Genomic DNA, 57,671 nt, shown 5'->3' with positions numbered 1-57,671 from the left:
CTGTCCCGCGACGAGATCATCGCCCGCGTCGCCGGCCGCGTCGCGGGCGGCAACGGCCCGGACAACGCGTACGTCATGCTGATGCGCTCATCCGGCGACGAACGCATCGACGACCTGCGGCGCACCGTCCTGGTCGCGCACGCCCGCAAGCTGGCCGCCACCGGCGGGACCGACGAACACGCGCTGCTGCGCGCGGAGATCGTGATCGCGGCCGCGTTCGGCATCGCCACGATCCGCTCGGCGCTGCGCCCGGAACCGCTCGCCTCCGCCGACGACGCCGTCCTCCGCTCCCTGCTCACCGACCTGATCGACGCGGTCCTGCCGCGCTGAACCCGGCACCCCGGAAACCGAACCGCAGAACCCGCTTTCCCGCTTCCGGCGTGGTCACCCTCCGCACGCTCCCGCGGGCACCGGTCGTCGCCCAGGGGCTCCTCCCTGTCCGTGCCGTGGCCGGTCACCCGTCAACCCCACCCCGGTTCCGCGGTCTCCACAGTTCCTACCGGCCCCGCGGCTTCCGCGGTCCGAAGCCCTGGCGGTCCGCGGTTCCGGCGGTGTGGCCCGCCGCGCACGCTGGGAACGGCTGCTGGCCTGCCGGGCTCAGGTGACCGGGTGCCGGCCGGCGTACCAGGCGGTGAGCGCCGACACCCGGTCGATGTCCAGCTTCGTGTAGATCTGCCGCATGTGCGCGTACACCGCGTACGGCGGAAGCTTCATCTCGTCCGCGATCTGCCGGTTCCGCAGCCCCCGGGCGGCACGGCTGGCGACCGCCACCTCCACCGGGGACAGCGCGTCGCGCCGCCGGTGCCGGGTCCCGGTCACGCCGCAGGCCCGGCGCAGCGCGGTCGCCTCGGCCGCGGCGGACGCGGCGGCGGCGCCGTTCCCGGCCCGGTCCTCCGCCGCCGCCAGATCGTCGAGCGCGGCCGCCAGCACCAGGCGGCGCGGCCCGCGGCGAAGCCGTTCGGCGGCCGCGCGCAGCAGCGCCACGTCACCGCGGTGCAGGCCCTCCGCGTGCGCGGCCACGCCGGCGAGCGTCGGCAGCGCCGGGTTCCGGGCGGCCAGCGACCGCGCGGCCCGGACCACCGCCTGCGCCGAGGCGGTGCGGCCCGCCGCGGTCGCGATCCGCACCAGCGTCGCCGCCGCGACCGGATCCTGTGCGATCAGCACCGGCCGGGCCTCGATCGACCGGTACAGCGGCCGCAGGTGCGCCGCCGCCAGCTCGGCGCCGTCCTCCGCGTACGCCAGCAGCGCCTCCGGCCAGATCACGTCCTCGGGTGCCGCGGTGATGCCGGTCCGCGTGCGTTCGCGCGCCTTCTCCGCGGCCATCCGGGCGGCGGCGAGGTCACCGCGATACACGTGGATCCGCACGATCGTGCCGAGCAACGGCACGGTCAACTGCCACACCGCCTGCTGCTCGGCCAGTTCCACCCCGGCCAGCGCGGTGTCGGCCGCCGCCTGCAGGTCGCCGCGCGCGCACAGCAGCTGCGCCTCGTAGTAGTGCCAGAGCGGCCCGGACCAGCCGGTGCCGAGCCGGGCCGATTCCCGGCGTCCCGCGCTGAGCGTCGCGGCGGCCTCGTCCAGGCGGTCCAGCATGGTGAGCGCGCTGCCGAGCCAGATCTGCGGATGCCGGTGCACGGCCTCGCCGCCCGCCCGGTCCGCCAGCTCCACCGCCCGGCTCGCGTGGCGCAGCGCCTCGGTGAGCCGTCCACGCGCGGCCGCGACCAGCGACCGGGCCGCGAGCCCGAAGGCCGCGGCGCCCGGATCCGCGCCGATGCCGTGCGCCCGCGCGCCGAACCGGTCCGCGTCCGCCAGGTCGTCCGCGTAGAACTGCGCGTGGGCCCGGGCCGCGCAGAGCCGCGCGCGCACCTCGTCGGCGACGCCGTGCAACCGCAGGCCACGGCTCGTGTACTCGACCGCGTCCGCGTTGTGGCCGGTGTGCTTGCACGCCTCCGCGAGGCCGAGGCACAGCCGCGCCACGGTGGTGGCGTCGAGCCCGGAGCGGAACGCGGCCTCGCCGTACCGCTGTGCCTCCGCCAGCCGGCCCGCGGACGCCAGCAGCGGCACCGCCTCCGCGGTGAACTCGGCCCGCCGCGGATCGGCCGCGTCCAGGCCGGAGACCGCGTACAGGTAGATGTCCGCCGCCGCGCCCGGTGCCAGCGCGGCGATCCGCGCGGCGGCCTCGCGGAGCAACCCGGTCTGACCGGTGGCCGCGGCCGGGCCGGCCTTCATCAGGTGCTCGGCGACCTCGGCCGGTGGCCGCCCGGCCGCGCCCACCGCGACCGCGGCCCGCTGGTGCAGCCGGTGACGCATCGGCGCGGGAACGGTCGTGTAGACCGCCTCGCGGATCATCTCGTGCGCGAACGTGTAGCCGTCGGGCGGGCCGGGCACCAGCATGCCGGCGTCGACCGCCCGCTCGGCCGACGTCCACAGCGCGTCCTCCGGCTCGCTGAGCAGCGCCGCGACCTCGCCGAGCCGGAACGGGCCGGTGAGCACCGAACCGGCGCGCAGCAGCAGCTGGACCGGGTCCGGCAGGCCGCTCAGCCGCAGTTCGGTCACGCCGGTGAAGCTGGTCGGCACCTCGCCGCCGACCAGGGTCGCCCGGCCGCCGACCACCGCCAGCTGCTCCTCCGCGCGCAGGGCGGCGAGGAGCTGTGTGATCCAGAGCGGGTTGCCGCCGCACCGCTCCACCTGGGCGAGCACGGACGCGTCGACCGGCGTGCCCACCTCCCGCGCGCACAGCTCCGCCACGTCCGCGTCGGTCAACGGCCCGACCGTGATCTCCTGCGCGCCCAGCCCGATCAGGTCGTCCAGCGCGTCCCCGGCGCCCGGCCGCCGCGCGAAGAACCAGCGGACCGGGGAGAAGGACAACCGGAGCACGAGGGTACGCACCGCGAGCACGCTGAACTCGTCCATCCACTGGGCGTCGTCGATGATGACCACCAGTGGCCGGTCGGCCGCGAGGTCCTCGAGCTCACGGCCGATCCGGTCCGGCGTGGACGGCGTCGGCCGTTCCTCGCCCAGCCAGGCCAGCGTGGGCGCGACCGGCACGAGCCGGCTCAGCGCGGCCAGCAGGCTGCGCAGCGGCGCGGTGCGGTCCGGCTCGGTCGCGGCGCGGTACGCCACCGTCAGCCCGCGGCGTTCCGCGGCCCGCACCACGGCCGTGAACAGGTGCGTCTTGCCGCTGCCCGCGGGCGCGGTGAGCACCGTGCACCCGCCCGCGCCCTCGGCCGTGGCCTTGACGGCGCCGACGAGAGCGGCCCACTCCCGGGCCCGGCCGACCAGCTCGGGACGGGCCCGGGACAGGCCCGTGCCGAACCGGCCGTGGGCCGCCCGGCGTACCGCCTCGGCCTCCGCGTCCGTGGTGAGCGCCCGCAACCGGCGCGCGTCCGGTGTGCCCAACGACGACGCCTCGATCAACTGCTCGAAGGTCTGCTCGGTTCCGTGTTCACCCATCGGGCTCACCCCCGTCTTCCAGCTCCCGCTTCACCTTCGTCCGCCACCGGTGCGGGACCCCCTCGACCGCGCGCGGTGACGTGCCGTCGCCGAGGGACTTGGCGATCTGCTCGTGGGTGTATCCGTCGATGTGCAGCGCCACGCAGACCGCGGTGCGTTCGTCGACCCGGTCGAGGTGGTAGCGCACGAGATCCGTGCCCACCGCGATCGCCGCGGGGTCGTCGGCGGCGAGTTCGGGCCGCACGTCGCAGGCGTCCTGCTGCCGCCACCGCCGATCCTGGTCCCGGACCCTCCGCAGCTCGCCCGCGAAGACGAGCTTGCAGGCGCCCATGAAGTACGTCGTCAGGCACGCTCCTCCGTCGGCCGTCCAGCCACCGCCGACGAGCGCGATGTTCCGGAACTTCCGGAGCGCGACCGCGACCGTCATCGCCGCCAGCTCCTCCCGGGCGTCGGCGTCGTGGTGCAGCCGGGCCAGTTCGCGTTCCGTGGGGTGCAGGAAGATCCGCACCTTCGCGCAGAGTCCGAAGATCTCGCCGGAGTACAACCAGCCCTTGAGGACCGGCAGGGCGTAGTCGCACAGGTCGCGGGCGAACCGGTCGTACCGGGGGCCCTCGAATCCGTCCCGCGCGAGCAGCGCGACGAGACGCTGATCCGCCTCCAGCCGGCGGTCGTGGTCCGCCGCGGCGACGGCCCGGTCCTCCGGTCGCACGGGGTCCGGGGACGCGGGGTCGTACTCCGCGTCCTCGTCCCATGCCTCGCTCACCCGCCGCCCCCTCGGATCGTCCGTCCCCGTGGTTTGTTGACGGTGGACTCGTATGCGGCCGGTGACCGGCGGCCCCACGCGTGAACCCGAACTTTTTTCCTCGGGAACCGGCGCGTGGGCCGGCGGTCGCCCACCCGCCTATGGTCTGCGACCGTCCGATCTTCGACTGGAGGACCACCGTGGCATCGTCGCCTCCCGGCCCGCTGCTGACCGTCCGCGCCGCCGTCATTCTGTTCTCGGCGCTCGTCGTCGGCATCCTGGCGGGTGCGCTCTCGTACGTGGACGACCCGTCCGCGGCCCGGGCGGTGATCTGGGGTGCCAGTTCGTCGGGCGGGGCGGTGATGCTCTTCCACGCCGTGATCGGACGCTGACCGGCGCGCCGCTCGCCGCCGACCGGTGCCGGGGCCGCGCCGACTGATCGGTGTCGGTCAATCGCAATTCCGACAGGCCGGGCGGCAACGTGTGCCGAGGTTCGTCGCGTCCAGGCGAGGTGATCACACACCGCCGAGGAGGTATCCCAGTGCGACGACCGATCAGTGCGGCGATCGCGGGCGTGATGCTCGCGATCGCCGGAGGCACCGCCGCCCACGCGACGCCCGGGCCAGGGACGGGCTGGCACCGCGTACCCACGCCGCCCTTCGATCTTCCGGCCGGGTATCGCTGCGACTTCCCGGTGCACGCGGTCGCGGTCGTGGACGAGGTCTACTACCGGACGTTGGTCGCGAAGCCGGACGGGTCGCCCCGGCTGGAGGCCGCGACCGGGCCGCTGGTCCTGCGGCTGACCAACGTGGACACCGGCGCGACCGTGGACGCGGACGCGGGCGGCAGCAGCACCAGCACGTACCACGACGACGGCGGGCGGACGATCCACTCCGCCGGGCCGATCCTGCTCGGCGCGGGCGAGGCCGGCACGCTCGCCCGCGGCCTCTACGTCGTCGACGGCCTGTACCGCATCGACCTGCGACCCGACGGTTACCGCGGGCTCACCGGCCACTACACCACGGACGACCTCTGCGCGAAGCTGAGCTGACGGTCACCCGGCCGCCCGTCCGGCTCCGGGCGGCCGTTGCCCGCCACGCGGACCGCCGTGGCGGGCTCAGCGGTGGATCGGCGCCTCGAGCTCGGTCAGCGGGCGGCCCGAACCGCCCCAGGCGGACGCGACGATCTCGGCGGCGACGGAGACCGCGGTCTCCTCCGGGGTGCGGGCGCCCAGGTCGAGGCCGATCGGTGAGGAGAGGCGGGCCAGCGCCGCCTCGGGCACGCCCGCGTCGCGGAGCCGCCGCATCCGGTCGCGGTGGGTGGCGCGGCTGCCCATCGCGCCGATGTAGCGGGCCGGCGACCGCAGCGCCGCGGTCAGCAGCGGAATGTCGAACTTCGGGTCGTGGGTGAGCACGCACAGGACGGTCCGCGCGTCCACCTCGGTGGCCGCCAGGTAGTCGTGCGGCCACCGCACCACCACCTCGTCCGCGTCCGGGAAGCGGCGCGGCGTGGTGAAGACCGGTCGGGCGTCGCACACCGTCACGTGGTAGCCGAGGAACTTCCCGATCCGGGACACCGCGGCCGCGAAGTCGATCGCACCGAAGACGATCATGCGGGGTGGCGGCGCGAACGACTGCACGAACACGCGACGGGCCTCCGCGCCGAGCGCGACCACGCCGGTGGTGCCGGCCGCCAGCATGCCGGCGGCCTGGTCGGCCACCACCCGGTCGAAACCCTCCAGAACCTCGTCGGCCGGTACGTGCAGGCGCCGTCCCAGCCCGTCCCCGCACTCCAGCATGGAGGCGGTCGCGGCCGGGCGGCCCTCCCGTACCGCGGACAGCACGTGATCCGGCAGGTCGGTGTCCGGCTGGACCAGCACCTCGATGGTGCCGCCGCAGGTGAGGCCGACCGCGAACGCGTCGTCGTCCGCGACACCGTACGTCTCGAGGACCGGCGAACCGGTCTCCAGCACCGTGCGGGCCAGCTCGTAGACCGCCGCCTCGACGCAGCCGCCGGAGACGCTGCCGAGCACCTCGCCGGTCTCCGCGACGGCCATCGCGGCGCCGGGCGGGCGGGGCGCGGACCGCCACGTCGACACCACGGTCGCGGTCGCGAACCGCAGGCCGGCGGCCCGCCACTCCGCCAGCCCGGCGGCGATCTCCCTCACAGCAGTTTGTCCAGCGTGAGCGGCAGGTCGCGGACGCGGCGACCGGTCGCGTTGAAGACCGCGTTCGCCACCGCGGCCGCGACGCCACTGGTGCCGAGCTCGCCGATACCGCGCGCGCCGAGCGGCGAGTGCGGGTCCGGGATGCCGGTCCACAGCACCTCGATGTCCGGCACGTCCAGGTGCGCCGGGATGTGGTAGTCGGCCAGCGACGGGTTCATGATCCGGCCGGTGCGCTCGTCGAACAGCGTCTCCTCGGCCAGCGCCACGCCCAAGCCCATGATCATGCCGCCGCGCAGCTGGCTGGCCGCGGTCTTCGGGTTGAGCACGGTGCCGCAGTCGAACGAGCCGAGCAGCCGGTCGACGCGCACCTCGCCGGTGACCTCGCTGACCCGCACCTCGCAGAAGACCGCGGACGAGCTGTGCATCGTGTACTTGAGGAACTCCAGCGGTGGCGCACCGGCGCCGGTGACGGTCACCTCGTCGCGCCCGGCCCGCGCCAGGATCGCCTGGTAGGTGTCGTGCCGGGCCGGGTCCGCGGCCGCCACGACGCCGCCGTCGGCCAGCCGTGCCGCGGTCGCGCGCAGCCCCGCGACCGGGCTGCCCGGGCCGGCGAGCGTCAGCAGCTCGTCGCGCAGCCGGTCGGCCGCGGACATCACCGCCCCCATGATCGTCGCGGTCTGCGCGGAGCCGCCGGCCATCGGGCTCGCGGCCAGCGCGGAGTCGCCGAGCGTGAACGTGATCCGGTCCAGCGGCAGGCCGAGCCGGTCCGCGGCGTGCTGGGTCTGCACCGTGGTCGTACCCATGCCCATGTCCTGCGCGGAGCAGGAGATCGCCACCGTGCCGTCGCGGCGCAGCGTGAGCCGGACGTTCGCGCCGGGGATCCGCACGTACGGGAAACCGCCGGAGGCACAGCCCAGGCCGATCAGCCACTCGCCGTCGCGCCGCTCGCCGGGTTTCGCGGTCCGCCGGTCCCAGCCGAAGCGCGCGGCGCCGTCGACGAACGCCCGGTGCAGCGCGTGCTGCGAGAACGGCGAGCCGGAGATCGGGTGCCGGTCCGGCAGGTTGCGCAGGCGCAGCTCCACCGGGTCCGCGTCCATCTCGTGCGCGAGCTCGTCGATCGCGCTCTCCACGGCGAACGTGCCGATCGTCTCGCCCGGCGTGCGCATGAACGTGTTCGGCACGACGTCCAGATCCAGGTGCCGCTGCAGGATTTCGAAACTGTCCGCGCGGTACGCCGTGCGGGTGCCCATGGTGAACTGCTCCGGGCAGGCGCCGTACGACGGCATCACGGTGTATCCGGTGTGGACGATCGCGGTGAACCGGCCGTCCGCGTCCGCGCCGACCGCCACCCGCTGCTCGGACGGGCTCCGCCCACCGATGATCCGGTAGACGCCCTCCCGGGACAGCCGCAGCCGCACCGGCCGCCCGGCCACCCGGGCCGCCGCGACCGCGATGATCTGGTGGTCCCACAGCCCTTTGCCGCCGAACCCGCCGCCGACGAACGGCGACAGCACCCGCACCTGGTCGTTCTTCAGGCCGAAGACGGTGGCGAGCGCCCGCGCCTCCGGGACGACCCCCTGCGTGGTGTCGTGCACCAGCAGCGAGTCACCGTCCCAGGCCGCGGTCACCCCGTGCAGCTCGATCGCGTTGTGGTTGTGGCCGGGCGTGCGGTAGACGTTGTCCACCCGGTGGGCCGAGGCGCGCAGCCGCCGCTCCGCGCCACCGACCGACACGTGGTTCTTCTCGATCAGGATCGACGCCGGGGTACGCGCGGTCGCCTTCGCGTCCTCGAACCGGGTCGCGGCGGGTTGCACGTCGTAGTCGATCTCGATCAGCGCGGCCGCGTGGTCCGCCTGCTCCTGCGTCTCCGCGAGCACGGCCGCGACGGCCTGCCCGTTGTAGCGGACCTCGCCGTCCTGCATGACCGGCAGCCCGCTGCTGCCCGGCGCGAACAGGTCGGCACCGCCGGGCATCGGGACGATCCGGAGCCGGGGCATGTTCCGGTACGTCAGGACCAGGACCACGCCGGGCGCGGCCTCCGCGGCGCGCGTGTCCAGGCGGGAGATCCGGCCGCGGGTGATCGTGCTGTGCACCAGCGCGGCACAGACCTGCCCATCGAGCACGGTCTCGGTCACGAACGGCGCCCGGCCGGTGACCTTGAGCGGCCCGTCCAGGCGCGACGTCGGCCGTCCGACCTCGGTCTGCCGCTCGATCAGCGGATCCGGTGTGCCGCCGCCGGGGAGTATCCGGTCCGGCAGCCAGCCCGCCACCCGACGGACCGACCCGATGACGACGTTCTGCACCCTGCTCATGCCGGGCTCCTCTCCAGACCGGTGTTGTGGCGGGCCGACGATCGACGCACGGGCCCGGTCATGCGGTGCCGCCGCGGAGCTCGGCGAGGAGCGCGGACACGGTCCGGCGTACCAACTCGACCTTGAAGGTGTTGCCGGGCAGCGGCGTCGCGTGCGCCAGTTCCGCGTCGATCGCCGCGGTGATCGCCTCGTCCGTGGGACGGGCGCCGCGCAGCGCGTCCTCGGCCAGGTGCGCGCGCCACGGTCTCGGGGCGACGCCGCCGAGCGCGATCCGCACGTCGTGCACGGTCCCGTCCCGCATCTCCAGCGCGGCCGCGACCGACACCAGCGCGAACGCGTAACTGGCCCGGTCGCGCACCTTGCGGTACGCGGACGCGCCGGCGAACGCCGACGGCGGCAGCTCGATCCACATGATGACCTCGTCCGGCGACAGCACGGTCTCGAGGTCCGGCCGGTCGCCCGGCAGCCGGTAGAACTCGCCGACCGGGATCGTCCGGTCACCGTCGCGCCCGGTCACCACGACGCGCGCGTCCAGCGCGGCGAGCGCCACGGCCATGTCCGACGGGTGCGCCGCGACGCAGTCCGGCGACGCGCCGAAGATCGAGTGGTACCGGGTGAAGCCGCCGATCGCGTCGCAGCCGCTGCCGGGTGCGCGCTTGTTGCAGCGGGAGCCGGCCGCGTCCGCGAAGTACGCGCAGCGGGTGCGCTGCATCAGGTTGCCGGCGGCCGTGGCCATGTTCCGGATCTGCGCGGACGCGCCGGCCAGGATCGCCCGGGACAGCATCGGATAGTCGCGCCGGATGAGCGGGTGCGCCGCGATCGCGCTGTTCCGCGCGGCCGCGCCGATCACCAGCCCGCCGTCCGCGGCCGGGGTGATCGTGTCCGGCAGCAGCCCGGTCACGTCCAGCAGCCCGGCCGGGGACTCCACGCCCTTGCGCATCAGGTCGACCAGGTTGGTGCCGCCGCCGAGCAGCCGCCAGCCGTCCGAGCCAGCCGCCGCGACCGCGTCCGCGACGGACGAGGGCCGGCGGTACGTCACGGGGTTCATGCCGCCTCCTCCGCGAGCTGCTTCGCCGTGTCCTGGTTCTCCGCGACGTGCATGATCGCGTCGATGATCCCGTTGTGGGCGCCGCACCGGCACAGGTTTCCGCTCATCCGCTCGCGCACCTCCACGCGGGACAGCGCCACCCGCTCCGCGCCGAGATCCGGCGTGACGTAACTCGGCGTGCCCGCGCGCACCTCGTCGAGCATGGCCGCGGCCGCGCAGATCTGACCCGGCGTGCAGTAGCCGCACTGCAGGCCGTCGGCCGCCACGAACGCGTCCTGCAGCGGGTGCGACTCCAGGCCCTCGATCGTGGTGACCGACCGGCCGGCCGCCTGCGCCGCGAGCGTCAGGCAGGACAGCACCCGGTCGCCGTCGACCAGCACCGTGCACGCGCCGCAGGCGCCCTGGTTGCAGCCGACCTTCGTGCCGGTCAGGTGCAGATGGTCACGCAGCAGATCGAGCAGGGAGACACGCGCGTCTTCCGGCGCCGCCACGTCCGTACCGTTGATCGTTATGTGCTCCATGTCTTCACGCTAGGAACCGCACGGCGTACCGTGAATGCCTGTGAGTTCAGATTTTCTTCGCGTGCGTCCGGGAGATCCACTCTCCGAGGTGCTCGACCTCGTCGACGTGCGCGGCGTGGTGTCCGGCGGTGCCGCGGTGAGCGGCGCGTGGATGTCACCGGAGATGGACATGAGCTCGGCGCTGAAGTTCATGGCCGTCGTCCGCGGCGGGATGCGCGTCCACGCCGCCGGCCTGGACGCGCCGGTCGACCTGACCGCCGGCGACGTCGTCGTGCTCAACCACCAGGACGGCGTACGGCTGGAGAGCGTCACGCCGGACGGGCTGCCCCGCCGCGTCATCGAGGAGGTCGACGTCAACGACGACGTGCTGGCGCTGTTCGGCTCCGCCACGGACGCCGACGACATCATGGTCGGCGGCCACGTCGACCTCAACCCGGCCGGTCACGCGCTGCTCGCGCCGGTGCTGCCCCCCGTGGCGCACGTGCGCGCGGCCGCGGCCGCCGCGACCGGTGTGCGGCGCGTCCTCGACCGGCTGTTCGAGGAACTGCTCGCCGACCGCGTCGGCTCCACGTTCGCCATGCGGCAGTACGGGCAGCTGTTCGTGCTCGAGCTGCTGCGCGCCTACATGCACCAGACCGACCTGCCGCCCGGCTGGCTGCGCGTGTCCACCGACGAACAGCTGCGCCCCACGCTCGCGCTGATGCACGGCGAACCGGCCCGCCGCCCGAGCGTCGACGAACTGGCCCGGGCCGCGTCGATGTCCCGCACGTCGTTCGCCGAACGGTTCCGCACGGTCGCGGGCATGCCGCCGGTCGCGTACATGAGCCGCTGGCGCATGCTGCACGCCCAGCGCGCGCTCCGCGACAGCGACGTCGGCGTGGGAGCGCTGGCCGGCCACCTGGGATACGCCTCGGAGAGCGCGTTCAGCACGGCCTTCAAACGCGAGACCGGCGAGTCCCCGCTCCGCTACCGCCAACGCCTGCGCCGCGCGACGGCGTAGGCGCGACGCCGCCGGGCACGTGCGGTCAGCCGCGGGCGGCCGATCCGCCCGCGGTGACCGTGCCGTCGTCCGCGGCGGTGCGGTGCGCCGGCGGCCCGGTGCGTGCACGGTTGCCGGCCGCGCGGGGGCGCAGCAGGATCGCCAGTGCGGCGCCGGCGGCGGCGAGCAGGGCGCCCGCGTACCCGTTGGCGGGGTAACCGAGGCCGGTGGCGAGCAGGGCGCCGCCGGCCGAGGTGCCGATGACGTTCGCGAGGTTGACGGCGGACTGGTTGAGCGCGGCCGCGACCGCGGGGGCGTGCGGGGCCGCGTCCATCAGGCGCAGCTGCAGCGACGGGAACATGAACAGCTGCACCACGCCGATCGCGAACGCGCCGGCGAACGGCGCCCACGGTGCGCTCATCACGGTCGCGAAACCGGCGAGCACCAGGCAGGCGGCGATGCCGCCGATCGGCACGGCACGGGCGACGTCCCAGTCCGCGGCCCGGCCACCGGCGACCGCGCCGACGGTCATGCCGGCGCCGTAGAGCATCAGCACCACCGGGGTCGCGGACCCGGACAGCCCGGCCACGTCGGTGGTGATCGGCGCGATGAAGCTGAGCACACAGTAGAGGCCGGCGAACGCGCTCGCGGCGACGGCGAAGCCGGCCCACAGCCCGGGGGAGCGCAGCGCGGCCACGGTCGCCCGCGCCCCGCCGGAACGCACCCCGCCGCCGGCCGCCGACGTTCCGGCGCCCGGAAGCGTTCCGGCGCCCGGAAGCGTTCCGGCGCCCGGAAGCGTTCCGGCGCCCGGCAGCGTCCCACCGGCCGGTAGCGGTCCGGTGGCGCCGGGGAGCGGTGGGGTGCCGGAGTCGCGTGGCACGAACGTCAGGACCGCGGCGAACGCCGCCACGAAGACCACCACGGCCAGGGTCAGCGCGGCCCGCCAGCTGAGTGCCTGGCCGAGGAAGATCGCCAGGGGTACGCCGAGAACGCTCGCGATCGTCTGTCCGATGCCGACCCAGGCGGTCGCGCGGCCCCGGCGCTCCCGGGGCACCAGCGACGCCGCCGTGGCGGCCGCGAGCGCGAGGTAGGCGCCGTGCGGCAGGCCCGCGACGAACCGGGCCAGGCAGAACAGCGGCAGGTTCGGCGCGAGCAGCGCGGCCGTGTTGCCGGCGATGAACAGCACCAGCGTGAGCAGCAGCAGCCGGTGCCGGGGCACCCGGGCGCCGACGATCGTGATCAGCGGGGCGCCGACGACCACGCCGAACGCGTACAGCGAGATCGCGGTGCCGACCGCGGCCGTGCTCGCGTCCAGGTCGGTCGCGATCCGGCCGAGCAGCCCGGTCACGGTCATCTCGGCGATGCCGATCCCGAACGCGCCGAGCGCCAGCGTGGTCAGCGCGGCCGGAACGCCGCGTGATCGCGGCACCGAGAACGTGGCCGGCTCAGACATCGCGGCCTCCACGGGTCCGCGCGCCGGCCGCGCCGCGATCGGGTGGCCCGTCGTCCCGGTGGGTGACGGAGGCACCGGCGACGAAGATCGGGTCGACCGTGACCGTCACCGGCGACGGGTCCGCGCCGGGGTCGGCGAGCCGGGCCAGCAGCCGTTCCGCGGCGCGGGCCGCGATCTCGTGGGTGGGCTGCTCGAACAGGGTCAGCCGGGGGAGGGTGGCCAGCGCCAGTTCGCGGGCGTCGAAGCCGACCAGCGACAGGTCCCGGCCGAGCCGGAGGCCGGAGTCGTTGATCGCGATCAGCGCGCCCAGCGTCAGGTCGTGGCTGGCGCAGAAGACCGCGGTCGGCCGGGGGCGCGCGGCGAGCAGGCGGCGCATCGCGTCGGTGCCGCCCGCGACCGTGTACGGCCCGGCCGGGATCAGCGCGTCGACGCCGTCGGCGCCCGCCTCGTCCCGGAAGCCGGCCGCCCGGTCGCGCAGCGTGGAGACGGCCGGGTCGCCGCAGATCGCGCCGACGCGCCGGTGCCCGTGGTCGAGCAGCAGGCGGGCGGCGCCGGCGCCGGCGCCGCGGTTGTCCAGCACCACCCGGTCGGTGGACAGGCCCGGGACGTCCCAGTCGACGGCCACCACCGGGATCGTCCGCGCGGCCTCGGTCAGCGCGGCCGCGTCGTGCGGCGGCGGCACCGTGATGATGCCTTCGATCATCCGGTTGCGCAGCAGCCCGAGCGCGTCGTCGCCGGGCCCCGGGCTGGTGGCCACGAGCAGGCTGAGCCCGGCCTCGCGCAGCGCGGTCTCCACCCCCGCGATGATGGTCAGGTGGAACGCGTTGGTGAGCGCGGGCAGCAGCACGCCGACCGTCCGGGACCGGCCGGAGCGCAGGTTCCGCGCGATGTCGTTGGGCCGGAAGCCGAGCTGCTCGGCCGCCTCCTCGATCGCGCGCCGGTTCTCGGCCAGCACCGTACGCCCGTTGTAGTACTTCGAGATCGTCGCCAGCGACAGGCCGGTCAGCCGCTGGATGTCCTTGTACGTCGACATCGGGCCTCCTCCTGAACGAAACGTTTCGCCCAACGATACCCGCCTGCGGTAAACCCGCAACCGGCGACGGGCGAAACGATTCGTTCAGGGGCGTCTCACCAGTCGTGCACGGTGCCGTCCGCCAGGCGGTTCACCGGCAGGTAGGCGGGGGAGTACGGGTGCGCGGCCGCCAGCTCCTCGTCCAGCTCCACGCCGATGCCCGGTGCCTCGCCGGGGTGCAGGTGGCCGTCGTCGAACGTGAACGCGTGCCGGAACACCTCGTGCGTGCGCGGCGTATAGCCGGAGTACTCCTGGATGCCGAAGTTGTGGATCGCCAGGTCCAGGTGGATCGCCGCGGCCATGCCGACCGGCGAGATGTCCTCCGGGCCGTGGATCGCGCTCTTGATCTGCCGGGTGGCCGCGTAGTCGAAGAGCTTGCGCATCGGCGTGACGCCGCCGAAGTGGGTGACGGCCGAGCGCACGTAGTCGATGAGGCGCTCGTCGATCAGCGTCTGGTAGTCGTAGACGGTGTTGAAGACCTCGCCGACGGCCAGCGGCGTGGTCGTGTGCTGCCGCACCAGCCGGAGCGCCGACTGGTCCTCGGCCGGCGTGCAGTCCTCCAGCCAGAACAGGTCGTACCGCTCGATCTCCTTGCCGAGGCGGGCGGCCTGCTGCGGCGTGAGCCGGTGGTGCGCGTCGTGCAGCAGCGGCAGGTCCGGACCGAACTCGGCGCGCACGGCCTCGAGCACGCGCGGCAGGTGCCGCAGGTAGGCGCCGGTGTCCCAGTCCTCGACGACCGGCAGCGCCCGCGCGTCGACCCGCACCCCGTCCGCCGACGTCGGCGCGATCGCGGTGCCGGCGTGCACGCCGTAGACGGTCTCCAGGCCGGGCACGCCGGTCTGCACCCGGACGCTCCGGTAGCCCTCCGCCAGCCGCGCCCGCACCGAGTCGAGCAGCTCCGGGATGTCCCGCCCGTTCGCGTGGCCGTAGGTGCGCACCCGGTCCCGGGACGCGCCGCCGAGCAGCTGGTAGAGCGGCAGCCCGGCGACCTTGGCCTTGATGTCCCACAGTGCCACGTCGACCGCGGCGATCGCGGCCATGGTGACCGGCCCGCGCCGCCAGTAGGCACCGCGGTACAGCGACTGCCAGGTGTCCTCGATCCGGTGCGGATCAAGACCGATCAGCAGCGGTACGACGTGGTCGCGCAGGTAGGAGACGACGGACAGCTCGCGCCCGTTGAGCGTGGCGTCGCCGAGCCCGGTCACCCCCTCGTCCGTGGTGATCTTCAGGGTGACGAAGTTGCGGCCCGGGCTGCTGACGATGACGCGTGCGTCGATGATCTTCATGAAGGTCCTTTCAGCCCTTGGTGGCACCGGCGGTCAGGCCGGCGACGAGATACTTCTGGCCGGCGACCGCGGCGACGAGGACCGGCACGGTCATCAGCGTGGCCGCGGCCATCAGCCCGCCCCAGTCGGTGGAGGCGTACGAGATGAAGTTGAACAGCGTCACCGGCATCGTCTTGGTGTCCTCGTCGGACAGGATCAGCGCGAACATGAAGTTGTTCCAGCTGAAGATGAACGCGAGCACGGACGCGGTGGCGGTACCGGGCGCGGCGAGCGGCAGCGCGATGCGCAGGAACGCGCCGAACGCGGAGAGCCCGTCCGTGCGGGCCGCCTCCTCCAGCTCGACCGGCAGCCCCTCGAAGAACCCGATCATGATCCAGAGAATCAGGGGTACGGAGACGAACATGTGGCTGAGCACGAGCACGGTGTACGAACCGACCAGCCCGAGCTGCGCGAACAGGTAGTACCACGGGACCAGCAGCGAGATGGCCGGCACGATCCGCGCGACCAGCACCAGCGACCCGGTGGAGTGCATGCGGAACCGCCCGACCGCCCACGCGGCCGGCACCGCGATCACGGCGGAGAGCACGGTGGAGACCACGCCGACCAGCGCGGAGTTGCCGAGCGACCGGACGATCTCGCCGTCCGCGAGGACGGCGCGGAAGTTCTCCAGCGTCGGCGTGAACCACAGCCCGACGGACGGGTCCGTGACCTGCACGTTGGTCTTGAAGGCGGCGGCGATCATCCAGACCACCGGCATCGCGATGACCAGGCAGACGATCACGATGGCGAGTGCGCGGAGCCAAACCCGGGCTTTCATGCGGACGCCTTCCCGGAGCGGCGCCGCAGCAGCACGACGACGCCGATGATGAAGAGGGTGAACAGCACCAGCACGGCCGACGCGAGGCCGTACTCCTGGTAGTCGAAGGTGAGCCCGTACGCGTACACGTTGAGCGTCTCGACCTCGAAGTCCGAGCCGCCGCCCGGGCCCTTGGTGGCGTACAGGATGTCGAAGGTCTTGAGGGCGTCGACCGCGCGCAGCACGAGCGCGGTCATCAGCGTGGTCATCAGCATCGGCAGCACGACGAACCGGAACCGCTGCCACGCGGTGGCGCCGTCGACGCGCGCGGCCTCCTCCGGCTCCTCCGGCAGCGTGGACAGGCCGGCGAGCAGCAGCAGCGCCATCATCGGCGTCCACTGCCACACGTCGATCAGCATCAGCACCGGCAGCGACTGGCTGACCGAGCCGAGGAACTCCTGCGGCGCGATGCCGAGGCCGCCGAGCAGGTGGTTGGCGATGCCGTTGGTCGGGTCCAGGATCAGCAGCCAGAGGATGCCGATCGCGACCGGCGTGGCCAGCAGCGGCACCATCAGGATCGACCGGACGATCCGCATGCCGCGGAACGGCCGGCGCAGCAGCATCGCGATCGCCAGGCCGAGCACGGTCTCGATGACCACCGCGCCGATCGTGAAGAACACGGTGCGCCAGACCGCGGGCCAGAAGCGGCGGCCGTCGGCGAGCGCGTCCGCGTAGTTCCGCACGCCGTGGTAGCTGTTGCCGGCGTTGACCGCGCCGAACGCGTCGGTCAGCGACAGGTTCAGCGTGAACAGCAGCGGGAAGATGATCATCAGGCCGACGAAGCCGAGCGCGGGGGCGAGCATCAGCCACCGCAGCCGCCGGTTGGACCGCTCGAACGTCATGGTGGCCATCAGAACTCCTGCTGGCGGTTGTCGCGGACGAGGAAGTCGGCGAACTCGGCGTGCGCGTCCGCGGCCACCGGCGCCACGTCCTGGCCGAGGATGCCGGCGACCAGCGGCCGGCCGACGATGTCGCGGGCCCGGCCGACCTGGATCACCGCGGGCCGGTCGATGCCGACACCGTTGCGCGCGTTGATCCGCATCGCCTCGGCCAGGTCGGCCGGGAACGACGCGAGCGTGGCCGGGTCCGCCCAGACCGACGACCGGGCGCCCGGGATGCCCGCGGTCTGCAGCGTGGTGACCATCTCCGGCCCGGACACCCAGCGGATGAACCGCCAGGCGTCGTCGCGCAGCCGGGAGAACTCGTTGATGCCCAGGCTCCACGACGGGATGTTGTGCGGGCGGGACCCCGCCGGCCCGGCCGGGAACGGCGCGAAACCGACCCGGTCCCGTACCGTGGAGATCTTCTCGTCGAGGAAGTTCGAATAGATCGCGTCCGCGTCGACGTAGAACGCGGCCTTGCCCTGCGCGAAGATCGGCATGGCCTGTTCCAGGCTCATGTTCGTGGCGCCGGGCGGCCCGGCCCGGTCCAGCAGCTCGCCGTAGAACCGGTAGGCCGCGACCGCCTCGGGGGAGCCGATGCCGGAGCCGCCGTCCGGCGTCGTGAAGTCGCCGCCGAACGAGTAGAGGAAGCTCGACCACTGGGTCACCGCGCCGCTGCGCTGACCGCGCCCGACGTACCCGAAGAGGTCGTCGCCGGTGAGGTCGAGAGCGGCCTCGCGGAGCGCGTCCAGCGTGGCCGGGGGCGCGTCCATCAGGTCCTTGCGGTAGTAGAGCGCCGGACGCTCGGTGACCACCGGGACGCTGAGCACCTTGCCGCGGGTGACCGACCGCTCGCGCGGCGCGTCCTGGAAGTCGCTCCAGGCGAAGCCCGCGTCGCTGCCGACCAGGCCGGTCAGGTCCGCCAGCCAGCCGTTGCGGGCGAAGAGCAGCTGCTCCTGCAGCGCGCGCACCATCATCACGTCGATGTCGGTGGCGGACGCGTTCAGCTTCACGTTGTAGCTGTTCGCGAGCTGGTCCGCGGTGAGCAGCTGCATGCTGACCCGCCGCCCGATCTGCTCCTCGAACTCCGGCAGCCGCTCCCGGACCGCCTGGGACCAGACGTGGTTGATCGCGGAGATGCGCAGCGGCGTGTTCGGGCCGGGGGTGCCGCCCCGGGTGCCGCAGGCGGCCAGCGTGGTGGCACCGGCCCCGGCCGCGAGAAGGGTGCCGAGCGTGCGCCGCGTCATCGGCCGCGCGGCCAGCCTTAGGTCGGACATCGTCGTCTCCGTTCTGGTCCAACTGGTACTACCAGTTGGACCAGTGGGGACGTTAACAAGACGTTTCGCGCGCTGCAAGAGCTAGCTGCGGGTCTGGTCCAGGAGCCGGTCGAGGTGCCGGGTCGCCATCACGTCCAGGCTCTCGTCCAGGTCGGCGCCGTAGGTGCGCAGCCCGAGCGCGAGGTGCTCGCGCATGCAGGAGCGGGCCAGCGGCACGTCGTGGCGGACGATCGCGTCCAGGATCTCCGGGTGGTGCGGCACGCCCGGCTGGCCGATCGCGGGATCCGAGTTCGACCGGAGCATCATCTCGAACATCAGCCCGCCGGCGCTGGCCAGCATCACCCGCAGCACCGGGTTGCCGCTGGCGGCCGCGATCGCGTCGTGGAACGCCAGGTCGGCACGGGCCTTGCTGGCCGCGTCCGGCGCGTCGAGGATCCGCTGATTGGCGGCCTCGATCACGGCGATCTCGGCCGGGGTGGCGCGCTGCGCGGCGAGCCCGGCGATCTCCACCTCGACCGGGATCCGCGCCTCGATCAGCTGCCGCACGGTCGGCCGCTCGCCGGGGAACGCCGGGTGGGTGCGGTGCGCGGTCACGAACGACCCACGCCCCGGCTGCACGTCGATCAGCTCCTGCGCCTCCAGCCGGCGCAGCACCTCGCGCACCACGTTGCGGCTGGCGCCGAACCGGGTGGCCAGCTCCCGCTCGGACGGCAGCTTCGCGCCCGCGGCCAGCGTGCCGCCGTGGATGTCGTGCTCCAGCTGCCGGGCGATGCGTTCCGTGAGGAGACCGCGGACCGCGGGCGTGGCAGGGGAGGCGGGGTGCATGGAGGCCAGCTTACGAGACCGTGCACAGCGCGCGGACGGCGCGCGTGACCGCGGCCGCCAGCCCGTCCGGCGGGCCGGGGAACGCGAGCTGGTGCAGGATCAGGCCGTCCAGGAAGTCCATCAGCGCGTCGCACTCCCGCTCCGGGTCGGTCGCGCCACTCGCGCGCAGCAGGCCCGCGGCCCAGGCGCGCAGCTCGCGCGCGGACGACCCGAGCGGGCCCTGCAGGTCGGGGCGCAGCGCGGCCTCGACGAACAGCGCGAACCGGGCGATCGTCACGGTCCGGTCCGGGCCGAGCGCGCGGTGCACGTACCCGGTCAGCACCGCGGCCAGCGCGTCCGCGCCGGTCGGGTGGACCAGCCCGGCGATCGCGGTCCAGGCCGCGCGGTCCCGCTCGGCGAAGCGCGCGGTGACCGCGCCGATCAGCGCGTCCCGGGTCTTGAAGTAGTTCGCGGCGGAACCGGCCGGCAGCGCCGCGGCCGCGTCCACCGCGCGGTGGGTCAGCGCGCGCGTCCCCTGCCGGCCGAGGACGTCGATGGCGGCGTCGAGCAGCTGCTCCTGACGGGTCGGCACCCGGACACAGTAGCGGATCACAACAGGTGTTGTTTAGCAACAACACCTGTTGTACGGTCGGGGCATGACGAACGAGGTGGAGATCATCGGTGGTGGCATCGGCGGGCTGGCGGCCGCGATCGCGCTGCGCCGCACCGGCCGGACGGTCACCGTCCGTGAGCGGGACGCGGCGCTGCCCGCCACCGGCACCGCGCTCGCTCTGTGGCCGGCCGCGCTCCGGGCGCTGGACGCGATCGGCGTCGGCGGCGACGTGCGCCGGGCCGGGGTGCGGCAGCGGTCCGCCGCGTTCCTCCGGCCGGACGGGTCCCGGATCGCCGCGATCGACCTGGAACGGTGGCGCCGCCGCACCGGCGACGACGTCGTCCTGCTCTCCCGCCCGGCCCTGCTCGCCATCCTGCACCGGGCCGCGGCGGAGGCGGGCGCGGAACTGCGGGCCGGTGAGCCGGTGCGCGACGGCGACGTGGACGCGGAACTGGTCGTGGCGGCGGACGGCGTGTTCAGCCGCACCCGCGAGCGGCTGTTCGGGCCGGTCTCCCGGGCCCGGCCGACCGGCGTCACGGCCTGGCGCGGCACGCTCGACGGCCGCCGCACGGACACGGCCGCCGAGGTGTGGGGCCGGGGTGTCAAGTTCGGCGTGACACCGCACGAGGGCGGCCGGACCAACTGGTTCGCGTCCGCGCCCGGCACCTTCCCGCCCGGCGACGAGGTCGCCCGGCTGCGCGGGATGTTCGCGGGCTGGGCGCCCCCGGTCCGTACCGTGCTGGACGCTCTCGACGGCGCCACCGTGCTGCGGCACGAGGTGTTCGTGACACCGGCGCTGCCGTCGTTCACCCGCGGGCGGGTCGCGCTGATCGGCGACGCCGCGCACGCGATGCCGCCCGACCTCGGCCGCGGCGCCTGCGAGGCGCTGATCGACGCGGTCGCGCTGGCCGGTCACGTCCGGTCGGCCGCCGGCGTTCCGGAAGCCCTGCGCCGGTACGACCGGGAGCGCCGTCCGGCCACCCGGCGGCTCGCCCGGATGGCCGGTCTGGCCGCGCGGCTGACCCACGTCCGGCACGCGCTCCCGGTCCGCGACCGCCTGCTGCGCACCGCGATGCTGGCCGGCCCGCCCGGCTAGCGCGTGTCTGATGGACCGCGCCGCAGGCCGTCGGGACTCGTCGAACAAGCCTTAGCGTGTGTGCGGCGTGGCACTGCGGACCGGTGCGTTCCGGTGCTCGGTGGTGGTGAAGCGGCGGCGGTAGGCGTCCGGGGTCAGGCCGGTGTGCCGCCTGATGAGTGTGCGCAGGTTCGTGGTGCTGCCCAGGCCGCTGGCGTGCGCGACCGTGTCCAGGCGCTGCTCACCGGCCTCGAGGAGCCGGCAGGCCAGCGCGACACGCTGACCGGTCAGCCAGGCCAGCGGCGTGGTGCCGAGCTCGGCGCGGAACCGGCGGTGCAGCGTCGCGGGACTGACCGCGGCGCGTGCGGCCAGGTCGGTGACGCCCAGCGGCCGGTCCAGCCGCGCGGTGGCCCAGTCGAGCAGCGGCGCCAGCGACGTGTCCGGCACGGCCGGGACCGGCTGCGGGACGAACTGGCGCTGGCCGCCGTCGCGGTGCGCGGCGAACACCAGCCGGCGGCTGACCGCGTTGGCGACCTCGGCGCCGTGGTCGCGGCGGATCAGATGCAGGCCGAGGTCGAGCGCGGCCGCGCTGCCGGCGGCGGTGAGCACGTCGCCGTCGTCGACGAACAGCACGTCCGGCCGCAGCAGCACGCGCGGGTGGCGACCGGCGAACAGCTCGGTCCAGCGCCAGTGCGTGGTCGCCCGGCGGCCGTCCAGCACGCCGGCCGCGGCCAGCGTGAACGCGCCGGTGCAGAAGCTGACCAGCCGGGCCCCGCGGCCGGCGGCCCGGCGGACGACGTCGAGCACGGCCGGCGCCGGCGGTACGTACGGGTCCGGCCGGTTCGGGACGATGAGCGTGTCCGCCCGGTCCGCGGCCGCCGGCCCGGGTACGTCGGTGAGGGTGAACATCCCGGCGTGCATGCGGGTCGACGGCGTGGCGGCGCAGAGCGTGAAGTCGTACCAGCGGCGGTCGATCTCCGGCCGGCGCAGCCCGAACAGCTCGGTGGCCACGCCCATCTCGAACGGGTTCGAGCCGTCCTCGACGAGCATCACCACCCGATGCGGCTGCGAGGATTCTTGCGACATGCGCGATTTCTAGCACTCACGGCGGCCGTCCGGCATCGGCCACGATGACCGGCATGATGACCGAACCGGTGGAACTGTCCGCGGCCCTGGCCACCTTCGAGGCGCTGTGGAGCCCGCGCATCGTCACCCGCGTCAACGACTACGACGTCCGCGTGGCCAAGGTCGCCGGTGAGCACGTCTGGCACCGCCACGACGACACCGACGAGTTCTTCCTCGTGCTGTCCGGCGAGCTGACCATCGAGCTGCGTGACCGCGCGGTCGTCCTGCCGCGGGGCGCGGTCTTCGTCGTCCCGCGCGGCACCGACCACAAGCCGTCCTCCGCGGCCGGTGCCGAGATCCTGATGTTCGAGCCCACCGGCACCTCCACGGTCGGCGACCAGCACGACCCGGTCCCGGGCCACGTCGACGTCACCACCGGTCACGACCTGCGGGGTCACGCCTGACGGGCGGCGGGCTCCCGCCGTCACGGGACCCCGTCGATCAGCGTGGACGGTCTCGCGGGCGTGTCGTGCGCGCGCAGCCCGGCGAGGATCAGCGGGAACGTGTCCCGGTGGGCGTCGCGGCCGAGGAGCACGTCGAGATGGCCGTAGCCGGGCAGGACGTGCAGTGTGTGGCGGCCGGGTGCGTGGCGCTCCAGGTACGCGTGCGTGCGGCGCTGGCTGTCCGGCAGGAAGCAGCGGTTGTGCGCGCCGGCCAGCAGCGTGACCCGCGCGTCCGTGCGCGGTGCCGCCGCCGCGTGGTCCGGTGGCAGGCCGTCCAGTGCGGAGACGAGGTGGCCGGCCCGCACGGACGCGGCCATCTGCCGGAAGAAGCTGATCGGGACCGGGCCGAACTCGTGCGGGATGAACTCGTCGTGCATCTCCGGCGTCAGGTTCTCGTGGCGCCACAGTGCCGGGAAGCCGCTGCCGTACGTGCAGCTGACCAGCTTGCACACGGTGTTGTCGCACTCGTGGTGCACCGCCCGGACCAGCGCGGTGATCACCCGGGGCGTCAGGTCGCGCGGCGGGTTCCGGCCCCAGGACGGGTCGAGGTGCGTGAGGAGCCGGGACATCAGCGGCACGCCGGCCCGCAGCTTCACCCGCGACCACGCCGGCACCACCGGGTGCAGCGACACCGCGTTGCTGACCACGGTGTCCACCTGCGGCAGCAGCCCGGCGCAGAGCGCCATCATGAACGTGACCGACCCCTGGCAGTGGACGACCGCGGAGAGCCGCTCCGCGCCGGTCTCGGCCAGCACCGTGCGCACGGCCGCCGGGTGGTCGTGGAGCGCGGCCTCGTCCAGCGTCCACGGCCGGGGTGGCAGGTCGATGCTGGCCCGCCAGTCCAGCAGCCACACGTCCCAGCCGGCCTCGGTCAGCGGCCCGGTCAGCTGGTGGAAGATCGTGCTGCGTACGCCGGCGCCGTGTGCCAGCAGTACCGGTCCGAGCGCGGGCTCCCGCGCGCCGCGCACGTTGGTCAGTTTCAGCGGTGTGCCGTCGTCGGCACGGAACTGTACGACACGTGACATGGTGACTCCCCCCGTAATTCCGCCCGTAGGGTAGCGGCGCCGTGCAACGATGCATGCGAATCAGTCGATCGGCACTCATTACGGGGGTTGTGATGCCGAACGCTCATGAGCACGTGGACGTCGTCGTGGTCGGGTCCGGGTTCGGGGGGTCGGTGGCCGCCTACCGGTTCGCCGAGGCCGGGCTGCGGACCGTGCTGCTGGAGCGGGGCCGGGCGTACGCGCCGGGAGACTTTCCGCGCGCGCCGGCCGACATGGCGCGCAACCTGTGGGATCCGGGCGCGGGCCTGCACGGCATGTTCGACGTCTGGTCGTTCGAGGGCATCGACGCGATCGTGTCCAGCGGGCTCGGCGGTGGCTCGCTGATCTACGCGAACGTGCTGCTGCGCAAGGACGAGGCCTGGTTCGTCCGGGACCAGGCACTGCCCGGCGGCGGCGTCGAGGACTGGCCGCTGACCCGCGCGGACCTGGACCCGCACTACGACCGCGTGGAACGGATGATCGGCCCGGTGCCGTACCCCATAGATCATCGGCCCTTCGACCGTACGGCGAAGACGCGCGCGATGATGGAGACGGCTCGCCGGCTCGGGCTCGACCTGCGGCTGCCACCGCTGGCGGTCAGCTTCGCGTCCCGGCCCGGTGGCGTGCCCGGCCCCGGCCAGGCGATCGACGACCACCCGGCCTACCGGAACCTGCACGGCGTGCCGCGGCTGACCTGCCGGCTGTGCGGCGAGTGCGACATCGGCTGCAACGACGGCGCGAAGAACTCACTCGACCACACCTACCTGTCGGCCGCGAAGGAGCAGGGAGCGGATCTGCGGGTACGGCACGAGGTGCGCACCGTCGCGGCCCGCGAGCGGGGTGGCTACCAGGTGCGGTACGTGATCCACGACGACTCGCCACCGGACCGCCTGCCGGTGCGCGTGCTCACCTGTGACCGGCTGGTGCTCGCGGCCGGCGCGCTCGGCACGACCTGGCTGCTGCTGCGCGACCGTGACCGGTTGCCCGGGATCAGCGCCGCGCTCGGCACCCGGTTCAGCGGCAACGGCGACCTGCTCGGCTTCGTGCTGCGCGCGGTCACGCCGGACGGCCGTCCCCGCCCGCTGCGCGGCTCGCACGGCCCGGTGATCACCAGCGCGGTGCGCGTGCCCGACCGGGCCGACGGCGGCACCGGGCGCGGTCACTACGTGGAGGACGCCGGATATCCCGGCTTCCTGGACTGGCTGGTGGAGGCGACGCAGTGGCACGGCCTGACCCGGCGGGCGCTGCTGTTCGCGCTGTCCCGTGCGCAGAACCGGCTGACCGGTGGCGGCCGGACCGCGATCGCCGCGGAGCTGGCCGCGCTGTTCGGCGGCACCGAGCTGTCCGAGACGTCGCTGCCGCTGCTCGGCATGGGCCGGGACGTCCCGGACGGCCGGCTGGGCCTGCGCCGCGGCCGGCTCGCCGTGGACTGGAGCCCGGACGGGTCCCGGGCCTACTTCGAGGACGTGCGGGCCACCATGCGCGAGATCGCGACCGCGCTCGGCGGCGAGTTCCAGGACAACCCGCTCGGCGCGACGCGGCAGGTCGTCACCGTGCACCCGCTCGGCGGCGCACCGATGGCGCGCCGGCCGGACCGGGGCGTCACGGATCCGTACGGCGAGGTGTTCGGTCTTCCGGGTCTGTACGTCGCGGACGGCGCCGCGCTGCCCGGCCCGGTCGGCACGAACCCGGCGCTGACCATCGCCGCGCATGCGGACCGGCTCGCCGACCGCGCGCTGGGCACGCCGCTGCGCCGGCCGCGGTTCGTCCGCGCGCCGCCGACCCGGCTGTCGTTCACCGAGGAGATGACCGGGTTCTGCGCGGTCCGGCTGACCGTCGAGATCGACGACGTGTTCCGGTTCGTCGCCGACCCGGACCACGAGGCGCGGGTGACCGGGACGATCGACCATCCGCTGCTCGGCCGGCACGACGTCACCGGCGGCACGTTCCGGCTGTTCCCGGACGAGGGCGGGCAGACCCGGCACCTGCGGTACCGGTTGCCGTTCGGCACGCTGTGCCTGGTCGGCCGCAAGGACGTGCGCGACGATCCCGGCCTCGACCTGTGGCCGGACACGACCACGCTGTACGCGCGCGTCGTCGGCCGGCCGGACGGGGAGCTGATCGACGAGGGCGAGCTCCGGATCGGCCGCGCCGCGTTCCTGGAGCAGCTGGGCACGATCCGGGTGACCGGCCCGCGCCGGGCCGCCGCGCTCGCCGCGTTCGGCCGCCTCTTCGCCGGCACGCTCTGGGACGTCTACGCCGGTCAGGCCGTGTGAGCCGGCGGTACGCCGCGGTGGTGAACCGGGCGCGAAGCGGGAGATCGGGCTCGGCCGCCCCGCGCCCGGAGTAACGGCATGCCGTCCGGCACGCCAGCCGTATCGGCGGCCGGCCGGCGCTGCTGAGCCTTCTCGCGGTGGCACTCAGCACAGCGCGGGCCGCGCGTGTCGCTTTTCGGCCAGCCCGTCGTTTCACGGATCGTCGGCTGACCGTCACGGGGTTTCTGTCGGTCTCGCGCCGCCGGCGACGGCCGGTCCGCGTCGCCGGTACCCGCGGGTCAGTCCAGGGTGCCGCTGCGGTGGTGGTGGCGGCAGAGCACCTGGTAGCGGACCTCCGCGTGCGCGGCGGTGTCGCCGATCACCACCTGTTCGCCGGCGCGGACGATCTGGCCGTCGACGATCCGGGCGTTCAGGTGGCCGCGGCGGCCGCACCAGCAGAGCACCTCGACCTGCAGCCGGTGCACCTCGTCGGCCAGCTCGAACAGCCGCTGCGACGCCGGGAACAGCCGCGAACGGAAGTCGCTGGCCAGGCCGAACGCGAACACGTCCACGCCGGCCCGGTCCACCAGGTCGGCGAGCTGCTCGATGTGGTCCACCGTGTAGAAGCAGGCCTCGTCGCAGATCAGGTAGTCGACCTTGCCGTACGCGAGGTCCCACAGGTTCAGGTCGTCGGTGACCTCGATCGCGTCCTGCGCCAGGCCGATCCGGGTGGTGACCTTCGGGCCGAGCGAGCGGTCGTTGCGGGTCAGCACCAGCCCGCGGCGCCCCTGCCGGCCGTGGTTGTGGTGCATCTGCAGCGCGAGCGTCGACTTGCCGCAGTCCATCGGCCCCCAGTAGAACGTCAGCCGGGCACCGGGCCCGTTGCCGCCGAGCCCCGGCAGAGGGGAGTGGGTGGTCGCGAGCGCGGAGTCGTTCTTCACGGCCGGTGAGCATAGCCGGTGACGGGTGGCCCGCCCCGCGACAGACGCACGGGTGCGACCCGGCTCGCCCCGCCACCGGACGCGCCACCCGCCGCGCCGTCGGCGAACCGGACCCGATTGGGCGCCTTTGCCCGAATTTCCCGCCCCGGATCGGCGGGGCGTGTCGGTGATCACCCCGCACCGCCGGAGGGCTCCCTTCCCGGCGGTACGGCGGCGGCGCGCGGTTCCCCGGCCGCCGTCGGGTGCCGGGGAACCACGTGCCGTCAGGCGACCGGCGAGGCCACCTCGGCCCGGTGGTTGCGGATGATCTCCGCGTACCGGTGGCCGCTGTTCTTGATCGTGCGGACCTGGGTGTCGTAGTCGACGTGGACCAGGCCGAAGCGCTTGTCGTAGCCGTACGCCCACTCGAAGTTGTCCAGCAGCGACCACGCGAAGTAGCCGGCCAGCGGCGCGCCCTGGGCGACCGCGGACGCGCACGCGGCCAGGTGGTCCTCCAGGTACGCGGTGCGCTGCTTGTCCTCGACCGTGCCGTCCGGGCCCGGCGCGTCCGCCCAGGCCGACCCGTTCTCGGTCACGTAGATCTTCCGGGCGCCGTACTCGTGCGTGACGCGCAGCAGCAGCTGTTCCAGGCCGGCCGCGTGGACCTCCCAGCCCATCGCGGTCTCCAGCGCGCCCTCGACCGGCACCTGGCGGCCGTGCGGCGCGGGCGCCTCGGGTGCGTCCGCGATCAGCTGCCGGAAGTAGTAGTTGAGCCCGAAGAACTCCGTCGGTGCCGCGATCGCCTCGAGGTCGCCGTCCCGCACCGGCGGCGCGATGCCGTACGTGGCGATCATGTCGGCCGGGTAGCCGCGGCCGAAGACCGGGTCCAGCCACCAGCGGTTGGTGTGCCCGTCCGCGCGCCGGGCCGCGGCCACGTCCGCCGGCCGGTCGCTGGCCGGCTCGATCGGGCTGAGGTTGAGCACGATGCCGACGTCGGCCGGCCGCGGGGAGTGCGCGCGGACCGCGGCCATGCCGAGCCCGTGCGCGAGCAGCAGGTGGTGGCTGGCCGGAACCGCGCGCGCGAGCGACGTCTCGCCGGGCGCCATCGTGCCGTCGAGGTGCCCGATCCACGCGCTGCACAGCGGCTCGTTCATGGTCATCCAGTTGGTGACCCGGTCACCGAGCCGGGCCGCGACCACGGCCGCGTAGTCGGCGAACGCGTACGCGGTGTCCCGCTCCGGCCAGCCGCCGAGGTCCTGCAGCGCCTGCGGCAGGTCCCAGTGGTAGAGCGTGGCGAACGGTGTGACGCCGGCCGCGAGCAACCGGTCGACGAGCCGGTCGTAGAAGTCGAGACCGGCCGCGTTGACCTGCCCGCGCCCGTCCGGGACGATCCGCGGCCAGGCGATCGAGAAGCGGTAGGCGTCCAGCCCGAGGCGCTTCATCAGCGCCACGTCCTCCGGCACGCGGTGGTAGTGGTCGGCGGCGACGTCGCCGGTGTCGCCGTTGTCGATCGCGCCGGGCACGCGGCAGAACGTGTCCCAGATCGACGGCTTGCGGCCGTCCGCGGACACGGCCCCCTCGATCTGGTAGGCCGACGTGGCGGCCCCCCAGACGAAGGCCGGGGGAAGGGCGGCGAACTCGCGCACTGAGGCTCCTCCGATGGTGATCTTTCAGCACTTAATTTACGACGTTATTAAACCAGGACCGCGGCCGGACTCAAGAGCCTTCACGGCTTGGTTCATGCTGTAGCCCGCGCGCATGCGGCATGCTGGACGCGCCCCTCACGACGAAGGAAGATGCCCGGCCATGGACCCGAAACGGACGACGGTGCGCGACGTCCGCCGCGCCAACCGCTCCGTGCTGCTGAGCACCCTCTACCGCAGCGGGCCGGTCTCCCGGCACGAGCTCGCCCAGGCCACCGCGCTCAGTCAGGCCAGCGTCAGCAACCTGATCGGCGAGATGGTCGCGGAAGGCCTGGTCGAGGAGGCCGGCTCGGTCGACTCCGACGGCGGCCGCCCACGCATCCTGCTGCGCGTCGCGCCCGGCTTCGGCCACGTCATCGGCGCGGACGTCGGCGAGACCCGGGTGCAGGTGGAGCTGTTCGACCTGGCGATGACGCCGCTGGCCAAGGCCGAGTTCCCGATCCCGTCCACCCGTCCCGCACCGGCCGACGTGCTCGGGTACCTGCGCGACGGGCTCGCCTCGGTGACCGCGCAGTCCGGCACGGACCCGGCCGCGGTGCTCGGATTCGGCGTGGCGGTCTCCGGCGTGGTCGACGGCGACGCCGTGGTGCACGCGCAGACGCTCGGCTGGGACGGCGTGCCGCTCGGCGCGATGCTGCGCGAGATCACCGACATCCCGGTGCTGGTCGACAACGGAGCCAAGACGCTCGGCCAGGCCGAGATGTGGTTCGGCGCCGGCCGCGGCGCCCGGCACGCGGTGGTCGCCATGGTCGGCACCGGCGTCGGCGCCGCCGTGATCGCGGACGGCGCGTCGTACCGGGGCGCGCACTCCAGCGCGGGGGAGTGGGGGCACACCCCGATCGTCTACGGTGGGCGCGACTGCCGCTGCGGTTCGCGGGGCTGCCTGGAGGCCTACGTCGGCGCGGAGAGCGTGCTGGACCGGTACCGGATCGCGAACCGGGGCAAGCGCGCGCCCGGCGCCGACGAGGAGTCCGCGCTCGCCGCCGTGATCGCCGCACACGGCACCAGGGCCGGCGCGCAGGTGCTCGCGGACACCGCCGGCTACCTCGGCGCCGGCCTCGCCACCCTGGTCAACCTCTTCAACCCGGAGCGGATCGTGCTCGGCGGCTGGGCCGGTCTCGCGCTCGGCCAGGCCCTGTTGCCGCAGATCCGCGAGGCCACCGCGCGGCACGCGCTGCGCCGGCCGTTCGAACAGGTCACCATCGACCTCTGCGAGCTCGGCCCGGACGCGGTCGCGATGGGCGCGGCCACGCTGCCGGTGGCCCGCCTGATCGCCGACGGCGGGGCCCGCGGCACCGCGGCCACCGGCGCCCCCACCGCCGCCACACGTTCGGTCACCCGGCGCCGCCGCTGATCCGGCCGAGGGCGCGGTGGGCACGGCCCCCCGTGGTGACCGGGGATGGCATATAAAGGCGGGGTTCATCCTCCCATCGTCGAATGAGGACATCCGTGCGCCGAAGAACATCCGCGGGAGCGCTCGCGGTCGCGCTGCTCGCCTCCGCCGTCGGCACCGTGCTCGCACCGGCCGCCGGCGCGGCCGAGCCGATCAAACTGCCGCGGGCGAACCTCACGCCGTACGTCGATCCGTTCATCGGCACCGGGTTCAGCTCCGTGGCGCACCCGGTGCCCGGCGGCCGGGCCGGCAACACGCTGCCCGGCCCGGTGCTGCCGTTCGGCATGGTGCAGTTGAGCCCGGACAGCCCGACGGCGTCGCCGTCCGGTTACCGTCACGACGACGTGCACATCAGCCAGTTCAGCCTCACGCACCTCAACGGGGCCGGCTGCGCCAACAGTCAGGACATCGGCATCCTGCCGCTGGTCGGCGACCTCACCGGATCACCGGGTACGACCTGGACGTCGTACCGGGCGACGCGCGTGCCGGCCAAGGAGAGCGCGGAACCGGGGTATTACCAGACCACGCTGCGCAACGCGGACGCGACCGAGACCGTCGTCGAGACGACCGCCACCGAGCGGACCGCGGCGATGCGGATGAGGTTCCCGCGGACGACGGCGGCGCGGGTCCTGCTGAACAGCAGCCGGAGCGCCACCGGTAACCGGGACGGCGCGATCTCGATCAGCGGCAACACGGTCACCGGCACGGTAACCGGCGGCGGCTTCTGCGAGGAGCAGGAACCGCCGAACGAGAACAATCCGACCGTGTCGTCGGAGACCTACAAGATCTTCTACCGGATCGAGTTCGACCGGGCGCCGAGCTCGGTCGGCACCTGGCACTACAAAACGGTGTCGCCGGGCGTGGCGTCCGTGAGCGGTGTCCGGACCGGCGGCTACCTGACCTTCGACACCCGGGACAACGACACCGTGGAGATGCGGGTCGGCATCTCGTTCGTGGACCCGGCCGGCGCGGCGGGCAACCTCACCGGGGAGAGCGCGAACCGCACGTTCTCGCAACTGCGCACCGCCGCCCACGACCGGTGGAACGACGTGCTGAACCGGATCCGGGTCGGCGGTGGCACCCCGGACGACCTGACGACGTTCTACACGGCCCTCTACCACGTGATGGTCAACCCCAACCTGGCCAGCGACCGGGACGGCCGGTACCGCGGCTACGACGACCTGGTCCACACGGCGACGCACCCGGTCTACCAGAACTTCTCCGGCTGGGACATCTACCGCTCCTGGGCCTCGCTGATCGCGATGGTCGCACCGAACGAGGCCGGCGACATGGCGAAGTCGCTGGTGCTCGCCGGCCAGCAGGGCGGACTGCTGCCGAAGTGGGGACACGCTCACAACGAGAACTACGTGATGCCCGGTGACCCGGGACCGATCGTGGTCGCGGCGTTGCGCGCGTTCGGCGTGCGGAACTTCGACACGGCCGCCGCGCTGGACCTGATGGACCGCAACGCGAACGGCGATCTCATGCAGGGCAAACCGATCCGCGGGGACCAGGCCGACTACGTGGCGCGGCGGTACGTGCCGGGCAACGCCGCCACGTCGCTGGAGTACTCCGCGTCCGACTTCGCCGTCGCGCAGTACGCCCGCTCGCTCGGCGACACCGCGCGCTACGACCGGTACATCGAGCGCGCGCAGTGGTGGCGCAACGTCTACAACCCGGTCTCCGGCTACCTGCAGGCGCGCAACGCGGACGGCACCTGGGCCGCGCGGCTCGATCCGGCCTTCGGCGCCCCGGGGAACGGCTACGCGGAGGGCAACGCCTCGCAGTACACCTGGATGGTGCCGTACGACTACCGCGGGCTGATCGCGCTGATGGGCGGCCCGCAGACCGCGGTGCAGCGGCTCGACCACCACTTCACGCAGCTCAACGGCGGCCTGTCCGCGCCGTACTTCTACATGGGCAACGAGCCCGAGCACGGTACGCCGTGGATCTACCACTACGCCGGTGTGCCCGCGCGGACCAGCGCGGTCGTGCGGCGGGTGATGACCGAGACGTTCAACTCGAGCCCCGGCGGCCTGCCCGGCAACGACGATCTCGGTTCCACGTCCGCCTGGTACGTCTGGGCCGCGCTCGGCATGTACCCGGTCACGCCCGGCAGCGACGTCCTCGCGCTGCACGGCCCGCTCTTCCCGCGGATCGTCATCAGCCGGGCGAGCGGCGACCTGGAGATCAGTGCACCGGGCGCGGGCCGGGCCAACCCGTACGTGCAGGGCGTCACGCTCCAGGACGCCGCCGTCACGCGGTCGTGGCTGCGGTACTCCGACCTGTTCGCGGAGATCGGCATCGGCGCGGGCAGGAGCCTGACGTACACCATGGGCGCGAGCCCGTCGGCCTGGGGAACGAACCCGGCCGACGTGCCGCCGTCGGTCGAGGACGGCGCCGCCCCGGTGCCGCCCGCACCCGACCTCGGGCCGAACCTGGCTGCCGGCCGGCCCGCGACCGGGGCCGCCGTCTGCGCGGCCGGTGAGGAGCCGGCCCGCGCGTTCGACGGCGACCTCGGCACCAAGTGGTGCGCGAAGGGCACGGTCGACCCGACGCTGCGGGTCGACCTCGGTGGCACCCGGGACGTGACCGGGTTCGTGCTCAAGAACGCCGGGCTCGGCGGCGAGGCGACCGACCTGAACACCCGCGGGTACACGATCGCCACCTCGGTCGACGGCATCACCTGGACCACCGCGGTGAGCGCGTCCGGGATGCGCGACAGCCGCACGTACCACCCGGTCACCGCGGTCCCGGCCCGGCACGTCCGGCTCACCGTCACCGAGGCCGGCCACGACGACGCCGCCCGGATCCCGGAGTTCGAGGTGTACGGCCCGGTGGGTTAGGCGGCGGTCGCCGGCGACGTGGGTGCGGGACGGCGCAGTCCGTCGACGAAGACCGCCACGATGCGATGGTGGTAGTCCGGGTCGCGGCCGGGGACGGGACGGCACAGCTGCGTGATCGCGTGCAGCACGTCCTCGGCCGCGACGTCGTCCCGGATCGACCCGTCCGCCCGTCCCGCGTCGAGCAGGACCGTGAGCGCGGGTCCGAGCCGCGCCACGAAGTAACCGGGCAGCCCGGCGAACGCCGCGTCGCCGGAGTGCAGCGCGGACGCGAGGCCGCGCTTGGTCGCGAGCAGCTCGGCGAACCGCCGTACCCACCGGTCCAGTGCCTCCGCCGGTGGGTACGCGGCGCACAGGTGCGGCCCGGCGTCCGCGACCGCGTCGATGCCGGTCTCCACCACGGCCTTGACCAGGTCGGCGCGCTGTGGGAAGTGCCGGTAGAGCGTGCCGACGCCGACGCCGGCCAGGTCGGTGATCTCCTTGGCCGGCGCGTCCACGCCCGAGGTGGCGAAGACCGTGCGCGCGGCCTCCAGGAGCGCGTCCACGTTGCGCCGGGCGTCCGCGCGCCGGCGGCGGGGTTCATCGGTCATGGCCGTCACCTCTCTTGCGTAACCGGAAAAGCTTTCCGTATAGTTCCGGAAAAGCTTTCCGCTTATCGTATCCGCAGGGAGAGAACATGAGGTACCGCACCCTCGGCCGGACCGGCATCCGGGTCAGTCCGTACGGTCTCGGCGGGCTGATGCTGGCCACGGCCATGGGCAACACGCCGGAGCAGTCGGCCGGTCTGATCCACCGCGCGCTGGACGCCGGCATCAACCTGATCGACACCTCCGACGCGTACGGCGACTCGGAGGAGGTCATCGGCGCGGCGCTGCACGGGCGGCGGGACGACGTCGTGCTCGCCACCAAGTTCGGCCGCCCGGCCGGTGACGACCCCAACCGCCGGGGTACGTCGCGCCGCTGGATCGTCACCGCGGTGGAGAACTCGCTGCGCCGGCTGCGTACCGACCGCATCGACCTGTACCAGATCCACTACCCGGACCCGGCCACCGACGTCGAGGAGACGCTGTCCGCGCTCACCGACCTGATCCGGGACGGCAAGGTGCGCGCGATCGGCGCGTCGCACACGCCCGTGTCCGACATCGTGGAGGCGCAGTGGGTGGCTGAGCGCCGCGGCCTGGCCCGGTTCCACACCGAGCAGCCGGTCTACTCGATCCTCAACCGCGGCATCGAGCGTGAGCTGCTGCCGGTCGTCCAGCGCTTCGGCATGGGCACGCTGGTCTGGGGCCCGCTCGGCCAGGGTCTGCTGACCGGCCGGGTGCGCGGCGCCGGCGGTGATCTCCGGCGGGCGGGGATGCTGCGGCACCTCGGCGACGAGCGCCGGATCGACGTGGCGGCGGAACTGCTCCCGCTCGCGGCCGAGGCCGGACTGCCGATGACGCACCTCGCGATGGCGTTCGCGATCGCGCATCCGGGCGTGACCAGCGCGCTGATCGGGGTCCGCACCGCGCGGCACCTCGACGACCTGATCGCGGGCCTGGACGTGCGGCTCACCGACGACGTCCTCGACCGGATCGACGCGATCGTCCCGCCCGGCACCGACGTCGGCACGCTCGACCAGGCCCTCGTGCCGCCCGCGCTGACCGTCCCCGGGCTGCGCCGTCGCCCGGCCGTCGCCCGCGCCGCCGCCTAGGCGCCGTCCCGGCACCGGGGGCCGGCGCTCGGGAGGCCCGTCCGCGCCGCGGGCGGGCGAGGCTCAGACGATCGCCGGGCGGGGCTTGCGGATCAGGAGCTTGGCGGCCTGGCCGACGACGAATCGGCGTACCCCGTGGTTGAAGGGGTTGGACGGGACGAAGCCCTCGCCCTTGACGTGCGCGATCAGCTGGTGGGCGCGGATGGTGGGGCGCATCGTGCGCTCCCACGCGCGCAGCGCGCGGGGCAGCGGCAGGCCGGCGGTGAGCGCGTCACCGAGCGCGGCCGCGCCCATCATGCCGGTGCTGGCGCCCATGCCGGAGTAGAGCGTGAGACACCAGGCGGCGTCGCCGAGCAGCACCACCCGGCCCCGGTGCCAGTGCGGCATGCGGACCTGCCGCACCGAGTCGAAGAGCCGTTCCGGCGCGTGGGCCAGCCGGTTCAGCACCCACGGCACCGGCTCGCCCATGCCGGCGTAGCGGGCGGCCAGCGCCTCGGCCGGATCGCGCCGCTGCTCCGCGTCGACGTCGCGGGCCCGGTAGGCGAACAGCGCGGTCGGCGGGCGGTCCCGGTACGGGAAGACCCACAGCGCGCGGCCGGGCTCGACCAGCGCGAGCTGGTCCGAGCCGGAGTAGCCGGGCACCGGCGCGTCCAGCGCGAACGTGCAGATCATGGAGCGGGCCGGGCGCAGGAATCGCTCGTCCGGGCCGAACGCGAGCCGGCGCACGGTGGAACGCAGCCCGTCCGCGCCGACCACCAGGTCGAAGCGCTCCTCGCCGCGGCCGAGGTCGGCCCAGGCCGCGTCGCCGGTCTGCCGGAGGGAGAGCGGCCCGGTGCCGAACCGGATCTCGGTGTCGGGCGCGAGCCCGTCCCAGAGCGCGGCCTCCACGTCGCCGCGCATGGTGCCCTCGGGCTGGCCGGGCTGGTCGAGGAAGCCTATGCTGCGCCGTCGTTCACCGCCGGCGTCGACCGCCCAGGTCCGGTGGTCGGTGGGGGTGCGCAGGTGCATGCGGTCGAGGACGCCGAGCCGGTCCGCGGCCTTCTTGCCCGCGGGGAACAGGCCGACGAAGTATCCGCCGGTGCGCCGTGCGGGTGCCCGCTCCACGATCACCGGCGTCCAGCCGGCCCGGGACAGGGCGATCGCCGCGGCCATTCCGGAGACGCCGAGACCCACCACAAGTGCTCTCACGGTCGCCAGTCAAGCGGAGCATCGGGCCAGATCCAAATCATAACGTTTCGATCGCGACGATCAGTGATCACGGGTGATGCGTGGCGGAACGTCCCAATTCCGAGAGAGCGTTCTCTCGCACTTTCTACAAGGCTTGAAGTTAGGCGTGGTTCGTTACCCGGCCGTTATTGACGTGGCCCAGCTCACTCCGGTTGACTCCCCCCACGGAACCGCTTCCGCAACCGGTTCCGAACGTGTCGTCAACCGCGCCGACACGGCTCGAGGAGGTGGGTGGATTGACGATCACCATCGCGGACGTGGCCGCGGCGGCGGGCGTCAGCAAGACCACCGTCTCCCGGGTGCTCAACGGCAAGGACGACCTCGACGCGCAGACCGCGGACCGGGTCCGGCGGGTGATCGCCGAGCTCGGTTACGTGCCCAGCGCCCGCGCGGTCGGTCTGGCACGCGGCCGGACCCGGATCGTCGGCATGCTCGTACCGTCGCTGACCTGGCCCTGGATGGGCGAGGTGCTGCAGGGCGCGGTCGACGCGATGGAGGCGGCCGGCTACGGCCTGCTGCTGTTCACGGTCAACCGCGGCGAGGACTCGATGCGTCAGTTCGCGCAGCAGGTCTCCGCCCGCGCGTTCGACGGCCTGCTGGTCGTCGAGCCGGACGGCCAGACCGGTTACATCGCGGAGCTCTACGCGGGCGGGCTGCCGGTTGTGCTGATCGACGACCGGGCCGCGCGCCGGCCGATGTTCCCGTCCGTCGGCACCACCAACCGGTCGGGCGCCCGCTCGGCCGGCGAACACCTGATCGCGCTGGGCCGGCACCGGCCGCTCGTGATCACCGGAAAGGTCACGTTCGGCTGCACGCGCGAGCGGGTGGCCGGATTCGCCGACGCCTACGCGCAGGCCGGGCTGCCGATCGACCCGGCGCTGGTCTTCGAGGGCGACTTCTCCTACCGGTGCGGCCGGGAGGCCGTGCTGCGCAGCGCCGGCACCGGGTTCGACGCCGTGTTCGCGCACAACGACCTGTCCGCCACCGGCGCGATGCAGGCCGTTGTCGAGTCCGGCCGGACCGTACCCGGTGATGTGGCGGTCGTCGGCTTCGACGACCTTCCGCTCGCCGCGCACGCGCAACCGCCACTGAGCACCGTGCGCCAGCCGCTGCGGGAGATGGGCGACGCGGCCGCCCGCCTGCTGCTGGCGCACTTCGCGGGCGCACCGCTGCCCGCGAACCCCGTGACCATCCCGACCACCTTCGTCACCCGCGAGTCCACCACCGGCCGATAAATCACCACAAAACAGGATCCAGCCGCGACGGTACGTACGCCGTGGCGCGATCCCGCACGCCCCGGCACCGGGCACCACACCTCAGAAGACAGGGAGCAGGACCGCATGAGTCCCACCAGGAGAACCGTCGCCATGGCGCTCGCCGGCGTGCTGGCGGCCGCCGCGCTCGGCGCCTGCGGCGAGAGCCCGAACGCGAACCGCAGCAACGGCGAGGCCGCGACCGTGCTCAACATCGGCATGCCGAACGGCCCGCAGACCGAGAACCACAACCCGTTCCTGGAGTCGTCCTCCGCCTCCATCCTCGGTTACCGCTGGCAGATCTACGAGCCGCTCGCGCTGGCGAACGTGATCCGGCCGGCCGACAAGCCGAAGCCGTGGCTGGCGCAGGAGTACAGCTGGAGCGCGGACCTCAAGACGCTGACCGTCACCGCGCGCGAGGGTGCGAAGTGGTCGGACGGCACCGCGTTCTCGGCCGAGGACATCGCGTTCACCTACGACCTGATCGGCAAGACGCCGGCGATCAACCGGTTCGCGCTGCCGATCGTCTCCGCGACCGCGACCGGTAACCAGGCGTCGATCGTGTTCGAGCGGCCGCAGTTCGTCAACGAGGCCCGGATCCTGCGCGACATCGCGATCGTGCCGAAGCACCTGTGGTCGCAGATCGCGGACCCGTCCACCGACATCATCAAGAACCCGGTCGGCACCGGGCCGTACACGCTGAAGACGTTCACGCCGCAGACCACCACGCTGTCCGTCCGCACCGAGGGCTACTGGCAGCAGCTGCCGCAGGTCAAGGAGCTGCGGTACACGTCGTACAACGACAACAACGCGCAGACCACCGCGCTGGCGAACGGTGAGTCGGAGTGGAGCTTCGTCTTCATCCCGAACTACCAGACGGTCTACATCGACAAGGACCCGGAGAACAACAAGATCTTCCCGGCCCCGGTCATCGGCATCCACGGCCTCTACATCAACACCACGGTCAAGCCGTTCGACGACCCGGTGCTGCGCCGCGCGATGAACATGGTGATCAACCGGAACGACATCTTCGTGCAGGCCGCGGCCGGCTACTTCCACCCGGAGATCACCTCGGTGACCGGCATCCCGACGCCGGCCGGTGACCCCTACATCGCGCCGGAGTACAAGGGCCAGACGCACAAGGTCGACGTCGAGGGCGCGAAGGCGCTGCTGACCGGCGCCGGCTACACGCTCGACGGCACCACGCTGAAGGACAGGAGCGGCAAGCCGGTCAAGATCAAGCTGACCGACCCGGCGCCGTGGTCCGACTACATCACCAGCCTGGAGATCGTGAAGGACAACCTCTCGCAGATCGGCATCGAGGCCACGCTGGACAAGGCCACCCAGGACGCCTGGCAGAAGTCGATCGAGGAGGGCACGTTCGAGGCCTCGTTCCGCTGGACCAACGGCGGCGCGACCCCGTACGACATGTACCAGACGATCATGGACGGCAAGCTGCTCAAGCCGATCGGCGAGGCCGCTCAGAACGGCAACTTCGGCCGCTTCGACAACGCGGAGGCCACGGCCGCGCTGGAGGCGTACGCGAACGCCACCGACGACGCGGCCCGCACCACCGCGATGAACACGCTGCAGAAGATCTTCGTCGAGCAGATGCCGATGATCCCGGTCGGCGCGGACAACGCCGGCGGCGCCTACAACGTGAAGAACTGGGTCGGCTGGCCGTCCGCCGAGGACCCGTACGCCCCGGCACAGCCCACGCAGCCCAACGCGGTCGACGTGATCCTGCGCCTCAAGCCGGCCGGCGCCTGATCCTCTCCCCGGCTGCCGCCCCGGCCCCCGCCCCCGCGGCGGGCCGCAGGCCAGCTCCGTTCCCGCCGGTCCTCCCCGGGTGTGCCACCGCCGCCCGGGGAGGACCGCACCCCCTGTCTCGAGGAGCCCGGCATGACGCCGAGTGACGACACGGCGGTCCTCTCCGCCGACGGACTGACCAAACACTTCCCGGTACGACGAGGCCTCGCCGACCTGCTCGCCCGCAGGTCCCGCGTGGTGCACGCGGTGGACGACGTGACGCTCACGCTGCGCCGCGGCCGGGTGACCGCGCTCGTCGGCGAGTCCGGTTCCGGCAAGTCGACCGTGGCCCGCCTGCTGTCCCAGCTCTACCCGCGCACGTCCGGCGAGATCCGGCTGCACGGCAGCGTCAGCACCGTGCGCGGCGGCCGGGCGTTCCGCGCGTACGCCCGCCAAGTGCAGATGATCTTCCAGGATCCGTTCGCGTCGCTGAACCCGGTGCACACGATCCGCTACCACCTGACCCGGTCGCTGCGCATCCACGGCAACGGCGGCCGCACCAAGGCCGAGCTCGAGGCCGCGCTGCACGCGCTGCTCACCCGCGTCCACCTCACGCCGCCGGAACGCTACCTGGACAAGTTCCCGCACGAGCTGTCCGGCGGGCAGCGGCAGCGCGTCGCGATCGCCCGCGCGCTCGGCGCGAACCCGGAGGTGCTGCTCGCGGACGAGCCGGTGTCGATGCTGGACGTGTCGATCCGGCTCGGCGTGCTCAACCTGCTGCGCGACCTCAAGGAGCGACTGCACCTGGCGATCCTCTACATCACCCACGACATCGCCTCGGCCCGGTACTTCGCGGACGAGACGCTGGTGATGTACGCCGGCCGGATGGTCGAGGGCGGCGACAGCGAGACCGTCACGCAGCGGCCGGCTCATCCGTACACCCGGCTGCTGATCGAGTCGGCGCCGGACCCGGACACGATCCAGGGCTCCGCGCGTGAGGCGGCCGCGCACACGCCCGAGGACCGCGGCGGCGGTGAGCCGCCGAGCCTGATCGCACCGCCGGCCGGGTGCCGGTTCCATCCGCGCTGCCCGGCCGCGATGGCCCGGTGCACGGCCGAGCTGCCGCCCCGGCTGACCGTGGGTGACGCGGACGGGCACTGGGCCGCGTGCTGGCTGTACGACCCGGCCACGGTCGCGTCGTCGCGTGCGGAGTCGCGTGCGGAGTCGTCTCGCCCGGGCGCGACACGCGCCGCGGCGTCGCGCCCGGCGGTGGGCAAGGTGGCGTCGTGAAGCACGTCCTGCGCCGCGTGGCGTTCTACCTGTTCACCGCGTGGGCCGCGATCACGCTCAACTTCTTCATCCCGCGCCTGATCCCCGGCGACCCGGTCCGCTCGATGATCTCCCGCTATCAGGGGCAGCTGAACGCGGACGCGATCCAGTCGCTCTACATCCTGTTCGGCCTGGACGAGCAGAAACCGCTCTGGGGCCAGTACGTCGACTACTGGGGGCAGCTGCTCCGCGGCGACCTCGGACTGTCGTTCACGTTCTTCCCCGCGCCGGTCTCCCAGGTGATCGGCGAGAGCATCGGCTGGACCGTGCTGCTGGTCGGCATCACCACGATCATCAGCTTCGCGATCGGCACGCTGCTCGGCGTGCTGGCCGGCTGGCGGCGCGGCTCCTGGGTCGACGGCCTGCTGCCGGCCACCACGTTCCTCTCCTCGATCCCGTACTTCTGGCTCGGCCTGATCGCGATCACGGTCCTCGCCGGGCCGGGCAGCTTCTTCCCGTCGTCCGGCGGTTACGAGCCCGGGCTCATCCCCGCCTGGGACCAGTGGTTCATCGGCAGCGCGCTCCAGCACAGCATCCTGCCCGCGATCACCATCCTGATCTCGTCGGTCTCCGGCTGGATCCTGTCGATGCGGAACATGATGGTCACGGTCGCGGCCGAGGACTACATCACCGTGGCGCACGCGAAGGGGCTGCCGGAAAGCCGGGTCGCGCTCGCCTACGCGGCCCGCAACGCGCTGCTGCCGAACGTGTCCGGCTTCGCGCTCTCGCTGGGCTTCATCGTCGGCGGCACGCTGCTCGTCGAGATCGTCTTCTCGTATCCCGGGCTCGGCTTCCAGCTCTTCCAGGCGGTCGGCGCCAAGGACTACCCGCTGATGCAGGGCGTCTTCCTGGTGATCACGCTGTCCGTGCTCGCCGCGAACCTGCTGGCCGACCTGGCCTACCTCGCGCTCGACCCGCGCACCCGAAGGGAGGGCTGAGGCATGAGCACCCCCTCGGCCGCGGAGATCACCCCGGCCGCCGTCGCCGCCAAGCGCCGGCCGTTCCGGTTCGTCGCGAACGCGAAGGCGGCCACCGGCATCGCCATCGTCGGCTTCTTCGTGCTGCTGGCGATCATCGGGCCGTGGATCGCACCGTACGACGCGTCGGAGCGCTCCGCCGACCTGCTCCAGCCGCCGTCCGGCGCGCACTGGTTCGGCACCACCCATCTCGGGCAGGACGTGTTCAGCCAGATCCTGGTCGGCACCCGTGGCGTCATCTTCGTCGGCTTCCTGGCCGGCGTGATCGCCACCGTGCTGGCGATCGTGGTCGGCGTGACCGCCGGCTACCTCGGCGGCACCGCGGACGACTCGCTCTCCGCACTGTCCAACGTGTTCCTGGTGATCCCCTCGCTGCCGCTGATCATCATCATCACCTCGCTGCTGGAGCGCAGCACCGACCTGATGATCGCGCTGGTGATCGGCCTGACCTCGTGGGCCTGGAACGCGCGGGTGCTGCGTGCCCAGACGCTCTCGCTGCGCCGCCGCGACTACGTGGAGGCCGCGCGGGCCACCGGCGAGTCCACCTGGCGGGTCATCTTCTTCGAGATCCTGCCGAACCTGACCGCGATCATCGCCTCCGGCTTCGTCGGCACGGTGATCTTCGCGGTGCTGTCCGAGATCACGCTCGCGTTCATCGGCATCACCACGGTCTCCGAGTGGAACTGGGGCACCATCCTGTTCTGGGCGCAGGGTCAGCAAGCGCTCGCCTCCGGCGCCTGGTGGTGGTTCGTGCCGGCCGGCCTCGCGATCGCGATCCTCGGCACCGCGCTGTCGCTGGTCAACTTCGGCATCGACGAGTTCGTCAGCCCTCGCCTCCGGTCCGCCGGCAAGACCACGATCAGGACCGCCTCCGGCGCCACGGTACGGATGCGGGTCGGTTTCACCCCGGTCCTGCGCATCACCCCGCTGGGCACGGACCCGGTGTCACCGCACGCGCCGGCCGTGCCGCTGGAACGGGTGCCGGCGCCGGCGCCCACCGGTGCGCCCATCGGGGCGGCCACCGGTGGGCCCGCCGGTGGGCCCGCCGCACAGCAGTCGCTCGGAGAGAAGGAGTCGGCGTGATCGAGTCGATCGGCGAGGTGCAGACCGTGCCGGCCGCGGGGAACCCCCGCCGGCGTGAGCCGGTGCTGGAGATCCGAAACCTCAACGTGGACTACGGGCTGGGCGACGACGCCGTGCACGCGGTGCGCGAGGTGCATCTGACGCTGCACCGCGGCGAGGTGCTCGGGCTGGCCGGGGAGAGCGGCAGCGGCAAGTCCACGCTGGCCTACGGTGCGACCCGGCTGCTCGCGCCGCCCGGGGTGATCGCCGGCGGGCAGGTCGTCTACCACCCGCGCGACGGCGCGCCGTTCGACGTGCTCGCGCTCACGCCGAAGCAGCTGCGCGCGTTCCGCTGGGCGGAGACCTCCATCGTGTTCCAGGGCGCGATGAACTCGCTCAACCCGGTCCACAAGATCTCGGTGCAGCTCGTCGACGTGATCCGCGCGCACACGCCCGGACTGACCCGGGCCGCGTTGACCGCCCGCGCCGCCGAACTGCTCGGCCTGGTCGGCATCGCGAAGGACCGGCTCGACGCCTATCCCCACCAGCTCTCCGGCGGCATGCGGCAGCGCGTCATGATCGCGATGGCGCTCGCGCTGGAGCCACAGGTGGTGATCATGGATGAGCCGACCACCGCGCTGGACGTGGTCATGCAGCGGCAGATCCTGCGGCAGCTCGTCGCGCTGCGCGAACGGCTCGGCTTCTCGGTCCTGTTCATCACGCACGACCTGTCGCTGCTGGTCGAGTTCTCCGACCGGATCGCCATCATGTACGGCGGGCGGATCGTGGAGGAGGCACCGGCGGCCGCGCTGTATCGCGACTCGCTCCATCCGTACAGTCATGGGCTGCTCAACTCCTTCCCCGCCCTCCGCGGTGCCAAGCGTGAACTCAGCGGCATTCCCGGGTCGCCGCCGGATCTACGCGCCATGCCGCACGGCTGCTCCTTCCACCCGCGCTGCCCGAAGGCGTTCGCACCGTGCGGCACGCATCTGCCGCCGCTCGGGCCGCCGCCGGCCGCCGACGCGGCGGGAGACCGCACCGTCGCCTGCTGGCTCCACCCGACCACCGCCCCGGTCGGGTGATCCCGCCGGGCCCGCGCGCTCCCGCACGGCACGCGGGCCCGGCCTACGTCTATACCATCCATCGACAACTGTCAGCGAGATTACGCGCCGGGCCGCCGGCTGTTCCGCCGCCTGTGGATAACTTTCCGGCCTGTGGACATCGATGAACCCACTGCGTCGGCTGGCATGATGGACCGCGGCCGACGGTCGGCCGGAGGGCGGGGTCTCGATGTTCGGACGAACGGCACAGGCGGCACGGAGGGCGCGTTCGGTGGCCGCGGCCGTCACCACGGCGGCGCTGGTGATGACCGCTGTCCCGGCATCCGCGGCGCCGGGTGGCGCGACGCTGCGGCGCACCGAGTTCGGCCTCCCGCACGTGCTCGCGTCCGGTTATCGCGCGGCCGGCGTCGGCGCGGGCTACGCGTTCGCCGAGGACAACCTGTGTCTGCTCGCACCGCAGATCGTCGCGCTCGACGGCGAGAAGTCGCGGTGGTTCGGGCCGGCCGGCGGCAACCTCGAGGACGACCTCTACCACCGCTGGCTCAACCGGAACCGCGTCGTCGAGCGCGCCCTGACCGGCCCCGGCGGGCCGTCCCGGGACGCCCGCGAGCTGGCGCGCGGTTACGCCGAGGGCTACAACCGCTACCTGGCCGAGGTCGGCGTCGACAACCTGCCCGAGTCGCTCTGCACGGGCGCCGAGTGGGTCCGCCCGATCGCCGAGCTGGACGTCTGGCGGCGCGTGCTGCAGATTTCCGACATGGGCGGCGCCGAGGGCGTCACCGATCTGGTCGCGGCCGCGCAGCCGCCCGGCACGCCGGCCGTCGCGTCGCGCACCGCGCCGACCGGGCTGCCCGACCTGTTCGGCGGCGGCATCGGCAGCAACGCGGTCGGTCTCGGCGCCGACGCCACCACCGGCCGCACCGGCATGCTGCTGGCCAACCCGCACTTCCCCTGGCAGGGTGACCGCCGCTTCCACCAGATCCACCTGACCATCCCCGGCGAGCTGAACGTCTCCGGCGTCTCGCTCCCCGGCCTGCCCGGCGTGGCGATCGGCCACACCGACCGGGTCGCCTGGAGCCACACCGTCTCCACCGCGGCCACGGTCACGCTGCACCGGCTCGCACTCACCCCCGGCGACCCCACCCGCTACGTGGTGGACGGTCAGACCCGGGCGCTGCGCAACGACCCGGTGACCGTGACCGTGCGGCAGGACGACGGCACGCTCACCACCGTCACCCAGCGGGTGTGGAGCACGCCGGACGGCCCGATCGTGTCGATCCCCGGCATGCTGCCCTGGGACACCACCCAGGCCTTCCAGTTGCGCAGCGCGAACGCGACCAACCTGCGCACGGTCGACCAGTGGATCGGCATGGCCAAGGCGCGCGACGTGCGGCAGCTCCGCGACGTCCAGGCCCGGCTGCTGGCCTCGCCCTGGGTCAACACCGTCGCGGCCGACGTGACCGGCACCGCGTTCTACGGCGACCTGCAGGCCGTCCCGCACGTGACGGACGAGCAGCTGGAGCGGTGCGAGCTCGCGGACTTCGACGGCATCCCGGTGCTCGACGGCTCCCGCGCCGACTGCGCCTGGGGCACGGACGCGGACGCGCCCGCGCCCGGCCTGTTCGGCGCCGGCAACCTGCCCACGCTGTTCCGCCGCGACGTGGTCAGCAACATGAACGACAGCCCGTGGCTGGCGAACCCGGCCGCGCCGCTGGTCGGCTACCCCGCGATCGTCGGAGACACCGGGACGCCACGGTCGTACCGGACCCGGTTGGGCCTCGAGATGATCGCCGAGGGCATCGCGGATTCCGGCTTCACGCTGGCCGAACTGCAGGCGATGCAGCTCAACAACCGTAACTTCACGGCCGAGCGCGGCCTGCCGTCCGTGCTGGCCTGGTGCCGGTCCGGCGCGCCCGCACCGTCCGCGGTCGCCACCGACGGCCGCACGGTCGACCTGACCGCCGCCTGTGCCGCGCTGGCCGGGTGGAACACGCGGGGCGACCTCGAGGCCCGCGGCGCCGCGCTCTGGCGCGTGTTCATCCAGCGCCTGCGGACCAGCCCGTGGACGGTCCCGTTCGACCCGGCCGACCCGGTGCGCACGCCACGCGACTTCGACGCGACCCGTCCGGGAGTCAGCACCGCGCTCGCCGACGCGGTCCAGGCCTTCGCCGCGGCCGGTGTCCCGGTCGACGTCCGTCTCGCCGACGTGCAGAAGTACGAGAACATCGGCGTGCACGGCTGCGACGGCCGGGAGGGCTGCTTCAACGTCATCACCGCCGACGTCACCCGTCCGGATTCCGGCGTGCAGCACGGGTCCAGCTTCATCATGGCCACCGAGCTGACCCGCTCCGGCCCGCGCACCCGCACGCTTCTCACGTACGGCCAGTCCGCGAACCCGACGTCGCCCCACCACACCGATCAGATCCACGTCTACAACGACAAGCGGTGGGTCACCGAGCGCTTCACCGAGCGCGAGATCGCCTCCGACCCGCACCTGACGGTCCGCCACCTGCGGTAGGTCCGTGCCGGGTCACCGCTCGACCGTGAACGGGGGGCTCCGGGTCGGCCCGCCGTTCACGACGATCGGCGCGGTGCCGCCACGCGGGTCGTTCATCGTGCCCCGACCGTCAGCTCGACGGTGCCGGACCGGACGTCGTCCGGCACCTGGGCAACGCGGTCCCGGCGTGACCGACCCGCCCGGCCTGGCCCGCCGGCAGCGTCAGCGCCTCCTGGATCGGCGCCGAGGTGGTGGCCGGCGTCGGCTCGTCCCGGTCCGGTCCGGTCCGGTCCGGCAGCAGGAGATATCCGCCACCGCAGATCACCGTCAGCGCGAGAATCGCGAACGGCACACCCCGCCACGGTCGTTCGCCGGCCCCGAAGGATCCATGGCCGCACCATGTCGGCGCCCGGCCGGCTCGATGGGGGGCCGCGACCGCACGACCTGCGGTGAGCCGGCGCGGTCAGCGGAGCCGGACGACGCCCGCGGCAGTCGGGGTGAAGCCGCAACCTCGGTAGAAGGCGTCCAGGTGCGGTTCGTAGTCGACGTGCAGCCACGACGCGCCGGCGGCGCCGGCCGCGGCGGACGCCTCCCGCACGAGGCGCCGGCCGAGCCCGCGCCGGCGGTGAGCGGGGTGGACCGTGGTGTCGAGCAGGAACGCGTGCATGCCACCGTCGGTGGCGACGTTGATGTAGCCGACGAGGTCACGGCCGGAACGCGCGGTGATCCAGGCCAGGCTGCGGGCGTGGACCGGTGCCCACGTCCGCGCACGATGCCCCGGCCAGGACGCGGCGAACAACCCGTTCAGCTCCTTGTCGGTCACGTCGGCGCGGACCCGCAGCGTCATCGGCACGACGCGCACCATACGCGGACCTGGAACGCCGGACGCCCCGTGACCGGCCACCGCACGCACCGCCACCGCACGGCCCGCATGGCCGACGTGCCACCGCGCCCCGCCGCGCCGCACGTGCCGCCCCCACGCCGGAGGCGTTGCGCGGCCGGGCGCGGAGAAGCGCCGCATCCGCAGCCGCCCCGGATCGCGCTCGCTCCCCGGCGTCCTGTCGCCGGGTAATGGTGCCGATCCGACCGCCAGGCACGCGCCGACACGTCGGGCCTCGCCCGTGCGGCGGGCTGCGTTGCCCGCCGGGCCTCGCCGGTTCGTCGCCTGTCGGCTAGCGCTGCTTGTTGGCCCCGCACTGCTTGTTGGTCGGGCGTTGCCCGTTGGTCGGGCGTCGCCCGTTGGGTTCCGTTGCCCGTTGCCCGTTGCCCGTTGGCCGTTGGCCGGGTCGTCGGCTGGGCCGGTCGCCAACGCGGTGCGTTGCGGCGGCGGTGGGTGCGTTGCGGTGGCGGTGCGTGCGGTGGCGGAACTGGGCGGTGGCGGAACTGGGCGGTGGCGGAACTGGGCGGTGGCGGAACTGGGCGGTGTGGTGGGACGTCGAAGGGGGATCGGGCGGATACGGGAGGGCGTTGTGCGACAGCGAATCGTGGCCGGGATGCTGGTGATGACGGCAATGTCGGCGGGGGCGTGTGCGGGGCCGGGGGAACGGCCGGGTGCGGGGCCGGTGGGTCCGGCGGCGCCGGTGGCGACGGGATGGGAGTCGTGTGCGGCGGCGGGCGCGCCGGTGCCGATGGCGACGCCGCCGGACGCGACGGGCGGCATGATCCCGCCGGCCGGCTCGGACCAGGGAGATGATCCGCGGCTGCCGGAGGACTTCGTGCCGGTGGCGGTCACCACGTGCGGCGCGGAGTTCGCGGAGCGGCCGGACGGTGGGCAGGACGTCGTGATGGCGGAGGAACGCACCGAGGACCCGGCGGCGGTGGCCGCGCTCGCGGCGGCGCTGCGGCTGCCGGACCTGCCGGGTACGGCGGATGTGTGCACGGCCGACGCGATCGTGCTGCCCTGGTTCGTGCTGCACGATGCGCACGGCGGCTGGGTGCGGCCCGGTGTCCCGCACGACGACTGCCGCAAGCCCCGGCGTGAAGTGCTGGCCGCGCTGTCCGCGCTGCAGAGCACGACCGTCACGGAGACGCCGGTCGGTGAGGCCCGGTCGAGCCTGTCCGCGGGTACCGGCTGCGCGGACACGCATGCCGACATGATCGCGGTGACGGCCGGCTTCGGCACGGAGGCGCCACCGGCCGCGGCCCCGCCGCCCGGGGACGCGCAGTTGCGGCTGTGCGTCTACCTCGTTCCGGAGAACCAGCGGGGCAGCGGGAAACCGGCGGGCACGCTGGAGTCCGGTGCCGTGCTGACCGCCGGGGCGTGGGCGGCGGTGCGGGCGGCGTTCCCACCGGCCGCGACGGCCGCGCCGTGCGCCGAGGCGTCGGGCCGGTTCGCGATCCTGGAGCCGGTGACGTCCGGTCTCGTCACCTACGTCGAGCTGTCCGGCTGCGGACGCACCATGCAGGACGGTGCCGGCCTGGCCGCCGGCGCCCCTGCGCTCACCGCCGCGATCGAGGCGGCCGTGGCCTGACCTGCTCGGGGCGAGGCCGTGGCGGTTTCGCGGCCTCGCCCGCCCCACGGGAACGGCATCGACACGGCACCCGCACCCACGCTGCCCGCGATATGCCGAAATTCGGGCACGGAGTGCCCGGCCGTTCATCCGGCGGAGGGCCGGACCGGAATTGGTGAAGGGCGGGGCCGGGGCGAGTGCGGGCCGGCTCGGGTGTGGCACCAGCGCCAGCGCGGCTCCGGGCCAGGTGTCGGCCGGCGCGCCGAGCCGGCCCGTCGACGCCGAGCCGGCCCGTCGACCCCGGCCCGGCCCGTCGACGCCGGGCCGGGGTCGCGTGCCGGCCGACGCGGGAGTGGCGGGGTGCCGGCGGTGCGGGGGAGGGCTCTGTGCTGGCCGACGCGGGAGTGGCGGGGTAGCGGCGGTGCGGGGGAGGGCTGGGTGCTGGCTGACGTGGGACTGGCGGGGTGCCGGCGGTGCCGGTCGAAGGGCTGGGTGCTGGCCGACGCCGGAGTGGGCGGGGTGCCGGCCGGCGCGGGTGGCGGGTGTGGCCGGAGTTTTGAGAGTTCAGGTGATCTGGCGCATCAGGGAGAGCATGTCGGGGGAGACCCACTCCTCGGCGATCAGGGCGTCCCGGATGCGGTAGATCTCGATGCTGCCGAAGCTGACCGGGCGGTGGCTGGCGGGGATCCCCTGGAACGGGCCGGTGTGGGTGCCGTGGAAGCGGGCCCGGACCGCGATCCGGTCGTCCTGCGTGATCGTGTCCTCGATGGTGATGCGCAGGTCGGGGAAGGCGGCCAGCATCTGGCGGACGCCGGCCGCCCACGCCTCGCGGCCGTGCAGCGGGGTGGGCAGGCCGGGGATGTTGGCGATGAAGTCGTCGGTCAGCAGGGTGGCGGCGGCGTCGACGCCGTCGCGGGTGAGCGTCTCGAAGGCCCGGGTCATCAGGGCGGCATGCGATTCCATGCATCCAGTCTGGCCGATATGCGCACGGGGTCGCCGGGACCGCCGGGTCAGCCCGGCGGCGGGGTGCGGGAGGTGAGCGGGCCGGAACGGGAACGCCGGGCCGTCCAGCGCCCGGACCGCGAAGCGACCGAGGCGGTGGACGCGCCCGGCGCGTACCGCTGAACGGGTTTTATCGTTCGATGCGCTGGTTCTTGCCGATGACCACGATGCCGTTGTCGGAGACTGTGAAACGCTGGCGGTCGCGTTCGAGGTCGACGCCGATCTCCGCGCCTTCCGGGATGCGGACGTTCTTGTCGATGATGGCGTTGCGGACCACCGCGTGGCGGCCGACGTCGACGCCGTCGAGCAGGACGGAGCCGCTGACGTTGGCCCAGGAGTGGACGCGGACGCCGGGGGAGAGGATCGAGTTCTCCACCAGTGAGCCGGAGACGACCACGCCGGGCGAGATCATCGAGCCGACCGCGCGGCCGATGCGCTCCTCCCAGCCGTGCACGAACTTGGCCGGCGGGTACGGCGCGTGGTCGGTCAGGATCGGCCACTTCATGTTGTAGAGGTTGAAGATCGGGTGGATCGCGATGAGGTCCATGTTCGCCTCGTAGTACGAGTCGAGCGTGCCCACGTCCCGCCAGTACGCGCGGTCCCGTTCGGTCGATCCGGGGATCACGTTGTCGCGGAAGTCGTAGACGTTCGCGGTGCCGCGCGCGACGAAGCTCGGGATGATGTTGCCGCCCATGTCGTGCTTGCTGGCCAGGTCCTTCCCGTCGGCGGTGACGGCCTCGCAGAGCGCCTTCGTGGTGAACACGTAGTTGCCCATCGACGCGTAGATCTCGTCGGGGGCGTCCGGCAGGCCGATCGCGTCCGTCGGCTTCTCCCGGAACGCGGAGATCCGCCGGCCGCTCTCGTCGACCTCGATCACCCCGAACTGGTCCGCCATCGACAGCGGCTGCCGGATGCCGGCCACGGTGACGTCCGCGCCGGAGTCGATGTGGTCCTGCAGCATTTGCTGCGGGTCCATCCGGTAGATGTGGTCCGCGCCGAAGACGATGACGTAGTCGGGATTCTCGTCGTTGATCAGGTTCAGGCTCTGGTAGATCGCGTCGGCCGAGCCGGCGAACCAGCGGGGGCCCAGCCGCTGCTGCGCCGGTACCGGCGTGACGTAGTTGCCGAGCAGGTTGGACATCCGCCAGGTCTGGGTGATGTGCCGGTCGAGCGAGTGCGACTTGTACTGGGTCAGCACGACGATCTTGAGGAAGCCGGCGTTGGCCAGGTTCGACAGGACGAAGTCGATGAGCCGGTAGATGCCCCCGAAGGGCACACCGGGTTTGGCACGGTCGGCGGTGAGCGGCATGAGCCGCTTGCCCTCACCTCCGGCCAGGACGATGGCGAGAACTTTGGGCGTCATAAAAGGACGTTAACCAGGCCGGGTGCGCTCCGCCAGCCGAAGAGTCAATCTTTGATTAGGGTGCGATGGTGGGCACAGACAGGTTTAGAGTCGACCTTCTTACGCGGGAGTACCCGCCTGCCGTCTACGGCGGCGCCGGCGTGCACGTGGAGTACCTGGCGGCGGCGCTGCGCGCGCTGACGCCGGTGCGGGTGCACTGCTTCGGCGACCCCCGTCCCGATGCGTCGGCGTACGCCGACATCTCCGAGCTGAAGGACGCGAATCCGGCGCTCCAGGTGCTCGGAGTCGACCTCGCGATCGCGGCCGGCGTCGCCGGCACGGATCTCGTGCACAGTCACACATGGTACGCGAACCTGGCCGGTCACCTGGCCAAACTGCTGCACGGCGTGCCGCACGTGGTGACCACGCACAGCCTGGAGCCGTTGCGCCCGTGGAAGGCCGAGCAGCTCGGCGGCGGCTACGCGCTGTCCTCGTGGGCGGAGCGGACCGCGCTGGAGGCGGCGGACGCGGTCATCGCGGTCTCCGACGGCATGCGGCGCGACGTGCTGGCCGCCTATCCGGCCGTCGACCCGGCGCGGGTCCGGGTGGTGCACAACGGCATCGACACCGCGCAGTACGCGCCGGACCCGGCGACCGGCGTGCTGGAGCGGCTCGGCATCGCGACCGGCGTGCCGACGCTGACGTTCGTCGGCCGGATCACCCGGCAGAAGGGCCTGCCCTACCTGCTGCGCGCGGCCCGGCAGGTGGACCCGGCCGCGCAGCTGGTGTTCCTGGCCGGCGCGCCGGACACGCCGGAGATCGCGGCCGAGGTGTCCGCGCTGGTCGACGAGCTGCGCGCCACCCGGGACAACGTGGTGTGGATTCCGGAGATGGTGACCAAGCCGGAGGTCATCCAGGTCCTCACGCACAGCACGGTGTTCGTCTGCCCGTCCATCTACGAGCCGATGGGCATCGTCAACCTGGAGGCGATGGCCTGCGAGACCGCGGTGGTGGCGACCGCGACCGGCGGCATCCCGGAGGTGGTCGACGACGGCGTGACCGGGCTGCTGGTGCCGATCGAGCAGGTCACGGACGGCAGCGGCACGCCGGTCGACCCGGACCGCTTCGTCGCCGACCTCGCCGCCGCGATCAACTCGCTGATCACCGACCCGGACCGGGCGCGGCGCATGGGGCTGGCCGGCCGGCAGCGCGCGGTCGACCACTTCTCCTGGCCGGCGATCGCCGAGGCGACGATGGAGGTCTACCGCTCGGTGCTCTGATGTTGATCTATGGATCGGCATAGGATCCGGGTCATGACGACGCTACGGGGGACGTTGCGCACACTTCTCGCGGTCACGGCGGCGCTGGTCGTCGCCGTGACCGCGACCGGCACACCGGCCCGGGCCACCGGCCGGCAGCTGCTGTTCTACAACCACGCCTGGGGCAACGTCGACCCGGTGACGGCCGACGCGATCGAGGACTCGGCGTACCTGCGGGAGTTCGCGAATTTCCAGATCCGCACCGCGACCGGGGCCGGCGGCGTGACCTGGACCGGGCGTTACCTGATGGGCCGGCAGACCTACCTGGAGCTGTTCGGCGCCGGCGAGCTGCCGGGGCAGGACGGGCAGCCGGGCGCGGCCGGGCTCGGCGTGTCCACCGAGCGGGACGGTGATCTGGCGGCCGTGATCACGCGGCTGACCGCGCCGATCGAGTTCACCCAGACCCGCGACTTCGGCGACGGGGTGCCGGTGCCGTGGTTCGACGCGGTGTTCACCACGACCACGTACGACGCGTTCGGCGCCTGGGGCATGGAGTACCGGCCGGAGTACCTGGCCGACCCGCGGGCGAACGTGGAGCCGGCCTCGTTCCCGGGCGACGTCGGGCGCGAGCGGTACCTGTCCGACGACTACGCGGCCAAGCTGATGCGGGACGTCACCGGGGTGCACCTGGCGGTGACCGCGACCGACCTGGCCGCGACGCTGCCGCTGCTGCGGGCCGGCGGGTTCGCGGTGCGTGAGCTGCCCGGCGGCGGCGCGGTGGTCACCCGCGGCGGCACCACGCTCCGGTTCGACGCGGTCCCGCTGGCCGACGCGGGGCTGCGCGAGGTGACGTTCGCGCTCAACCGGCCGGTGGCCCGGCACGTGGAGCAGATCGGCACGTCCACGCTGACGGTCGGGCCCGGCAAGCACGCGGTCTGGAGTTTCTAGGCGGGGTAGCGGGCGGCGGCGGCGCGTAGTTCGGCCGCGATCCGGGCGCGCACCCGCGGCGGCCCCAGCACCTCGACGGCCGCGCCCAGGCCGAGCAGCGCGGTGCACGCCCAGTCGACGCTCTCGTACGGGACCGTGACCGTCACGTCGCCGGAGCACGAGGCCGGGAGGCGGTCGTGGCCGTGCACCGGCAGCGTCTCCCGGAGGCGGCCGAGCGCGTGCCCGGCGATCCGGAGCGTGACCTCGACCGCGGTCCGCTCGCGTTCCAGCTCCGCCCGCGCGGCCGACCAGGCCTCGGCCAGGTCGAAGTCGCGCGGGCGGCGTACCGGCGCGGGCAGTTCGTCGACGGCCCGGACGCGGGACACCCGGTAGGTGCGGCGCGCGCCGTCCCGCGTCGCGACCAGGTACCACACGCCGGCGGCCAGGACCAGGCCGAGTGGGTCGACCTCGCGGGTCGCGGTCTCGCCGGAGCGCACGGTGTAGACGATCCGGGCGCGGCGGTCCGACCAGACGGCCCGCGCGAGCGCGGACAGGCACGGCACCGGCTCGGGCGTGCCGAAGAACCGCACCGGGTCGAGGTGGAACCGGGCCGCGGTGCTCATCGCGCGGTCGCGCGCCGCGCCGGTCAGCCCGGCCCACAGCTTCACCCGCGCGCCCTCCAGGAGCGATCCGAGACCGAGGTCGTCCGCCGGCCCGGCCAGCCCGAGGAACGCCAGCGCGCCGGCCTCGTCCAGCCCCATGCCGGTCAGCCGGGTCCGGTAGCCGCCGTCCAGCCGGTAGCCGCCGGCCGGGCCGCGCGTCGACCGGATCGGCACGCCGGCCGCGGACAGCGCCTCCGCGTCCCGCTGCACGGTGCGCTCGCTGACCTCCAGCAGCCGGGCCAGCTCCGCGCCGGTGGCCTGCCCGCGCACCTGGAGGTGCAGCAGGAGTGACATCATCCGGGACGCGCGCACCCCGAAACGCTATCCCGACATGCGGTGTCGGGATAACCGTGCAGGATGGGACGCATGACCGAGATCGTGCTGTTCCACCACGTACACGGACTGACCGACGGCGTGCGGGCGCTCGCCGCGCGGTTCGAGGCCGCCGGCCACACCGTGCACCTGCCCGACCTGTTCGAGGGCCGGACGTTCGCGACGCTTCCGGAGGGCCTCGCCTACGCGCAGGAGGTCGGCTTCTCCCGGATCGCGGAGCGCGGCCGGGTGGCCGCGGACGCGCTGCCCGAGGACGTGGTCTACGCCGGTGTCTCGCTCGGCGTGTCGCCCGCGCAGATGCTGGCCCAGACCCGGCCCCGCGCCCGCGGCGCGCTGCTGCTGGAGGGCTGCCTGCCGCACGGCGAGTTCGGCCCGTGGCCGCGCGGCGTGCCGGTGCAGGTGCACGGCATGGCGGACGACCCTATCTTCGCGGCCGAGGGTGACCTCGACGCGGCGCGCGACCTGGTCAAGGAGGCCGACGACGGCGAGGTGTTCACGTATCCGGGCAGCGTGCACCTGTTCACCGACGAGAGCCTGCCCGGCTACGACGCGGACGCCACCGCGCAGGTCGTGGCGCGCGCACTGACCATGATCGGGAAACGCTGATCTTCTCGGCGCGCGGTTCGGGCTCTCCTGGTTTAGGTTTGCAGGGTGACCGGACGATTCCCGATCGAAGAGGTCGCCCCCACCGTGGACGGGGGACGTTATCCGGCGAAGGCCGTGGTCGGTGAGCTGCTGCCGGTGACGGTGACGGCGTACCGGGAGGGCCATCACGCGCTCGGTGTGAACGTCGTGTGGCAGGGGCCGGACGGTGCCGACCGCCCGTTCACCCGGATGCGCCCGCTCGGCGTCGGGCTGGACCGCTGGGAGGCGTTCGTCCGGCCCGACGCGCCGGGGGAGTGGACGTTCCGGATCGAGGCGTTCGACGACCCGTACCTCACCTGGCACAACGCGGTCACCAAGAAGCTCGCGGCCGGGCAGGGCCTCGCCGACCTGGCCAACGACCTGGCCGAGGGCGCGGCGCTGCTGTCCGAGGCCGCGCGGAACCTGCCGCTGAACGCGGACAGCCGGGCCGGCATCCAGCTGACCGACCGGGGGTACGCGTACGGCCGCGGCTCGGTGATCACCGAGTCCGGCGAGATCCCCGAGGCGGTCATGCCCACGCCGCGGGCGGAGCGGGCCCGGATCTTCGCGGCGGCCGAGGCGCTGCGCGACGAGGACCTGTCGCTGGTCGAGCGGACCACTCCGGCGCTGCAGCTGGAGGATCTGCTGTGGGACAAGCCGATCCGCCGCTACACCACGGCCTCCGAGACGTACCGAGTCTGGGTCGATCGCCGTAAGGCGCTCTTCAGCTCGTGGTACGAGTTCTTCCCGCGCTCCGAGGGCGCGGTGCTGCCGCACCGGTCCGGCACGTTCCAGACCGCGGCGAAGCGGCTGCCCGCGGTCGCGGAGATGGGCTTCGACGTGCTCTACCTGCCGCCGATCCACCCGATCGGCCGCACCTGGCGCAAGGGGCGCAACAACTCGCTGATGGCGCGGGCGGAGGACGTCGGCTCGCCGTGGGCGATCGGCGCGGAGGAGGGCGGCCACGACGCCATCCACCCGGACCTGGGCACGGCCGCGGACTTCCGGGAGTTCGTCGCGACCGCGAACGAGCTGGGTGTCGAGGTGGCGATGGACCTGGCGCTGCAGTGCTCGCCGGACCACCCGTGGGTCACCGAGCACCCGGAGTGGTTCACCCACCGCGCGGACGGCACGATCGCGTACGCGGAGAACCCGCCGAAGAAGTACCAGGACATCTACCCGCTCAACTTCGACAACGACCCGGCCGGGATCCGCGCGGAGATGCTGCGGATCGTCCGGCACTGGATGGGCGAGGGCATCCGCGCGTTCCGGGTCGACAACCCGCACACGAAGCCGCTGGACTTCTGGCACTGGCTGATCGGCGAGGTCAAGAAGACCGACCCGGACGTGATCTTCCTGGCCGAGGCGTTTACCCGGCCGGCCATCATGCACGGGCTCGGCAAGATCGGCTTCACCCAGTCGTACACGTACTTCACCTGGCGGACCAGCGCGCACGAGATGCGCGATTACTGCGTGGAGCTGGTCGCGTCCGCGCACTACATGACGCCGAACTTCTGGCCGAACACGCCGGACATCCTGCACGAGTCGCTGCAGCACGGCGGCCCGCCGATGTTCAAGATCCGCGCGGTGCTGGCCAGCATGCTGTCGCCGTCGTGGGGCCTCTACAGCGGGTACGAGCTGTTCGAGCACGAGCCGCGGCCGGGCGCGGAGGAGTATCTCGACAACGAGAAGTTCGAGCTGCGGCCGCGGGACTGGGAGCGGGCGGAGATCGAGGGCCGCTCGCTCAAGGGGTTCCTCACCCGGCTCAACGACATCCGGAAGCAGAACCCGGCCCTGCACTGGCTGCGGAACCTGCGCTTCCACCACTGCGACAACCCGGCCGTCCTGGTGTGGTCGAAGAAGGACCCGGACTCCGCGAACACGATCCTCGTCGCCTGCTCGTTCGACCCGGCGGGCGTGCAGTGGGCGACCGTGGACCTGGACATGCCGTCGCTGGGCCTGGCCTGGGGAGACCGGATCAGGGTGCACGACCTGCTCAGCGGCTCCAACCACGTGTGGGGCGCGTCCGGCAACGCGGTCCGGCTCGACCCGATCTTCAACCCCGCCCACATCTTCACCGTCGAGCGGATCGGAGGGTGAGCGCCATGGACCGGGTGATCACCGGTAACGCCCACGACCCGCACGCGGTGCTGGGTGCGCACCCGCATCCGGACGGCTCGGTCGTCCGCGCGCTCCGGCGGCACGCGACCGACGTCTCGGTCATCACCCCGGACGGCACGAAACACCCGATGACGAGGGTCCACGCCGACGGCGTCTTCGAAGCGGTGGTCCCGGGCGAGCCGGCCGACTACCGCCTCGACGTCGACGGCGAGGAGCAGGACGACCCGTACCGTCACCCGCCCACGCTCGGCGAACTCGACCTGCACCTGATCGCGGAGGGCCGGCACGAGCGGCTGTGGACCGTGCTCGGCGCCCGGACCGTCGAGCACGGCACCGCGTTCGCGGTCTGGGCCCCGAACGCGCAGGGCGTCCGGCTCGTCGGCGACTTCACCGGCTGGGGCCCGCACGACGGCTGGCCGATGCGCTCGATGGGCAGCACCGGCGTCTGGGAGATCTTCGTACCCGGCGTCCCCGACGGCGCCCGGTACAAGTTCCGCATCCTCGGCGCGGACGGCCACTGGCGGGAGAAGGCCGACCCGCTGGCCCGGCACACGGAGATCCCGCCGCGTACCGGCTCGGTGGTCTTCCAGAGCACCTACGAGTGGAACGACACGGAGTGGATCACCCAGCGGGCGCTCAACAAGCCGCACCGCGAACCCATGTCCGTCTACGAGGTCCACCTCGGCTCCTGGCGCCCCGGCCTCGGCTACCGCGAGCTCGCGGACGAACTGGTCGGCTACCTCGTCGAGACGGGCTTCACGCACGTCGAGTTCATGCCGGTCGCGGAACACCCGTTCGGCGGCTCCTGGGGCTACCAGGTCACCGGCTACTACGCGCCCACCTCGCGGTTCGGCGACCCGGACGACCTGCGGCTGCTCATCGACGAACTGCACCAGGCCGGCATCGGTGTCATCCTCGACTGGGTGCCCGCGCACTTCCCGCGCGACGAGTGGGCGCTCGCCCGGTTCGACGGCACCCCGCTCTACGAGCACGGCGACTGGCGGCGCGGCGAACACCCGGACTGGGGCACGTACGTCTTCGACTACGGCCGCCGCGAGGTCCGCAACTTCCTGGTCGCGAACGCGCTCTACTGGTTCGAGGAGTTCCACGTCGACGGCCTGCGGGTGGACGCGGTCGCCAGCATGCTCTACCTCGACTACTCCCGGAACCCGGGGGAGTGGCTGCCCAACGAGTACGGCGGCAACCAGAACCTGGACGCGATCAGCTTCCTCCAGGAGGTCAACGCGACCGTCGGCAGGCAGTACCCCGGCACGCTCATGATCGCCGAGGAGTCGACCGCGTTCCCCGGCGTCACCGCGCCCACCGACCAGGGCGGCCTCGGCTTCGGCTTCAAGTGGAACATGGGCTGGATGCACGACACGCTCACGTACATCGGCAAGGACCCGATCCACCGGCAGTACCATCACCACCAGCTCACGTTCTCGCTGGTCTACGCGTGGTCGGAGAACTACGTGCTGCCGATCAGCCACGACGAGGTGGTGCACGGCAAGGGCTCCCTGGCCGGCAAGATGCCCGGCGACGACTGGCAGCGAATGGCCAACACCCGCGCGCTGATGGCGTACATGTACGCGCACCCCGGCAAGAACCTGCTCTTCATGGGCGCGGAACTGGGCGACGACCGCGAGTGGTCCGAGGAACGCGGCCTCGACTGGTACCTGCTCCACGACCCGCGCCGGGCCGGCCTCAAACGCCTGCTCACCGACCTCAACAAGGTCTACCGCGCGCAGGCCGCGCTCTGGTCCCAGGACACCACGCCCGACGGCTTCCGCTGGATCGTCAACGACGACGTGCAGAACAACGCGGTCGCGTTCCTCCGGATCG

49 protein-coding genes (2 of these 49 cut by a window edge) are annotated in these 57,671 nt (G+C 73.2%); 24 read left to right on the top strand and 25 right to left on the bottom strand.

Annotation, left to right across the window (positions count from 1 at the left end; translation table 11 throughout):
* Positions 1–330, top strand: partial view of a TetR/AcrR family transcriptional regulator gene (locus J2S44_RS42395; RefSeq protein WP_310429274.1) — the 3' portion only. 246 nt of this gene lie to the left of the window's left edge; only the last 330 of its 576 coding nucleotides appear in the window; its start codon lies off the left edge, out of view; it ends in the stop codon at positions 328–330.
* Between the two features lie 267 nt (positions 331–597).
* Here the strand turns inward: J2S44_RS42395 and J2S44_RS42390 are convergent, their stop codons facing one another.
* On the bottom strand, positions 598–3,450 hold the full coding sequence (locus J2S44_RS42390; protein WP_310429272.1) for a helix-turn-helix transcriptional regulator: 2,853 nt from the start codon (positions 3,448–3,450) through the stop codon (positions 598–600).
* The gene (locus J2S44_RS42385; protein ID WP_310429270.1) at positions 3,443–4,213 is read right to left on the bottom strand and encodes an RNA polymerase sigma factor; all 771 of its coding nucleotides are present in this window, start codon (positions 4,211–4,213) and stop codon (positions 3,443–3,445) included. Before J2S44_RS42385 ends, J2S44_RS42390 begins: the two co-directional genes overlap by 8 nt.
* A 179-nt stretch (positions 4,214–4,392) precedes the next feature.
* Here J2S44_RS42385 and J2S44_RS42380 point away from each other — a divergent pair, with 179 nt between their 5' ends.
* Both J2S44_RS42380 and J2S44_RS42375 read left to right on the top strand, forming a co-directional pair.
* The gene (locus J2S44_RS42380; RefSeq protein WP_310429269.1) at positions 4,393–4,584 is read left to right on the top strand and encodes a hypothetical protein; all 192 of its coding nucleotides are present in this window, start codon (positions 4,393–4,395) and stop codon (positions 4,582–4,584) included.
* A gap of 149 nt (positions 4,585–4,733) precedes the next feature.
* Positions 4,734–5,243: a hypothetical protein gene (locus J2S44_RS42375; protein WP_310429267.1), complete on the top strand. Its 510-nt coding sequence runs from the start codon at positions 4,734–4,736 to the stop codon at positions 5,241–5,243.
* Between the two features lie 66 nt (positions 5,244–5,309).
* On the opposite strand, the gene J2S44_RS42370 is transcribed toward J2S44_RS42375, so the two are convergent.
* The 4 genes from J2S44_RS42370 to J2S44_RS42355 are packed head-to-tail and all read right to left on the bottom strand — an operon-like array spanning position 5,310 to position 10,240.
* The gene (locus tag J2S44_RS42370; protein WP_310429265.1) at positions 5,310–6,359 is read right to left on the bottom strand and encodes an XdhC family protein; all 1,050 of its coding nucleotides are present in this window, start codon (positions 6,357–6,359) and stop codon (positions 5,310–5,312) included.
* Positions 6,356–8,671 (bottom strand): xanthine dehydrogenase family protein molybdopterin-binding subunit, encoded by a 2,316-nt coding sequence (locus tag J2S44_RS42365; RefSeq protein ID WP_310429263.1) that lies wholly within the window; start codon positions 8,669–8,671, stop codon positions 6,356–6,358. The genes J2S44_RS42370 and J2S44_RS42365 overlap by 4 nt, the downstream gene beginning before the upstream one ends.
* A gap of 58 nt (positions 8,672–8,729) precedes the next feature.
* Positions 8,730–9,719: an FAD binding domain-containing protein gene (locus tag J2S44_RS42360; protein WP_310429261.1), complete on the bottom strand. Its 990-nt coding sequence runs from the start codon at positions 9,717–9,719 to the stop codon at positions 8,730–8,732.
* Entirely contained in the window at positions 9,716–10,240 is a 525-nt protein-coding gene (locus J2S44_RS42355; protein ID WP_310429259.1) for a (2Fe-2S)-binding protein, read from the bottom strand. Before J2S44_RS42355 ends, J2S44_RS42360 begins: the two co-directional genes overlap by 4 nt.
* Positions 10,241–10,301: 61 nt before the next feature.
* On the opposite strand from J2S44_RS42355, the gene J2S44_RS42350 reads away from it, so the two are divergent.
* The gene (locus J2S44_RS42350) at positions 10,302–11,240 is read left to right on the top strand and encodes a helix-turn-helix domain-containing protein (RefSeq protein WP_310429257.1); all 939 of its coding nucleotides are present in this window, start codon (positions 10,302–10,304) and stop codon (positions 11,238–11,240) included.
* Between the two features lie 25 nt (positions 11,241–11,265).
* On the opposite strand, the gene J2S44_RS42345 is transcribed toward J2S44_RS42350, so the two are convergent.
* From J2S44_RS42345 to J2S44_RS42310, 8 genes are all read right to left on the bottom strand, one after another.
* On the bottom strand, positions 11,266–12,672 hold the full coding sequence (locus J2S44_RS42345; RefSeq protein ID WP_310429255.1) for an MFS transporter: 1,407 nt from the start codon (positions 12,670–12,672) through the stop codon (positions 11,266–11,268).
* The gene (locus J2S44_RS42340; protein WP_310429253.1) at positions 12,665–13,705 is read right to left on the bottom strand and encodes a LacI family DNA-binding transcriptional regulator; all 1,041 of its coding nucleotides are present in this window, start codon (positions 13,703–13,705) and stop codon (positions 12,665–12,667) included. The genes J2S44_RS42345 and J2S44_RS42340 overlap by 8 nt, the downstream gene beginning before the upstream one ends.
* Before the next feature lie 95 nt (positions 13,706–13,800).
* On the bottom strand, positions 13,801–15,030 hold the full coding sequence (manD, locus tag J2S44_RS42335; protein WP_310429251.1) for a D-mannonate dehydratase ManD: 1,230 nt from the start codon (positions 15,028–15,030) through the stop codon (positions 13,801–13,803).
* A gap of 10 nt (positions 15,031–15,040) precedes the next feature.
* Positions 15,041–15,847: a carbohydrate ABC transporter permease gene (locus tag J2S44_RS42330; protein WP_310429249.1), complete on the bottom strand. Its 807-nt coding sequence runs from the start codon at positions 15,845–15,847 to the stop codon at positions 15,041–15,043.
* A complete protein-coding gene (locus J2S44_RS42325) occupies positions 15,844–16,737 on the bottom strand; it encodes a carbohydrate ABC transporter permease (RefSeq protein WP_310429247.1) in 894 nt (297 codons plus the stop codon). The genes J2S44_RS42330 and J2S44_RS42325 overlap by 4 nt, the downstream gene beginning before the upstream one ends.
* A complete protein-coding gene (locus tag J2S44_RS42320) occupies positions 16,737–18,044 on the bottom strand; it encodes an ABC transporter substrate-binding protein (RefSeq protein ID WP_310429245.1) in 1,308 nt (435 codons plus the stop codon). The genes J2S44_RS42325 and J2S44_RS42320 overlap by 1 nt, the downstream gene beginning before the upstream one ends.
* Positions 18,045–18,125: 81 nt before the next feature.
* Positions 18,126–18,869: a FadR/GntR family transcriptional regulator gene (locus J2S44_RS42315; RefSeq protein ID WP_310429242.1), complete on the bottom strand. Its 744-nt coding sequence runs from the start codon at positions 18,867–18,869 to the stop codon at positions 18,126–18,128.
* A 10-nt stretch (positions 18,870–18,879) separates the two neighbouring features.
* Entirely contained in the window at positions 18,880–19,440 is a 561-nt protein-coding gene (locus J2S44_RS42310) for a TetR/AcrR family transcriptional regulator (RefSeq protein WP_310429240.1), read from the bottom strand.
* Between the two features lie 64 nt (positions 19,441–19,504).
* Between J2S44_RS42310 and J2S44_RS42305 the strand changes: the two genes are divergently transcribed.
* Positions 19,505–20,557: an FAD-dependent oxidoreductase gene (locus J2S44_RS42305; protein ID WP_310429238.1), complete on the top strand. Its 1,053-nt coding sequence runs from the start codon at positions 19,505–19,507 to the stop codon at positions 20,555–20,557.
* A 51-nt stretch (positions 20,558–20,608) separates the two neighbouring features.
* Here the strand turns inward: J2S44_RS42305 and J2S44_RS42300 are convergent, their stop codons facing one another.
* Complete coding sequence (locus J2S44_RS42300; RefSeq protein WP_310429235.1) at positions 20,609–21,622, bottom strand: helix-turn-helix domain-containing protein; 1,014 nt, start codon at positions 21,620–21,622, stop codon at positions 20,609–20,611.
* Between the two features lie 53 nt (positions 21,623–21,675).
* On the opposite strand from J2S44_RS42300, the gene J2S44_RS42295 reads away from it, so the two are divergent.
* Positions 21,676–22,065: a cupin domain-containing protein gene (locus J2S44_RS42295; protein ID WP_310429233.1), complete on the top strand. Its 390-nt coding sequence runs from the start codon at positions 21,676–21,678 to the stop codon at positions 22,063–22,065.
* Positions 22,066–22,085: 20 nt separating this feature from the next.
* On the opposite strand, the gene J2S44_RS42290 is transcribed toward J2S44_RS42295, so the two are convergent.
* Complete coding sequence (locus J2S44_RS42290; RefSeq protein WP_310429231.1) at positions 22,086–23,129, bottom strand: alpha/beta hydrolase; 1,044 nt, start codon at positions 23,127–23,129, stop codon at positions 22,086–22,088.
* Between the two features lie 92 nt (positions 23,130–23,221).
* On the opposite strand from J2S44_RS42290, the gene J2S44_RS42285 reads away from it, so the two are divergent.
* Positions 23,222–25,423 (top strand): GMC oxidoreductase, encoded by a 2,202-nt coding sequence (locus J2S44_RS42285; protein WP_310429229.1) that lies wholly within the window; start codon positions 23,222–23,224, stop codon positions 25,421–25,423.
* Between the two features lie 278 nt (positions 25,424–25,701).
* Here J2S44_RS42285 and J2S44_RS42280 read toward each other — a convergent pair whose 3' ends face one another.
* Positions 25,702–26,304: a thymidine kinase gene (locus J2S44_RS42280; protein ID WP_310430157.1), complete on the bottom strand. Its 603-nt coding sequence runs from the start codon at positions 26,302–26,304 to the stop codon at positions 25,702–25,704.
* 302 nt (positions 26,305–26,606) lie between these two features.
* A complete protein-coding gene (locus tag J2S44_RS42275; RefSeq protein WP_310429227.1) occupies positions 26,607–27,968 on the bottom strand; it encodes a GH1 family beta-glucosidase in 1,362 nt (453 codons plus the stop codon).
* A 160-nt stretch (positions 27,969–28,128) separates the two neighbouring features.
* Here J2S44_RS42275 and J2S44_RS42270 point away from each other — a divergent pair, with 160 nt between their 5' ends.
* Positions 28,129–29,379 (top strand): ROK family transcriptional regulator, encoded by a 1,251-nt coding sequence (locus J2S44_RS42270; RefSeq protein WP_310429225.1) that lies wholly within the window; start codon positions 28,129–28,131, stop codon positions 29,377–29,379.
* 95 nt (positions 29,380–29,474) lie between these two features.
* Positions 29,475–32,264, top strand: coding sequence for a GH92 family glycosyl hydrolase (locus tag J2S44_RS42265; RefSeq protein ID WP_310429223.1), 2,790 nt, complete (start codon positions 29,475–29,477; stop codon positions 32,262–32,264).
* Here the strand turns inward: J2S44_RS42265 and J2S44_RS42260 are convergent.
* Positions 32,261–32,851, bottom strand: coding sequence for a TetR/AcrR family transcriptional regulator (locus J2S44_RS42260; protein ID WP_310429221.1), 591 nt, complete (start codon positions 32,849–32,851; stop codon positions 32,261–32,263). The two genes, J2S44_RS42265 and J2S44_RS42260, sit on opposite strands and share 4 nt — an antisense overlap.
* Before the next feature lie 86 nt (positions 32,852–32,937).
* On the opposite strand from J2S44_RS42260, the gene J2S44_RS42255 reads away from it, so the two are divergent.
* Positions 32,938–33,954: an aldo/keto reductase gene (locus tag J2S44_RS42255; RefSeq protein WP_310429219.1), complete on the top strand. Its 1,017-nt coding sequence runs from the start codon at positions 32,938–32,940 to the stop codon at positions 33,952–33,954.
* A gap of 63 nt (positions 33,955–34,017) precedes the next feature.
* Here J2S44_RS42255 and J2S44_RS42250 read toward each other — a convergent pair whose 3' ends face one another.
* Positions 34,018–35,142 (bottom strand): FAD-dependent monooxygenase, encoded by a 1,125-nt coding sequence (locus J2S44_RS42250; RefSeq protein ID WP_310429217.1) that lies wholly within the window; start codon positions 35,140–35,142, stop codon positions 34,018–34,020.
* A gap of 275 nt (positions 35,143–35,417) precedes the next feature.
* On the opposite strand from J2S44_RS42250, the gene J2S44_RS42245 reads away from it, so the two are divergent.
* From J2S44_RS42245 to J2S44_RS42215, 7 genes are all read left to right on the top strand, one after another.
* Positions 35,418–36,416 (top strand): LacI family DNA-binding transcriptional regulator, encoded by a 999-nt coding sequence (locus J2S44_RS42245; protein ID WP_310429215.1) that lies wholly within the window; start codon positions 35,418–35,420, stop codon positions 36,414–36,416.
* A gap of 105 nt (positions 36,417–36,521) precedes the next feature.
* Positions 36,522–38,204: an ABC transporter substrate-binding protein gene (locus tag J2S44_RS42240; protein WP_310429213.1), complete on the top strand. Its 1,683-nt coding sequence runs from the start codon at positions 36,522–36,524 to the stop codon at positions 38,202–38,204.
* A gap of 132 nt (positions 38,205–38,336) precedes the next feature.
* Positions 38,337–39,473 carry an ABC transporter ATP-binding protein gene (locus tag J2S44_RS42235; protein WP_310429211.1) on the top strand — a complete coding sequence of 379 codons (1,137 nt, stop codon included), beginning with the start codon at positions 38,337–38,339 and terminating at the stop codon, positions 39,471–39,473.
* A complete protein-coding gene (locus J2S44_RS42230) occupies positions 39,470–40,450 on the top strand; it encodes an ABC transporter permease (protein WP_310429209.1) in 981 nt (326 codons plus the stop codon). Before J2S44_RS42235 ends, J2S44_RS42230 begins: the two co-directional genes overlap by 4 nt.
* Before the next feature lie 3 nt (positions 40,451–40,453).
* A complete protein-coding gene (locus J2S44_RS42225; RefSeq protein WP_310429207.1) occupies positions 40,454–41,572 on the top strand; it encodes an ABC transporter permease in 1,119 nt (372 codons plus the stop codon).
* Between the two features lie 62 nt (positions 41,573–41,634).
* Positions 41,635–42,633, top strand: a complete 999-nt coding sequence (locus J2S44_RS42220; protein ID WP_310430155.1) for an ABC transporter ATP-binding protein — start codon at positions 41,635–41,637, stop codon at positions 42,631–42,633.
* Positions 42,634–42,883: 250 nt separating this feature from the next.
* Positions 42,884–45,130 (top strand): penicillin acylase family protein, encoded by a 2,247-nt coding sequence (locus tag J2S44_RS42215; protein WP_310429205.1) that lies wholly within the window; start codon positions 42,884–42,886, stop codon positions 45,128–45,130.
* A gap of 109 nt (positions 45,131–45,239) precedes the next feature.
* Here the strand turns inward: J2S44_RS42215 and J2S44_RS42210 are convergent, their stop codons facing one another.
* Both J2S44_RS42210 and J2S44_RS42205 read right to left on the bottom strand, forming a co-directional pair.
* Positions 45,240–45,461, bottom strand: coding sequence for a hypothetical protein (locus J2S44_RS42210; RefSeq protein WP_310429203.1), 222 nt, complete (start codon positions 45,459–45,461; stop codon positions 45,240–45,242).
* 111 nt (positions 45,462–45,572) lie between these two features.
* Complete coding sequence (locus tag J2S44_RS42205) at positions 45,573–45,956, bottom strand: GNAT family N-acetyltransferase (protein ID WP_310430153.1); 384 nt, start codon at positions 45,954–45,956, stop codon at positions 45,573–45,575.
* Positions 45,957–46,689: 733 nt separating this feature from the next.
* Here J2S44_RS42205 and J2S44_RS42200 point away from each other — a divergent pair.
* Positions 46,690–47,580, top strand: a complete 891-nt coding sequence (locus tag J2S44_RS42200; protein WP_310429201.1) for a hypothetical protein — start codon at positions 46,690–46,692, stop codon at positions 47,578–47,580.
* A gap of 543 nt (positions 47,581–48,123) precedes the next feature.
* Here the strand turns inward: J2S44_RS42200 and J2S44_RS42195 are convergent.
* Positions 48,124–48,522 carry an ester cyclase gene (locus J2S44_RS42195; protein ID WP_310429199.1) on the bottom strand — a complete coding sequence of 133 codons (399 nt, stop codon included), beginning with the start codon at positions 48,520–48,522 and terminating at the stop codon, positions 48,124–48,126.
* Positions 48,523–48,540: 18 nt separating this feature from the next.
* Between J2S44_RS42195 and J2S44_RS42190 the strand changes: the two genes are divergently transcribed.
* Positions 48,541–48,684, top strand: a complete 144-nt coding sequence (locus J2S44_RS42190) for a hypothetical protein (RefSeq protein WP_310429197.1) — start codon at positions 48,541–48,543, stop codon at positions 48,682–48,684.
* A gap of 7 nt (positions 48,685–48,691) precedes the next feature.
* Here the strand turns inward: J2S44_RS42190 and glgC are convergent, their stop codons facing one another.
* Entirely contained in the window at positions 48,692–49,924 is a 1,233-nt protein-coding gene (gene glgC / locus J2S44_RS42185; RefSeq protein WP_310429195.1) for a glucose-1-phosphate adenylyltransferase, read from the bottom strand.
* 65 nt (positions 49,925–49,989) lie between these two features.
* Between glgC and glgA the strand changes: the two genes are divergently transcribed.
* Together glgA and J2S44_RS42175 are read left to right on the top strand one after the other, a co-directional pair.
* Positions 49,990–51,183, top strand: a complete 1,194-nt coding sequence (gene glgA / locus J2S44_RS42180; RefSeq protein WP_310429193.1) for a glycogen synthase — start codon at positions 49,990–49,992, stop codon at positions 51,181–51,183.
* 33 nt (positions 51,184–51,216) lie between these two features.
* The gene (locus J2S44_RS42175; RefSeq protein WP_310429191.1) at positions 51,217–52,110 is read left to right on the top strand and encodes a DUF5829 family protein; all 894 of its coding nucleotides are present in this window, start codon (positions 51,217–51,219) and stop codon (positions 52,108–52,110) included.
* Here J2S44_RS42175 and J2S44_RS42170 read toward each other — a convergent pair.
* The gene (locus J2S44_RS42170; protein ID WP_310429189.1) at positions 52,107–53,063 is read right to left on the bottom strand and encodes a helix-turn-helix transcriptional regulator; all 957 of its coding nucleotides are present in this window, start codon (positions 53,061–53,063) and stop codon (positions 52,107–52,109) included. The two genes, J2S44_RS42175 and J2S44_RS42170, sit on opposite strands and share 4 nt — an antisense overlap.
* Positions 53,064–53,117: 54 nt before the next feature.
* Here J2S44_RS42170 and J2S44_RS42165 point away from each other — a divergent pair, with 54 nt between their 5' ends.
* The 3 genes in view from J2S44_RS42165 to glgB are tightly spaced (at most 45 nt apart) and all read left to right on the top strand, a layout consistent with a single transcriptional unit that may run on beyond the window.
* Positions 53,118–53,690, top strand: coding sequence for a dienelactone hydrolase family protein (locus J2S44_RS42165; RefSeq protein WP_310429187.1), 573 nt, complete (start codon positions 53,118–53,120; stop codon positions 53,688–53,690).
* A gap of 45 nt (positions 53,691–53,735) precedes the next feature.
* Positions 53,736–55,808, top strand: coding sequence for an alpha-1,4-glucan--maltose-1-phosphate maltosyltransferase (locus tag J2S44_RS42160; protein ID WP_310429185.1), 2,073 nt, complete (start codon positions 53,736–53,738; stop codon positions 55,806–55,808).
* A 5-nt stretch (positions 55,809–55,813) separates the two neighbouring features.
* A protein-coding gene (gene glgB, locus J2S44_RS42155) for a 1,4-alpha-glucan branching protein GlgB (RefSeq protein WP_310429183.1) crosses the window boundary here: on the top strand, positions 55,814–57,671 show its 5' portion. Its footprint extends 248 nt past the window's final position; only the first 1,858 of its 2,106 coding nucleotides appear in the window; its start codon is at positions 55,814–55,816; its stop codon lies beyond the right edge, outside the window.

The organism is Catenuloplanes niger, from assembly GCF_031458255.1.
Classification (GTDB): Bacteria; Actinomycetota; Actinomycetes; order Mycobacteriales; family Micromonosporaceae; genus Catenuloplanes; species Catenuloplanes niger.
Note: the sequence above shows the minus strand (reverse complement) of the source record. Positions and strands in the feature narration are given on the sequence as shown.

What these genes read in the sequence shown, in the direction of transcription:
- J2S44_RS42340 (WP_310429253.1), bottom strand. Translation starts at nt 13,705, where the DNA reads ATGTCGACGTACAAGGACATCCAGCGGCTGACCGGCCTGTCGCTGGCG.
- J2S44_RS42255 (WP_310429219.1), top strand. Translation starts at nt 32,938, where the DNA reads ATGAGGTACCGCACCCTCGGCCGGACCGGCATCCGGGTCAGTCCGTAC.
- J2S44_RS42305 (WP_310429238.1), top strand. Translation starts at nt 19,505, where the DNA reads ATGACGAACGAGGTGGAGATCATCGGTGGTGGCATCGGCGGGCTGGCG.
- J2S44_RS42355 (WP_310429259.1), bottom strand. Translation starts at nt 10,240, where the DNA reads ATGGAGCACATAACGATCAACGGTACGGACGTGGCGGCGCCGGAAGAC.
- J2S44_RS42175 (WP_310429191.1), top strand. Translation starts at nt 51,217, where the DNA reads ATGACGACGCTACGGGGGACGTTGCGCACACTTCTCGCGGTCACGGCG.
- J2S44_RS42290 (WP_310429231.1), bottom strand. Translation starts at nt 23,129, where the DNA reads ATGTCACGTGTCGTACAGTTCCGTGCCGACGACGGCACACCGCTGAAA.
- J2S44_RS42195 (WP_310429199.1), bottom strand. Translation starts at nt 48,522, where the DNA reads ATGGAATCGCATGCCGCCCTGATGACCCGGGCCTTCGAGACGCTCACC.
- J2S44_RS42235 (WP_310429211.1), top strand. Translation starts at nt 38,337, where the DNA reads ATGACGCCGAGTGACGACACGGCGGTCCTCTCCGCCGACGGACTGACC.
- J2S44_RS42320 (WP_310429245.1), bottom strand. Translation starts at nt 18,044, where the DNA reads ATGTCCGACCTAAGGCTGGCCGCGCGGCCGATGACGCGGCGCACGCTC.
- J2S44_RS42285 (WP_310429229.1), top strand. Translation starts at nt 23,222, where the DNA reads ATGCCGAACGCTCATGAGCACGTGGACGTCGTCGTGGTCGGGTCCGGG.
- J2S44_RS42260 (WP_310429221.1), bottom strand. Translation starts at nt 32,851, where the DNA reads ATGACCGATGAACCCCGCCGCCGGCGCGCGGACGCCCGGCGCAACGTG.
- manD (WP_310429251.1), bottom strand. Translation starts at nt 15,030, where the DNA reads ATGAAGATCATCGACGCACGCGTCATCGTCAGCAGCCCGGGCCGCAAC.
- J2S44_RS42270 (WP_310429225.1), top strand. Translation starts at nt 28,129, where the DNA reads ATGGACCCGAAACGGACGACGGTGCGCGACGTCCGCCGCGCCAACCGC.
- glgC (WP_310429195.1), bottom strand. Translation starts at nt 49,924, where the DNA reads ATGACGCCCAAAGTTCTCGCCATCGTCCTGGCCGGAGGTGAGGGCAAG.
- J2S44_RS42240 (WP_310429213.1), top strand. Translation starts at nt 36,522, where the DNA reads ATGAGTCCCACCAGGAGAACCGTCGCCATGGCGCTCGCCGGCGTGCTG.
- glgA (WP_310429193.1), top strand. Translation starts at nt 49,990, where the DNA reads ATGGTGGGCACAGACAGGTTTAGAGTCGACCTTCTTACGCGGGAGTAC.
- J2S44_RS42330 (WP_310429249.1), bottom strand. Translation starts at nt 15,847, where the DNA reads ATGAAAGCCCGGGTTTGGCTCCGCGCACTCGCCATCGTGATCGTCTGC.
- J2S44_RS42315 (WP_310429242.1), bottom strand. Translation starts at nt 18,869, where the DNA reads ATGCACCCCGCCTCCCCTGCCACGCCCGCGGTCCGCGGTCTCCTCACG.
- J2S44_RS42390 (WP_310429272.1), bottom strand. Translation starts at nt 3,450, where the DNA reads ATGGGTGAACACGGAACCGAGCAGACCTTCGAGCAGTTGATCGAGGCG.
- J2S44_RS42295 (WP_310429233.1), top strand. Translation starts at nt 21,676, where the DNA reads ATGATGACCGAACCGGTGGAACTGTCCGCGGCCCTGGCCACCTTCGAG.
- J2S44_RS42325 (WP_310429247.1), bottom strand. Translation starts at nt 16,737, where the DNA reads ATGGCCACCATGACGTTCGAGCGGTCCAACCGGCGGCTGCGGTGGCTG.
- J2S44_RS42225 (WP_310429207.1), top strand. Translation starts at nt 40,454, where the DNA reads ATGAGCACCCCCTCGGCCGCGGAGATCACCCCGGCCGCCGTCGCCGCC.
- J2S44_RS42165 (WP_310429187.1), top strand. Translation starts at nt 53,118, where the DNA reads ATGACCGAGATCGTGCTGTTCCACCACGTACACGGACTGACCGACGGC.
- J2S44_RS42345 (WP_310429255.1), bottom strand. Translation starts at nt 12,672, where the DNA reads ATGTCTGAGCCGGCCACGTTCTCGGTGCCGCGATCACGCGGCGTTCCG.
- J2S44_RS42360 (WP_310429261.1), bottom strand. Translation starts at nt 9,719, where the DNA reads ATGAACCCCGTGACGTACCGCCGGCCCTCGTCCGTCGCGGACGCGGTC.
- J2S44_RS42205 (WP_310430153.1), bottom strand. Translation starts at nt 45,956, where the DNA reads ATGACGCTGCGGGTCCGCGCCGACGTGACCGACAAGGAGCTGAACGGG.
- J2S44_RS42365 (WP_310429263.1), bottom strand. Translation starts at nt 8,671, where the DNA reads ATGAGCAGGGTGCAGAACGTCGTCATCGGGTCGGTCCGTCGGGTGGCG.
- J2S44_RS42190 (WP_310429197.1), top strand. Translation starts at nt 48,541, where the DNA reads ATGCGCACGGGGTCGCCGGGACCGCCGGGTCAGCCCGGCGGCGGGGTG.
- J2S44_RS42300 (WP_310429235.1), bottom strand. Translation starts at nt 21,622, where the DNA reads ATGTCGCAAGAATCCTCGCAGCCGCATCGGGTGGTGATGCTCGTCGAG.